The following is a 54,675-nucleotide window of genomic DNA, read 5'->3' as shown; positions in this document are numbered from 1 at the left end:
GCACGAGGCGCGCTCGGCCTCGGCCAGCCAGTTCGACGACCCCGCCAGCTGGCTGGAGACGCGTGACAAGGCCATCGAGGAGGCCACAGCCAGCTCGGCCGGCGGCTTCGTGCCCAACGCCACCGAGCTGGATTTCGGCCGCGCGACCGAGTATGAAATCAACATCGAGCACCCCAAGCCCATCGACACTGCCGTGCTGGGCCTGAAGGAGCTGCCCAAGCTCGACACCACCAAGGGCCGGCTGGGCGGCGCCGGCATCTACGAAAGCCACACCAAGGTCCAGGGCCTGACCCGGACCAAGACGATCTTCCGCTTCGTGCTGTTCGACCCCCAGAAACTGTACGTGGACAACATCAAGCAGCTGGACGCGCACTTCAAGCCCAGCGAATGGATGAGCACCTACAACGGCCGGATCTTCAACGGCACCACCATCAGCAAGTACGTTGGCGAGTGGATCATCGTGACCCAGTACCCCATCACCGAAGACTGGGACCCCGAGACCGGCAGCTACACCAAGCCGATGTGAACCCGTTTTCCACCCCCCTGGACCCCCGATGAAACTGAGCAACACCATGCTGCGCGGGTACCTGCGGCGCATCGCCCTGGGCTACCTGGGCCGCAGCGACGAACCGTCCGAAGACCCCGCCGACTTCGACGCCTCGATCGACGAAGTGCGCCTGGCCGCAGAGGCCGCCGGCGACCTGCCCTGGCTGAAACTGGGGCTGGACCACCTGCTGACCACGCCCGGCATCCGCCTGCGCGACTACTGCGGCGACCAGTTCCCCTACACCGAGCACGCGCTTTACGACCTGTTCCTGCACACCTGGCAGGTGCTGTGGCCCGATGAGCCCCTGAGCGCACCGGGCGAAGGCGCCCTGCTGGAGCTGGAGGAGATGCCAACGGCGCAGTGGGTGGCGTTCAAGGCAGGCGGGTGATGCCGGGTCATCAGCGGCCCGCTGGCGCTGAGGCGGCCAGGAACCGCGGATAGCGGACATCGTTGTTCGAGCCGACGACCACCGTGCCGGCCGCCTCCAGCTGGTGGAGGGCCCACTCGATCACCGCATCACCGGTCTGCGCTGACAGCAACGACTTGAGCAGGCCCCGCAGGCGGCCCAGCTTGGTGGGGCGCTTGTCGCCGGCCTTGCTCAGCTGTTCGGTGATGCGCTGAAGATCCTTGGCCGACACCGCGGTGGCCGGCGCCGCGGACGGGCCTGCCGCGGGCGCCTTGGCTGGCACCTTCTTGGCTGGCGCCTTTTTGGCGGACACCTTCTTCGCTGGCACCTTCTTGGGGGCCGCCTGTTTGGTGGGAGCCTGTTTGGTGGGGGCCCGTGTGGCCGGCGCCGCCTTCTTCGGCGCCGCTGCTGCAGGGCGGGACGCGGGTGTCTTCTTCGCCGTGGCTGGTTTCGCCGTGCTTGCCTTCGCCGTGGTCTTCTTCGCGGGGGCCGACGTTGCCGGGAATGGCTGGCGACGCACCACGAAGCCCATCGCCTGCGCATGCTCCAACATCGGCTCGTAGCCCTTGTCGTTGGCCACCACAACCATCGAGGCCTCGGGGTTGCGCGAGGCGATGTAGCCCATGTAGAACGACAGATGAAAGTCCAGCGCGTTCTTGCCCGTCTTGCTGATCGGCACCGCGGTGACGTGCTCGCCGAACGACGCAAAGCGCTTGGCCACCTGCCGCTGATGCGGCCCATGGAACACCCAAACCTGGCCAGCCTGCGGCACCAGGGCCCGCAGCTCGGCGTTGGTGGGCTGGACATTCTCAAAGTCGAGCAGCACATGCACCCCGGACACCGCAGCCTGAGGCGGCTGCGGCCGCGGGATCTGCTGCCGGGCGGGATACTTCTGCGCGTTCTTCGCCAGCTTGTCGCGCACCGCCAGCGGCAGGTCCACCTGGCAGTGGTCGGCCAGCTGCAGCAGGTACAGCAGCACATCGGCCAGCTCCTCGCCGACGTGCTGCCGCACGTCGGCCCGCTGAGGCACCAGACGCGACTCCTCGGGCGTCTGCCACTGGAAGATCTCGGCCAGCTCGGCCGCCTCCACCATCAACGCCGTGGACAGGTTCTTGGGCGTGTGAAACGGCTGCCAGTCGCGCTCAGCGGCGAAGTGGCGCAGTTCGGCTTGCAACTCACCCAGGTTCATGGCTGTCTCCGGTTGTCCGAGGCATCTTGCCACCCCGGGGCCGCAGCAGCGCCGATGAATGGGCTGCGGCTGCTTTCGCCGCGCTGCGGAACTGCCCGGGGCTCAGCGCCTCAACGCGCCGGAATGCCCGGCTGAAGTTGGCGGCGTCGCTGTAGCCCAGGCGGTGGGCGATCTCGGCCAGCGACAGCGCGGTGCCCCGCAGCAGTTGCCGGGCCTGGGCGTGGCGCAGATCCTGCGCCAGTTCACGGTACTCGCGGCCCTCGGCAAGCAGGGCGCGGGCCAGGGTGCGCGGGGAGATGCCCATCTGGGCGGCCAGTTCGGCCTGGGTTGGGAAACGGTCTTCCACGTCGCGCAGCATCGTGATCACCCACTCGGTCCAGGACTGGCCCTGGGACAGCTGGCGCAGGCGCCGTTCGCAGGCCTCCTCCAGGTCCCTGGCGGCCAGGTGGTTGGCCATGGGCAGCGGCCTCTCGGCCAGCTCCGTGGGGATGAGCAGGTGCAGGCGCGGCCGGTCGCCCCGACCGAAGCGCAGCTGCACGCCCTTGAGTTCGCGGTAGCGGTGCGCGTGGGGCGGCGCGGGCCAGCTGACCGACACCGTCACCGGAAAGCTGCTGGACTGGCTGATGAACACGGCGAAGCGGTAGGTGGCGGCCAGGACCACCTCCAGCCCCATCACGGCCACGTCATAAGGCAAGGGCCGGGTCGGTTCGGCGGTGGCATGCAGACCCTCGGCCGTGCGCTCGATGTGCAGCCGGTATGACGGCGTCATCAACGGCAGGTAGCGGCTGGCATAGGCCAGGCCGGCGGCATGCGTGGGCGCGCTCAGGAAGAGCTGGCCCAGCTCGTCGGCCAGACCCAGGTTGAGCTGCATGCCCAGCTCGAAGCCCAGGTCGGTGCGGCCAGTGGCTGCGGCCAGCTGCTGCAGCGCCTTAGAGAGCTGCTGGCGGTCGATCCGCGCGGCCGGGTGGCTGAGCTGGGCCACCGACAGGCCGGCCGCGACCAGGGGCTGCTCCACCGCATGGCCCAGCGACACCAGGTGGTCCGCCAGCAGCCAGAGGTAGCGGGCGGGCACGGCGCTGGCGGCAAACCCCGGCTGCACGCGGCTTCCAGTCATTGGCATGGACAGTCCTTGAACGACAACTGCGTGTCAATAAATGACTATGCCATACCCCTGTCCGTTCCGACAATCAGACGCGACAGGCCGTGCCCGCACCGAGGCCCGCCGGTGTTGCCATGGCCGCCTGTCCGAGCACTTCACCCCAACGTTTTGCCCAGCAGGGCTGCGACCCTGCGCCCGCCTCGTCGATGCCCCTCAAGTCGTCTTCACCAGCACCCACTGGCGCACCCGACACCGCCCGGCGACAGCGCCTTCAGCCACCACTGCGCCGCCACGCGGGTGGCGGCGATGCGGCCTCGGCCATGCCCAGCGCGTCGCTGCAGCCCGACTTGCTGCAGGCACTGAACGAGCACGCCATCGTCAGCGTGGCCGATCTGCAGGGCACCATCGTCTACGCCAATGACCGCTTCTGCCAGATCAGCGGCTACCGCCGCGAGGAGCTGATCGGCCAGTCGCACCGGTTGCTGAAATCCGGCCACCACGAGCCGGCGTTCTACGAGGCGATGTGGCGCACCATCGCCAGCGGCCAGGTCTGGCATGGCGAGCTCACCAACCGCCGCAAGGACGGCAGCCTGTACTGGGTGCAGTCGACCATCGTGCCGGTGCTGGACGAGCAGGGCCTGCCCCAGCGCTATGTGTCGCTGCGCACCGACATCAGCTGCCAGAAGCAGCTGGAGCGCGAAGCCCGCGGCCATGCCGAGTTCCTGCGCCGCATCACCGAGACCTTCGGCCTGGGCGTGCTGGTGGCCGATGCCAAGGGCCGCTGCCAGTTCGCCAGCGGCGAGGCGCTGCGGATGCTGGGCATGCCGCGCGAACAGGTGGAGGGCTGGTCGATCCACGGCCTGTTCACCGAGCTCTCCAAGGACGCCGCGGCACTGCGCCCCGGCAAGGCCGAGGCGCGCGGTCAACTGTGGCGACCGGGGCGCTACCACGGCAACATCCCGCGCAACGACAGCAAGGCCACGCCGGTGGTGATCCATGTGTCGGCGCTGCGCGAGAACGGACAGCGCAGCGGCACCGTGATCCACTTCCGCGACGACAGCGAAGAGCGCCGCGCCATCGCCAGCGCCCAGCGCGAGCGGCGCCTGGCGGAGAAGGCCGACCAGGCCAAGGCCACCTTCATGGCCCAGCTAAGCCACGAGATCCGCACGCCACTGGCCGGCATCCTGGGCCTGGTGCGGATGGCGCGCGCCGAGGCGCAGGCCTCGCCGCGGATGCTGGAGATGCTGGGGCGCATCGAGCACAGCGCCGACACACTGGCGCAACTGGTGGGCGAGGTGCTGGACATGAGCCGCATCGAAGCCGGCCAGTTCACCCTCACCGAGGCGCCGTTCGACCTGCCCGCGCTGGTGCGGTCGGTGTGGGAGGCGCACGTGATGCCCGCGGCCCACCAGCGCATCCGGCTGGAGATGGTGCTGGCCCCGGACCTACCCGCACACGTGCTGGGCGACGCCATGCGCGTGCGTCAGATCCTGGTCAACTACGTGGCCAACGCGGTCAAATTCACCTCTGACGGCCAGGTGACGCTGCGCGCGCTGCGCGGCGCCTCATCGGGCATCCGGCTGGAGGTGTCGGACACCGGCATCGGCATCGCGCCCCAGGTGCTCAAGCGCCTGTTCCGCCCCTTCAGCCAGGCCGACGCCACGACCGCCGCGCGCTACGGCGGCACCGGCCTGGGCCTGTCGATCTGCAAGCAGTTGGCGCGGCAGATGGGCGGCACCGTGGGCGCCAGCAGCACCGCCGAACAGGGCAGCACCTTCTGGGCCGAACTGCCCCTGCCGGCCGTGGACCTGCCGCAGCCGGCCCCCGCGCAGCCAGCCCCCCAGGCCCTGCCCCCGCTGCACCTGCGCGTGCTGCTGGCCGAGGATGACGAGGTCAACGTGCTCATCGCCACCGCGATGCTGGAAGCCTGGCAGTGCAGCGTGGTGGCGGTGAACAACGGCCGCGAGGTGCTGGAGACGCTGGACACCGACGACCAGGCGTTCGACGTGGTGCTGCTCGACCTGCACATGCCGGTGATGGGCGGCCGCGAGGCCGCCGAACGCATTCGCCGCCGCGACAGCACCCGCCACCTGCCGATCATCGGCCTGACCGCCGTCGGCCTGGCGCAGGAGCGCCAGCTGTGCCTGAAGGCCGGCATGGACGACTTCCTGACCAAGCCGGTGGCGCCGGCGGCGTTGCATGCAGCTTTGGTGAGGGCGACGGCGGGGGGATGAGGGGCTGGGTGAGTGGGGCCGAGACGATCGGCGGCCCTCATCCACTAGGCCGCCTGTCCCAAGCCCAGGCCGCGCTGCTTCAGGGGGCGCATCTTCTCAGTGCTTCGCCTCGACGCCAAGCACGGCGCGTGGCGATTGATTCAGACCGCACTTAAGGCGATGGAGGAGCCGTCGATAAGGCGTGTTGCGACAAGAACCGCCCTCTCCTGCACCGCTTCGACACGAGACTGACGATGGCCACACGTTTCCAATGGACCCCCTGCGCCTGGGTGTTTTCTATGCTTCTGCTAAACGCGGCCGACGCCGGTGCGGCAGGCGAGCAAGCGCCTCCCCGCCAAGTGCCGCCCCCACCGGTGTTCATGGTGGACGGGGCTCGGATGGACGAGCTTTCAGGGCGCTTGACGTTGAAGTTCGTGCCGGACGGGGGGTGGACGCGGCACGAGGACCGCAATGACACGGTGGCAGACCCCTTGGATCTGAAAAGCCCGCAGTGGTATGTCCACCTCCGGGAACCTGGATTGTTCAGCACGAAGAACTGGATTGTTCCGCTGTCGGAGGTGGAATCGGTGCAGGTGGGGCCCGGGCCCGAGTACTCGGCACGTTTGAGAAGCCGGACCGTGGACGGGAAACCCAAGGACCTGTATCTCGTCCTGTGCGAGAAGGACCAGGCGGCACCGGCCTCCCGCGAATGCCTGCGCCCGCGGGTAACGCTGGAGTTTCGCGGCTTGAGCGGTGACGGCCTTGCGGCACAGCGGCTCGCCCTGCCGAACAAACCGGGTGAGGTGTCGGGAGCGCGTGAGCGAACCTACCTGACCGGCGTGCAGCTCCGTGTCGCCACGGATTCGGACTTGTCCGAGTTCGAACAGCGCATGAAGGCGGTCGGCCAGGCCCCGGTCGATCGCTTGGCGGGCATGTGCCGGGTCAACGTCTATGTCGAGGCGCGGCGTCTGGTGGCCGAGCCAATGCAGGGGGTCTCCGGTCGATGTGGGAAGGGCAGCCAGCTCCGCTTCTCCAGGTACCAGGCCAACGGCTGGCTGACCGACCAGTTGTGCGACACAGACAAGAGCATCCGCGTGACCGGGCAGGACGAGACCGAGGAGGTGGCCTGCACCATGACCGGCCAGGTGCTTCAGCCGCAGCTGAGGTTCAGCGGCCTGAATGTCGTGATTCGGTGACGGGGCGAGGCGGGCGCACACCGCGCCTGGGTGGACTTGCTCTTCTTCATCGCTCACGCTCCTGGGCTGCTCAGCAGCCTGGTCACGGGCGACCGTACTCTAGTTTTCCGCTGTAGCGAGATTCCGGCCCGACCTCAAATCCACAGATCGCAGCCGAAATGATGGGCCGGGCTGGGCCCCCAGGGTCAGTCGGCCGTGAGGCGCAGGCGTTTCAGGCTTGCCCCGTATGTGCCATTCTTCGCAGTGTCACCTCCTGAGCCGGAAAAAAGTACCACGGCCGGGATGAGTGGCTCGGTGGAGCACGAAACCGGAGCCATGCCCAGGCGATCCACACCCGCTGGATCCAGCAGCCTGATCGTGCACATTGAACCGCTCCGGCTCAGGCTCATCGTCCATGCACCCGAGGACACATCGGTCTTGGGAATCGCGGTCTCCTGGAAGCCCGCCAGCGCGTTGCCGATGAAGGACATCCCGGTGGCGCCGTGGAACTCGGTTCCGTTCGACCGGAAGTCGCCCGTCAGCGACACCGAGACGCTGCCGGCAACATGGTCAGGGGAATTCACCTTCATCTCCAGGTAGATGCCGCTGCGCACCTGGCTTCCGTCGACGGCCGTTCGGCCATCCTGGACGAACTCCAGGTCCGTCACGAAGTTGCCGGTCAGGGGCGCAGTCGCCGGATAGAAGCTCACGGCATCGGCCTGACCACAGGAGCCACACGACCCACCGGCGACCTTGACCGAGAATTTGCGCGCGGTCGACTTGAGCGTTGCGCCGTTGCCCAGTGTCTCGATGGCGACTGGGGCGATGAAGCCATCGGTGAAGCTCTCATTGATGACCTGTCGCGCCATGGCCATGCTGGAAGCAGCGCACAGTGCGGCGACGGCGCATTGAGTTGGCAGTCACATGGGCATTCCTCTGCAGTCCAAGAATGAACAAGGCCCAGAGACTAAGCAGCCTTCCGGCGTGCGACATCCTCAGATGGGATGAAGGCAAAGCCACGCAGCCACACGTCGATGCGCTTGGACAGGCTCGCGATCACGGTCCCCATACGCTCGCATCCCGCGCCGATGGGGGTGGTAGGCCGCCGGGGGCTCGAACCCCGGACCAAAGGATTATGAGTCCTCTGCTCTAACCGACTGAGCTAGCGGCCCGAAGGGGGCGATTGTAGGCAGAGGAACCAACCGCCCTGGCGCCGCTCAGCGCGGCGCCGACAAGGCGTTGCTGACCAGCTTGGAGGTGATGTCCACGATCTGGATCATGCGGTCGTAGGCCATGCGGGTGGGGCCGATCACGCCCAGTGTGCCCACCACGCGGCCGTCTACCTCGTAGGGGGCGGACACCACCGAGAGCTCCTCGAAGGGCACGACGCGGCTTTCGCCGCCGATGAAGATGCGCACGCCCTCGGCGCGGCTGGAGGTGTCGAGCAGGCGCATCAGCTGGGTCTTTTGCTCGAAGAGGTCGAACATCTTGCGCAAGGACCCCATGTCGTTGCCAAAGTCCTGCACGCCCAGCAGGTTGCGCTCGCCGCTGACCACCAGCTGCTCTTGCGAATCGGCGATGGCCTCGGTGCCGGCCTGCACAGCGGCCTGCATCAGGGTGGCGATCTCGCCGCGCAGCTGGTCGATCTCGCCCTTCAGGCGGGCACGCACTTCATCGATGGCCAGGCCGGCGTAGTGGGCGTTGAGGTAGTTGGTGGCTTCCACCAGCTCGCTCTGGGTGTAGTCGTGGGCGGTGAAGATGACGCGGTTCTGCACGTCGCCGTCGGGTGCCACCATGATGACCAGCACGCGCTTGTCGCCCAGGCGCAGGAACTCGATGTGGTGGAAGACGCTGCTCTTGCGCGGCGCCGTCACCACGCCCACAAAGCTGGACAGGCTGGACAGCAGGTTGGCCGCCTGGGCGATCACGCGCTGGGGCTGGTCGGGGTGGAGCTGGTCACGCGCGGCGGCCATGTCGGCTGGCGGGTGGTCCAGCTGCAGCGGCTGCACCGTCAGCATGGTGTCGACAAACAGCCGGTAGCCGCGCGCGGTGGGCACGCGGCCGGCGGAGGTGTGGGGGCTGACGATCAGGCCCATGTCCTCAAGGTCAGCCATCACATTGCGAATGGTGGCCGGTGACAGCTCCAGGCCGCTGGCCTTGGACAGCGTGCGCGAACCCACCGGCTGGCCGTCGGCGATGTAGCGTTCAACCAGGGTTTTCAGCAGGGAACGGGCGCGCTCGTCGAGCATGCTTTTCATTGTACGGACATGCCCGCCGAGGCCCTGGAACGCCAGAGGCCCTGTGGTGTAATTCCCCACACCATGACCGTGCGCTTTCGCCATGCCGCGCTGATCGGCAAGTACCAGGCCCAGGGCATTCGGCCGATGCTGGAGCGCATCGCCGAGTTTCTGTCGCGCCGCGGTCTGGAAGTCTCGGTCGACCGCGACACCGCGTTCAACACCGGTTGGAACGACTACGGCGCGCTCACGCCCGAGCAGATCGGTGCCGCCTGTGACCTGGCGGTGGTGGTGGGCGGCGACGGCACGATGCTGGGCATCGCCCGCGAGCTGGCCGCCTACAACTTGCCGCTGGTAGGCATCAACCAGGGCCGGCTGGGCTTCATCACCGATGTGCGCGCCACCGACTGGGAAGAGGCGCTGGGCCCGATTGTGGAGGGCGACTACGAGGAAGAGCGCCGCTCGATGATCGAAGGCGGCATCTGGCGCGACGGTGAGCAGATCTTTCAGGGTCTGGCGCTGAATGATGTGGTGGTGGGCCGCGGCGCCTTTGCCAGCATGGTGGAGCTGCGGGTGGACATTGGCGGCGAATTTGTCGCCAATATGCGCGCCGATGGCCTGATCCTGGCCTCGCCCACCGGCTCCACCGCCTATGCGCTGTCGGCCGGCGGGCCCATCATCCACCCGGCGATCGGCGGCTGGCTGCTGGTGCCGATTGCCTCGCACACGCTGTCGAACCGGCCGATCGTGCTGCCCGATTCGCAAGAGGTGGAAATCACCATCGTCAACGGCCGCGACACCAGCGCCAGCTTTGACACCCAACGTCTGGCCAGCCTGCTGCATGGCGACCAGGTGCGGGTGCGGCGTTCGGCGCAGTCGGTGCGCTTTCTGCACCCGCGCGGCTGGAGCTACTACGCCACGCTGCGCCGCAAGCTGCGCTGGTACGAGGGGGTGGTGTAACCACTCCGCCCAGAGGGCCACATGCTCAAGCATCTGACGCTCAAGGACTTTGTCATCGTCGACGCGCTCGATCTGGACTTCGGCGCGGGCTTTGGTGTGCTCACCGGCGAGACCGGCGCCGGCAAGTCCATCCTGGTCGACGCACTGCAACTGGCGCTGGGCGCGCGCGCCGAAGCGCTGGTGGTGCGCGAGGGCGCGCCGCGCGCTGAGATCACCGCCACCTTTGACTGCCCCGCGTCGCTGACCGGCTGGCTGGACGAGGCCGGCTTCGAGGGCGGCGACGAGCTGCTGCTGCGCCGCATCGTCGATGCGCAGGGCAAGAGCCGCGCCTTTGTCAACGGCAGCCCGGCCACCGTGGCCCAGCTGCGCGAGGCGGCCGATCATCTGGTGGACATCCACGGCCAGCACGCCTGGCAGGGCCTGACGCGGCCGGCCGCGGTGCGCGCGCTGCTGGACGAACAGGCCGGCGTGGACACCCGCGCCCTGGCCCAGGCCTTTGCCGACTGGCGCGCCGCCGCGCAGACGCTGGCTGACGCCCGTACCCGCCAGAACGAGCTGGCCAATGAGCGCGAGCGCCTGCAGTGGCAGATTGGCGAGCTGGAGCGCCTGGCGCCCGGCGCCGACGAATGGCCCGCGCTGAACGCCGAGCACCAGCGGCTGGCCCATGGCCAGGCGCTGATCGATGCGGTGGGACGCGCCGCCGCCCAGCTGGACGACGACGACGCCAGCGCCAGCAGCCTGACCGCCCGCGCGATCGACGCGCTGGACGACGTGGCCGAGTTTGACGCCCGGCTGGCGCCCGCACTGACCGCACTGCGCGACGCGCAGGCCCAGATCGACGACGCCGCGCACACGCTGCGCGCCTACCTGTCGCGCGCCGAGCTCGACCCGGCGCGCCTGACTGAGCTGGACGCCCGCCTGTCGGCCTGGATGAGCCTGGCGCGCCGCTACCGCCGCCCGCCTGAAGAACTGCCGGCGCTGCTGGCCGAATGGCAAGCCGCGCTGCGCGCGCTGGACCAGGCCGCCGACCTGGACGGCCTGCAGGCCCGCACCAACGCCGCCGAGGCCGCCTGGCGCACCGAGGCACGCAAGATCAGCAAGGCGCGCCACAAGGCCGCCGGCCCGCTGGCCGAACGCGTGACCGAGGCGATGCAGCAGCTGGGCATGGCCGGTGGCCGCTTTGAAGTGGCCCTGCTGCCGCAAGACGAGCCGCAGGCCTTTGGCCTGGAAAGCGTGGAGCTGCGCGTGGCCGGCCACGCCGGCAGCGCACCGCGTGCGCTGGCCAAGGTGGCCTCGGGCGGCGAGCTCTCGCGCCTGGCGCTGGCGATTGCGGTGACCACGGTGCAGGCCCAGGCCAGCGGCCCGGCCACGCTGATCTTCGATGAGATTGATTCGGGCGTCGGTGGCACCGTGGCCGACACCGTGGGCCGTCTGATGAAGCGCCTGGGCCAGCGCGCCCAGGTGCTGGCCGTGACCCACCTGCCGCAAGTGGCCGCCTGCGCCGACCGCCACTATGTGGTGGCCAAGGCCGAGCAGGCCGGCCGCACGCTCAGCCGCGTCACCCCGGTGGCCGGCGAGGCCCGCGTGGCCGAAGTGGCCCGGATGCTGGGCGGCGAGCGCGCCGCGGGCACCAGCCTGGCCCATGCACAGGAGTTGATCCGCCAAGGTGCCGGAGAGGCACGATGAGCCAGGACGAGGACGAGCTCAACCCGCTGGCCGCCACCGCGCAGCGCGAGGTGGTGCTGGTCACCGGCACTGCGGGCTCGGGCAAGTCGGTGGCGCTGCATGCGCTGGAGGACGCCGGTTTCTTCTGCGTCGACAACCTGCCGCCCGAGCTGCTGCGCGACTTCATCCGCGTCGAAACCGAGCACGGCGTGCGCCGCATGGCGATCGCGGTGGATGTGCGCACCGCCGGCTCGCTGCCCCACCTGGGCCCGGTGCTGGATCAATTGCGCGCCGAAGGCGTGGTGGTGCGCAGCCTGTTCCTGGACGCCACCACCACCCAGCTGGTGACGCGCTTTTCTGAAACCCGCCGCCCGCACCCCTTGAGCAAGCCGGTGATCGACGGCGACGCCCACCGCGCGCTGTTCGAGGCGATCGAGCTGGAGCGCACACTGCTGGCCGAGCTGCGCGAGCGCTCCACCGTGCTGGACACCTCCAAGCTACGTCCGGCCCAGCTGCGCAGCTGGGTGCGTGACCTGGTGGGCGCCGAAGGCAGCCGGCTGACGCTGGTCTTCGAGTCCTTTGCCTTCAAGCGCGGCGTGCCGCTGGACGCCGACCTGGTGTACGACGTGCGCGTGCTGCCCAACCCCTTCTACATCCGCGAGCTGCGCGTGCAGACCGGCCTGGACGCGCCGGTGGCCGACTACCTGCAGGCGCAGCCTGAGGTGGGCCAGATGGTGGACATGATCGATGGCTTCGTGCGCCACTGGCTGCCGTCCTTCGAGCACGACCAGCGCAGCTACCTGACGGTGGCGATTGGCTGCACCGGCGGCCAGCACCGCTCGGTCTACATCGTCGAGCAGCTGGCGCGGCGCTTTGCCGGCCGCGTGGCCACGCTGCGCCGCCACCGCGAGCTGGCGCCCGCCGCGTGAGCGATCTGCCGCAGTCCCTGCCGCTGTTTCCGCTGCAGGCGGTGCTGTTCCCCGGCGGCGCGTTGTCGCTGAAGGTGTTCGAGGCGCGCTACCTGGACCTGATCGGCCGCTGCCTGCGCGAGAACAGCCCCTTCGGCGTGGTCTGCCTGACCCAGGGCACCGAGGTGCGCCTGCCCGGTCAGGACGAGGGCGTGCGCTTTGAAGACCTGGGCACGCTGGCGCTGCTGCGCGATGTGGACGCCGAGCGCCCCGGGCTGCTGCGCATCCGCTGCGAGGGCGGGCGGCGCTTCCGCTTTGGTCGCGCCAGCGCGCAGACGCTGGGTCTGTGGCAGGCCGAGGACATCCAGTGGCTGCCCGAGGATCCGCCGCTGCCGCCCGGCGCGGCACTGCAGGGCGCCGCCGATGCGCTGACCCGCGCGCTGCCCGCGATCACCGCGCGCGACCCGCACTGGCTGGCCGGCGCCGCGCGCCCCGATGACGCCGGCTGGGTGGCGCACCGCTGGTGCGAGCTGCTGCCCATCTCCTTGCAGGCGCGGCAGCGCCTGTTGGCGCTGGACGACCCGCTGGCGCGGCTGCAGGTGGTACACGCCTTCCTGCTGCAGCAGGGGCTGATCAGCGCCTGATCAGGGCCAGATCAGCGCCGCAGGAGGCGCGTCAACGGCGCGGGCAAGCCCACCGCATCCAGCTCGGCCGGGGCCAGCCAGCGCCCCCCGGGCCAGCGGTGCTGCAGTTGCTCGGCCGACGGCGCCTCGCCACTGAAGCGGAACTGCCAGGGCGTGATGACCAGGTCGCGGTGGGTGAGCACATGGGTAAAGGTCTCGCCCGGCGTGGCCGTGCCCTGCCAGCCCTGCACCGCCGCCTGCGCCTCGGCCACGTTGGCGCACTCGGGCAGGCTCCACAGCCCGGCCCACACGCCGCGCGCCGGGCGCGGCAGCAGCCAGTGGGCGCCGTCGGCGCGGCGCAGCCACAGCCAGGTCAGCGCCACCCGGCTGCGCTTGAGCTTGCGGGTCTTGCGCGGGAACTCGGCCGTGCGGTCCTCGGCGCGGGCGCGGCAATGGGCCTGCAGCGGACAGTCGGTGCAGCGCGGCTGGCGCTGGCTGCACAGCGTGGCGCCCAGGTCCATCAGGCCCTGGGTGTAGGCGGGCATGTCCTGCGCTGGCAGCGGCAGCAGGTCCTGGGCCTGGGCCCACAGCGCGCGCTCATGGCGGGTCTCGGCCAGGTCGCCGTCAAAGGCCAGCACGCGGGTGAGCACGCGCTTGACGTTGCCGTCCAGGATGGGCACACGCTCGTCCCAGCAGAAGGCAGCGATGGCCGCCGCGGTGCTGCGGCCAATGCCGGGCAATGCCTGCAGCGCCTGCGCGCTGCGCGGAAAGGCGCCGCCATGCTGCGCCACCACCTGCTGGGCGCAGCGGTGCAGATTGCGCGCGCGGCTGTAGTAGCCCAGGCCGGCCCACAGCGTCAGCACGTCATCTTGCGGCGCGGCGGCCAGCGCGGCGACGTCGGGAAAGCGCTTCAGGAAGCGCTCGAAGTAGCCCAGCACGGTGCTGACCTGGGTCTGCTGCAGCATGATCTCGGACAGCCACACGCGGTAGGGGTCGCGCGTGCCCTGCCAGGGCAACGCATGGCGGCCGTGGCGGCGTTGCCAGGCCACCAGCGGGCCGGCGATGTCGGGCAGCGGCGGGTTCACGCGCGGCGCGACGGGGCCATGGCGCCGTCGCTGCGCACCAGCGTCAGCGGGCTGCGGCCGGTGGCTGAGGGCAGCGCCGCCGGGCCGCGCTCGGCGCGCTGGCGCACCGCGGTGCCCAGGTCATAGGCCTGGTCCACCTGCGCCAGCAGGCGCTGGTCCTGGGCCTCGACCTCAGCCAGGCGGCGCTCAAGCTCGCCGGTGGCCTGCAGGATGCGCTCCAGCGCCTCGGCGCGGCGCTTGAAGCTGCGCCGCCGCTCGCGGTACTGGCCGTCGATCATGGCCGAGGCGGCCTGGTTCCAGGCCTCGACCTCGCCCTGCGCGGTCTCGAACACGGTGCGCAGCTTGGACACCAGCATGCGCTGCAGCTGCTCATTGAAGCCGTCCTGCGTCATGCGCACGATGCGGGTGACGCCGAAGTAGCGCGCATAGCCCCGCTCGATCAGCTGCAGCTCCTCACGGAAGACCGCCAGGTCGGGCGCAGGCTCCAGCACCAGCGAGAAGCCGAACTCGGCGTTGAGCTGCTGGAACGAGGCCTCGAGCATCTGGCCGATCTCGGTGCAGTCGTGGGCGGCCTTGTCGATGTGGGCCACCAGGCGCTGGCACAGCTCGCCGAAGGCGGCGCGCGCGCGCAGGTTGAACCAGCTGCTGCCCAGGGTCTGCTGCAGCGCGTTCACCGCCTCGCGCACGCGCTCAGAGGAGAGCGAGCGCAGCGTGCCGCGCAGCATGCGCGCGTGCACGGCACGCAGCGCCGACAGACGGGCGGTGCAGCGCTCGAACTCGGTGGTGTCGGCGCGCACCCGGGTGAGCATCTGGTTGACGCGGCCCTGGCTCTTGCCGCGCAGGCCGCGCAGCTCGAGCATTTGCTCGGCATTGTGGCGGCGCTGGTCGCGCAGGCGGCGCGTGGCGTGCTCCAGCAGCGACTGCACGCCGCCGATCACCGTCTTGCCCAGCAGCCGCTGGCGCTGCGGCAGCAGGTTCTGCGTCAGCGCGGCTTCCAGCGCCGGCAGCCGGCTGGCGCTCAGGCGCTCGGCATCGCCCTCCAGGCGGGCGGTCAGTGCCATGCGCGCCGACACCGGAAACACGCGGTCGCGGTCGATGTGCAGGGTCTCGGCGGTGTTGACGCACTGGCGCTCAATCGCGGCCTCGCGGTCTTCCTCGGTGGCCAGCGGGTCGGCCAGGGTGTCGACCTTGTTGAGCACGACAAAGCAGCTCAGGCCCTGGCCGCCCAGGTGCTGGGTCCAGACGTCGAGGTCGGAGCGGGTGACGCCGGTGTCGGCGCCCAGCACGAACAGCGCCGCATGGGCACTGGGCAGCAGGCCCAGGGTCAGCTCGGGCTCGGCACCGATCGCGTTCAGGCCCGGGGTGTCGACCACCACCAGGCCACGCTGCAGCAGCGGGTGCGGGAAGTTGATGATGGCGTGGCGCCAGGCGGGCACCTCGACCTGGCCATCCGAGGCCACCGGCGGGTTGTCGGCGCCGATTTCGTCGGACCACAGGCCCAGCGCGCGCGCCTGATCGATGCTGACATGGCGGGTGGCGGTGACCTCGACCACCGCGCGCGAGAGCGCCGCCATGTCGGACGGGTCCAGCTGCACGCGGTGCCAGCGCTCGCGCTGGCGGCGCCACTCGGCCAATGAGATGCCTTCGCGGCGGGTGTCGATGGGCAGAAGATCGAGCGTGGGCAGCTCCTGCTCGTCCCAGCTCAGCTCGACCGGGCACATGGTGGTGCGGCCGGGCGTGGCCGGCAGCACGCGCTGGCCGGCATCGGCAAAGAAGATGGCGTTGATCAGCTCGCTCTTGCCGCGCGAGAACTCGGCCACGAAGGCCACCACCAGCTTGTCGCTGGCCAGGCGCTGGCGCAGGGACTGGGCGGTTTGCAGGGCCGAGCTGGAGAGCAACTCGCCCTCGACCAGGAAGCGGGTCAGCGCGTCCAGGTCGCGCTCCAGCGCGAGGCGCCAGTCGGTCAGGGCATCCAGACCCGGCACCAGCATCGGCTGCAGGGCGGTCGGGTCGGTGTCCAGGGCGGGGTCGCGGGTCTTCACGGTCAGTGGGCGATCGTATCAGCGGCGCTGGCAACCGGGGCAGTAATAGGTGGCGCGCTGGCCTTGCAACAGCCGGCGTATCGCGTGGCCGCAACGCCGGCAGGCTTCGCCCTCGCGGCCATAGACCCGCACCGCCTGCTGGTACTGGCCGACGCTGCCATGCGCATCACGGAAATCCTTCAGCGTGGAGCCGCCGGCCTCGATCGCCTCGGCCAGCACCTGGCGCACCGCCGCCAGCAGCCGCGACGCCCGCCGCGGACCGATGCGGTGGCAGGGCGTGCGGGGGTCAATGCCGGCTTCGAACAGCGCGTCGCTGGCGTAGATGTTGCCCGCGCCCACGACCAGCTCGCCCGACAGCAGCGCCGGCTTGATCGGGCTGCGCCGGGTCCGCAGCGCAGCCAGGAAGCGGGCGTCGGTGAGCGTCTCGTCAAAGGGCTCGGGGCCCAGGCCGGCCAGCAGCTTGGCCGCCGGGTCCTGCTGCAAGGAGGCCGACCAGACCACCGCACCGAAGCGCCGCGGATCGGTCAGGCGCAGCAGGCCCTGGTCGGTCAGCAGGTCGACATGGTCGTGCAGGCCCGCCGAGTTGGCGGCATGCGGCCCGGTCAGCCAGGCCAGCGAGCCCGACATGCCCAGGTGCCACAGCAGCACGCCGGCGCTGCCGCCTTCCGGGCCCTGCAGCGGCATCAGCAGGTACTTGCCGCGCCGACCCAGCGGCCCGATGCGGCAGCCCGCCAGGTCCTCGGGCGCCCGGCCCAAGGGCCAGCGCAGCGGTTTGCCCAGGCGCAGGCGCTGGACCTGGGCGCCCTCGACCGCAGCAATGCTGCGCCGCGTGACCTCGACTTCCGGCAACTCTGGCATGGCGGGATTATCCCGGCCGAGCCGCATCACCAGGGTGGACCACTAGAATCGGCCGCAGCAGGAGCCCCGATGCCGCGACAGTCCGCCCCCCGTTTGACCGCCCTCGGCGCCCGCCCCGGCTGGACGCCCACGCTGCTGGCGGCCCTGCTGGGCCTGGCGCCGCTGGCCGCTGTGGCGCAGACCGCTCCGGCCGGGGCGGCCCCGGCCAGCACCGCGGCCGAGCCGCCGCCGCAGCCCTCGGCGCTGGATGCGCCCATGTTCTACCAGCTGATGGTGGCCGAGTTCGAGGCCAACTCGGGCCGTCTGGGCAATGCCTACGAGGTGATGCTCGACGCCGCCCGGCGCGTCAACGACCCCGTGGTCTTCGAGCGCGCCATCGAGCTGGCCGTGCAGGCCCGCTCGGGCGACCAGGCGCTGCTGGCCGCGCGCGCCTGGCGCCAGGCGCAGCCGCGCTCGGTGGCTGCGGTGCGCGCCCAGGTGCAGATGCTGGCCGCCACCGACCGCGTGGGCGAGCTGGGCGAGCCGCTGCGCACCCTGCTGCAGCTCACCGAGCCGTCGCAGCGCTCGGCCACGATCAGCAGCCTGCCGCGTTTCCTGGAAGGCACCAAGGACCGGGCGCAGATGCTGCAGACGGCCGAACAGGCGCTCTCACCCTTCATGGACGCCCCCGACACCCGCACCGCCGCTCGGGTGTCGCTGGGCCGCGTGGCAATGACCGCCGGGCAGGGCGAGCGCGCCTTCGCGCTGGCCCGCAAGGCCCAGGCCGACGACCCGGCCGCGATGGGCCCGCTGCTGCTGGCCGTCGAGCTGATGCCCACCGTGCCCGCCGCCGAGACCCTGGTGCAGGCCGGCCTGGCCCAGCCCGGCCAGCCGCCAGCGGTGCGCCTGGCCTATGCCCGCTCGCTGGAGCAGCGCCAGCGCCTGGTCGAGGCGGTGCAGCACACCCGCCAGGCCCTGGCTGAACAGGGCGAGCTGCCGCAGGGCTGGCTCAGCCTGGGCGCGATGCTGCTGGACCTGCACCGCCCGGCCGAAGCCGACGAAGCCCTGCAGCGCGCGCTGCGCGAGCTGGACACCTCGCCCCCCGCCGAGGCCGTGCCGCACGGCGAGGCCACCGAGCGTCTGCGCGACATGACCGTGCAACTGCTGGCCCAGGCCGCAGCGATGCGTGGCGAGTTCGGCGTGGCGCTGGATTGGCTGGCGCGCATCCCGCCCGATCGCCTCACGCTCAGCGCCCTGACCCGCCAGGCCGAGATCGTCGCCCAGCAGGGCCGCGTGGACGAGGCCCGCCGCCGCGTGCGCGAGGCACCGGTCAGCGACGACGCCGACACCCGCGCCCGCCTGCTGGCCGAGCTGCAGGTGCTGCGTGCCGCCCAGCGCTGGACCGAGGCCCATGCGCTGCTGCAGCTGGCGCGCCAGGCCGACCCCGATGACACCACGCTGATGTACGAGCAGGCCATGTCGGCCGAGCGGCTGAACCGTTTCGACGAGATGGAAGCCCTGCTGCGCCGCCTTGCCGCGCTCAAGCCCGACGACGCCCAGCCCTACAACGCGCTGGGCTACTCGCTGGCCGAGCGCAACATCCGCCTGGCCGAGGCCGGCGAGCTGCTGCGCAAGGCGCTGAAGTTGGCCCCCGGTGATCCCTACATCACCGACAGCATGGGCTGGTTTGAATACCGCTCGGGCCGGCTGGACGAGGCCGAACGCCTGCTGCGCCAGGCCTGGACCACCCGCCCCCACCCCGATGTGGCCGCCCACCTGGGCGAGGTGCTGTGGGTGCAGGGCCGGCGCGACGAGGCCCTGGCGGTGTTCCGCGAAGGCCTGGCCGGCGGCCGCAGTGCCGACGCCGTGCGCGCCACGATGGCGCGGCTGAAGGCGCCAGCCCAGTGAGGCGCCGCGCCGCGGGCCGCGCGCTGTGCCTGGCGCTGCTGCCCCCTGCCCTGCTCAGTGCCTGCGCCCACCGCGCGGCGGCACCTGCGGTGCCCGCCCGCAGCGGCCGGCTGCTGCTGCGCGTGGGCCCGGCCGACGCGCCGCCGCTGCGCAGCGTGGCCGCCGGCTTCGAGTACCAGGGCGATGCCCGCATTGGCCGGCTCGCGCTGGATGGCCCGCTGGGCGCTCGCCTGGCCGAGGCGCGCTGGGACGACACTGGCGTGGTGCTGACCGACGCTGGCGGCGACCGCCGCTTCGACAGCCTGAGCACCCTGGCCGCCGAACTGCTGGGCGAGCCGCTGCCGCTGCAGGCCCTGGGCGACTGGCTGCTGGGCCGGCCCTGGCCCGAGGTGCCCGCCGAGCCCACCGCCGCCGGCTTCTTGCAGGCCGGCTGGCAGGTCGACACCCACGCGCTGACCGAGCAGGGCCTGCTGCTGGCCACCCGCGACACCCCGGCCCCGGCGCTGCTGCTGCGCGTCGTCCTTGACCGCTGATTGCCCGTGAACATGCTCACCAACCTGACCGCCCCGGCCAAGCTCAACCTGTTCCTGCATGTGGTGGGTCGGCGGGCCGATGGCTACCACCTGCTGCAGTCGCTGTTCCTGCCGATCGACTGGGCCGACACCCTGCACCTGGAGCGCCGCGCCGACGGCCGCCTGCAGCGCCACGACCTGGGCCCCACGCTGCCGGCCGACGACCTGTGCCTGCGCGCCGCGCGCGCGTTGCAGCAGGCCAGCGGCTGCGCCTGGGGCGTGGACATCTCGATCGACAAGCAGGTGCCCTGGGGCGCCGGCCTGGGCGGCGGCAGCTCGGACGCCGCCACCGTGCTGCGCGGCCTGAATGTCCTGTGGGACCTGCACTGGCCGCGCGAGCGCCTGCTGCCGCTGGGCGCCACGCTGGGCGCCGATGTGCCGTTCTTCCTGGGCACCGGCCCGGCCTGGGTGGAGGGCGTCGGCGAGCAGCTCACCCCGGTGGCCTGGCCGTCGCAACGCTTTGCGGTGGTGAAACCGCCGGTCGCCCTGCCCACGGCGCAGATTTTTTCCAGTCCACTGCTGACAAGAGACACCAAACCTGCTACAGTAGCGGGCTTACTTGCTGATGCAGCAGATCTTTCACAACTGATGGCGGCGCAAGCCACCGGAGGGGTCTGGAAGAACGATTTGCAACCCGCCGCCGAAGCGATCCGTCCGGAGGTGTCGGAAGCGATCAGCTGGCTGACGCGGCATTTCGGTCACGGCCGGATGACGGGTTCAGGCAGCGCGGCATTTGCAGGTATCGACAACGGCACTGGCGCGCCATCTCTGGCGACCATGCCCGAGGGACCAGACCCGTTCGCGGATCTGCCTGAAGGCTGGGTGGGGCGCTTGTGCCGCAGCCTGGAGCGTCATCCGCTGGAAGACCTCTTCGGCTGAAAGCCACGGTTGTCGGGTCGTGGCCTGCGCAAGCGGGTCGCGGTCCTGTGTAGGGGAGTCGCCAAGTTGGTCAAGGCATCGGATTTTGATTCCGACATGCGAGGGTTCGAGTCCTTCCTCCCCTGCCAAATCACTTCATAGAACCGACCGCGCCTGCAAGTCATGTTGGGGCGCGGTCTTCGTTTGCAGATCTTGTCTCGCCCTGCCACCTCCGGAGAATCCGACGTGCTGTTCAACACCGTCCTGTTCACGGGCAATGCCAACCCGGTGCTGGCCCGCGAGATCGCCTCGCATCTGGGCGTCGAGCTGGGCAAGGCCAGCGTCGGCCGATTCTCCGACGGCGAAGTCACCGTCGAGATCCAGCAGAACGTGCGCGCCCGCGATGTCTTCGTCGTGCAGTCCACCTGCGCGCCGACGAACGAGAACCTGATGGAGCTGCTGATCATGGTTGATGCGCTCAAGCGTGCCAGCGCACGCCGCATCACCGCCGTGGTCCCCTACTTCGGCTATGCCCGCCAGGACCGCCGTCCGCGTTCCACCCGCGTGCCGATCAGCGCCAAGGTGGTGGCCAACCTGCTGGAAACCGTGGGCGTCGAGCGCGTGCTCACCATGGACCTGCACGCCGACCAGATCCAGGGCTTCTTCGACATCCCGGTCGACAACATCTACGCCAGCCCGGTGCTGCTGACCGACCTGAAGGCCAAGAACTACCCCGACCTGGTGGTGGTCAGCCCGGACGTCGGCGGCGTGGTGCGTGCCCGCGCGCTGGCCAAGCAGCTGGGCTGCGACCTGGCCATCATCGACAAGCGCCGCCCCAAGGCCAATGTCTCCGAGGTGATGCATGTCATCGGCGAGATCGAGGGCCGCAACTGCGTGATCATGGACGACATGATCGACACCGCCGGCACGCTGGTGAAGGCGGCCGAGGTGCTGAAGGACCGCGGCGCCAAGCACGTCTACGCCTACTGCACGCACGCGGTGTTCTCGGGCCCGGCGATCGAGCGCATCGAGAAGTCGCACCTCGACGAGGTGGTCATCACCAACACCATCCCGCTGTCCGACGCGGGCAAAGCCTGCAAGAAGATCCGCCAGCTGTCGGTGGCCTTCCTGTTCGCCGAGACCATCCGCCGCATTTCTGACGGCGAGTCGGTCACCTCCCTCTTCGCGGAGCAGAACAACAACTTCTGATCCGCATCCGCCGGCGCGGCCAGGGGGTCGCGCCTTTTCAACAGGGGCCGGCCTGGTCGCGGGAGGCCCCGACTCCAACAAGGAGCAGTCATGCAATTCGTCGCTTTCGAGCGCAAGCTGCAGGGGACCGGAGCGAGCCGCCGCCTGCGCAACACGGGCAAGGTGCCCGGCATCGTGTTTGGCGCGGGTGAACCGGCCATGATCGAGCTGGACCACAACGCCCTCTTCTTCGCGCTGAAGAAGGAAGCTTTCCACTCGTCCATCCTGGACATGGAGCTTAACGGCGCCACCCAGAAGGTGCTGCTGCGCGACTTCCAGATGCACCCCTGGAAGGCCCAGGTGCTGCACGTCGATTTCCAGCGCGTGGACAACACCACCAAGCTGCGCAAGAAGGTGCCGCTGCACTTCTCCGGCGAGGAGAACTCGGTGGCCGTCAAGACCGACAAGTGCATCGTCAACCACAACGCCACCGAAGTCGAGATCGAGTGCCTGGCGGTTGAGCTGCCTGAGTTCATCGCCGTCGACCTGTCGGGTCTGGTGAAGGGCAAGAGCCTGCACGCCTCGGAACTGGTGCTGCCGGCCGCCGCCAAGCTGGTCAAGCACGGCACCAAGGACCCGGTGATCGTCTCCGTGGCCGAAGCCAAGGAAGAAGAAGTCATCGTCGTGGCTGCCGCGCCGGCCGCCGACGACAAGAAGGGCAAGAAGGGCAAGAAGTAATCTGCCCTTCCTCCCGGAAGACCAAAGCCCCGCCTTGGCGGGGCTTTGTCGTTGCTGGGGCCGGTCAGAGCAGCGAGTCGGCGGCCACGTAGTCGTAGCCCAGGTCGCGCGCCACCGCCTGGTAGGTCACCTTGCCGGCGGCCACGTTGAGGCCGGCCTTCAGGTGCGGATCTTCCTTCATGGCCTGCTTCCAGCCCTTGGTGGCCAGCGCCAGGCCATGGCCGATGGTGGCGTTGTTCAGCGCGAAGGTGCTGGTGCGCGCCACCGCGCCGGGCATGTTGGCCACGCAGTAGTGCACCACGCCGTCGACCACATAGGTGGGCTCGGCATGGGTGGTGGCCTTCGAGGTCTCGAAGCAGCCGCCCTGGTCGATCGCCACGTCCACCAGCACCGCGCCCTTCTTCATGCAGCGCACCATCGGCCGGGTGACCAGCTTGGGCGCGGCGGCGCCCGGCACCAGCACGCCGCCGATCACCAGGTCGCTTTCCAACACCTTCTCCTCCAGCGCCTGGGCACTGGAGTACAGCGTCTTGATGCGGTTGCCGAAGACCAGGTCCAGCTGGCGCAGGCGGTCGACGTTCTTGTCCAGCACGGTGACGCGCGCGCCCAGGCCGATGGCCATCTGCAGCGCGTGCGTGCCCACCACGCCGGCGCCGATGATCAGCACATGCGCCGGCTCCACGCCGGGCACGCCGCCCAGCAGCACGCCCATGCCGCCCTTGGACAGCTCCAGATGCGCCGCGCCGGCCTGCACGCTCATGCGGCCGGCCACCTCGCTCATCGGCGCCAGCAAGGGCAGGCCGCCGCTCGGGCCGGTGATCGTCTCGTAGGCCACGCAGACCGCACCTGACCTGACCAGCGCCGCGGTCTGCTCGGGGTCCGGGGCCAGGTGCAGGTAGGTGTAGAGGATCTGGCCTTCGCGCAGCATCGCGCATTCCTGCGGCTGCGGCTCCTTGACCTTCACCACCATGTCGGCACGGGCGAAGATGTCGGCGGCATCGCGCACCAGGGTGGCGCCGGCCGCGGCGTAGTGCTCGTCATGCAGGCCGATCGCGGCACCGGCGCCGGACTGCACCAGCACCTCATGGCCGCGGGTGGTGAACTCGCGCACGCTGGCCGGCGTGAGGCCGACGCGGTACTCGTGGTTCTTGATCTCCTTGGGGCAACCGATGCGCATGGTCTGTCTCCTGTGGCCCGGGCCTCGTGGGCCCGTGGAGGCGGATTGTTGGGAGCGGCGGCCTGCAGGTGAACACCTATCGCCAAATCAGGGATTACATTAGCGAATCTGATACAGGAGCCCCGCTATGCACGCGCTCGACACCGCCGGCCTGGACTGCCTGGCCGCGCTGGCCGAGGCGGGCAGTTTCGAGCGCGCGGCGCAGCTGCTGTCGATCACCCAGTCCGCCGTGTCACAGCGCCTGCGCGCGCTGGAGACCCATGTGGGTCACCTGCTGGTGGTGCGCGCCCGCCCGCTGCGCTTGACCGAGCCCGGCAAGGTGCTGCTGCGCTACGCCCGCCAGATGCAGGCGCTGCGCGCCGACGCCGCGCGCGAGCTGGGCGCCACGCTGGCGCGCGACGAGCGGCTGCCGATTGCCGTCAATGCCGACAGCCTGGCGACCTGGGTGCTGCCGGCGCTGGACCCGCTGGTGCAGGCTGGCCAGCGCCAGGGCTACGGGCTGGAGCTGATCGTCGACGACCAGGACTTCACCCACGACTGGCTGCGCCAAGGCGAGGTGCTGGGCTGCGTCAGCACCGTGGCCACCGCGCTGCGTGGCTGCACGGTGCAGCCGCTGGGTCGGATGCGTTACATCGCGGTGGCCTCGCCGGCCTTCATCGCGCGCTGGCTGCCCCAGGGGCTGACGCCGGCCAATTTCTCGCAGCGGCCCTTCATTGTCTTCAACCGCAAGGACGACATGCAGGCGCAATGGGTGGCCCAGGCCTTTGGTCTGCGCGAGCCGCGCCTGAAGGAGCGCTATGTGCCCAGCTCCGAAGCCGGCGCGCACGCTGCGGCCATGGGCTGGGGCATCGCGGTGCTGCCCGAGTTGCTGGCGCGGCCGATGATCCTGGCGGGCACCCTGGTGCAGCTGCGGCCCGATGTGACGATCGACGTGGCGCTGCACTGGCACCAGTGGCGCCTGGGCGGCGACGAGGGCGAGGCCTCGCGCGGCGGCCCGCCAGGCCTGATGGAGCAGATCGGCCAGGCGGTGATCGCCGGGGCCCGCCAGGCACTGGCACCGGCGGCCGAGCCTCCCCCATCAGAGGGTCGGCCGGACGCTGGGCGGCGCCGATAATCGGGCCCATGATTCGATTGATCGTCGGCCTGGGCAACCCAGGCCCCGAGTACCAGGACACGCGCCACAACGCCGGCTTCTGGTGGGTGGAACAGGCCGCGCGCCGGCTGGGCGGCTCGCTGGTGCATGACCGCGCCTACCACGGCCTGGTGGCGCGGGTGAACCGACCGGCCGGTCCCGTCTGGCTGCTTGAGCCCATGACCTACATGAACCTCTCGGGCAAGGCGGTCGCACCGCTGGCGCGCTTTTTCAAGATCGCGCCGCCCGAGATTCTGGTGGTCCACGACGAGCTGGATCTGCCCCCGGGCCAGATGAAGCTCAAGCAGGGCGGCGGCAACGGCGGCCACAACGGCCTGAAGGACATCCAGGCCCAACTGGGCAGCGGCGATTTCTGGCGCCTGCGCCTGGGCATCGGCCACCCGGGCGTCAAGTCCGAAGTGGCTGCTTACGTGCTGCGCAAGCCGCCAGCGGCCGAGCGCGAAGCCATCGAGAAGAACATCAACGACTCCCTGCCCACGCTCGATGCGCTGCTGGCCGGCGAGATGGCCCAGGCCCAGCTGAAGATACACGCCCGCCCCCCGCGGCCCAAGCCGCCGCGCGACCCGGCGAAGGCGCCGTCGCCAGAACCCCCCACTCCCGCCACCGAGACCTGACCATGCCCACGCCGCCCCGCAGTACCCGGCCCCTCCGCGTACTGTGCGGGGGGCTCTTATGGCTGGGTCTGAGCGCCGCTCAGGCCGAGGTCTACCGCTGCGGCAGCAGCTACCAGGACAGCCCGTGCGCCGGCGGTCGCACGGTCGATGTGGACGACGCCCGCAGCCCCGAGCAGCGCGCCGAAGCCCGCGAACGACTGCAGCAGGAGCAGGCACGCGCCAAGGCCCTGGCCACCGAGCGCCATGCCCAGGAGCGAACGCGGCGGCCCGCCACCGCGCCGGCCGGCATCCCGGTGCGTCAGCCCGACGACCTGGACGCCCTGCCCTCCGACCATCCCTGCGCAAGGCCAACGGGCAAGCACCCTGGCAAGGCCAAGGCGCGTGTGCAGTGCCTGAACGGCTTGCCGGTCTACAAGGCCCAGGCCCGCCCGCCTGGCCGATGACGGTGAAGGCGGGCGCTCAGGCCGGCTTGTCGGCCGCCGCCGCTGCGGCCTGCAACTGCTCGTACTTGGCCTGCAGCTGCTCGCGGGTTTCGGTGTGCCAGGGGTTGATCGGAATGCATTCCACCGGGCAGACCTGCACGCACTGCGGCTCGTTGAAATGGCCCACGCACTCGGTGCAGCGGGCCGGGTCGATCACATAGAACTCGTCGCCCATGCTGATCGCCTGGTTCGGGCATTCGGGCTCGCAGACGTCGCAGTTGATGCACTCCGACGTGATCATCAGCGCCATCAGGACTCCTTGGGCTGCGCCACGCGCTCACGCAGGCGCGACAGCACCGACGGTGCCACGAACTTCGAGACATCACCGCCCAAGGTGGCAATCTCGCGGATGAAGGTGCTGCTGACGAACTGGTACTGGTCGCCCGGCGTCAGGAAGATGGTTTCGACGTCGGGCATCAGCTGGCGGTTCATGCCGGCCATCTGGAACTCGTACTCGAAGTCGCTGACCGCGCGCAGGCCGCGCACCACCACCTTGCCGCTGCGCGCCAGCACGAAGTCGCGCAGCAGGCCGCGGAACTCGACCACCTCGATGTTGCCGTACTCGGCCGAGACCTCGGTGGCCATGGCCAGCCGCTCGTCCAGCGTGAACATCGTGCGCTTGTGGTGGCCGGCGGCCACCGCCAGGATCAGCTTGTCGAACAGCGCGCTGGCGCGCCGGATCAGGTCCTGGTGGCCCAGGGTGATGGGGTCGAAGGTGCCGGGGTAGACGGCGATCACGGGGCGCTGGAGGCTCATGGCGCGCTTTCGTCGGTGGGGGTGGCATGCTGCCACAAGGCGGCGTGCACCGCGCCAACGCGGCCGCTGCGCCAGGGCTGCAGCGGTGTGGGCACGGCGCCGCTGTAGGCCTCGCCGGCCTCGAGATAGACCAGGCCGCTGGGAACCAGCAGGCGCGCGGCGGCGGCCAGCGCGCGCTCGCCCAGGCCGGCGGCAAAGGGCGGATCCAGCAGCACCAGCTCGAACGAGGCCGCCGGCGCCCCCTTCATCCAGGCCAGCGCATCGGCGCGCTGCACGCGCAGCGTGCTGGCCTTCAGGCGCTCGCGCGAGGCGTTCAGTGAACGCACCAGATCGGCGTCCTGCTCGAGCAGCGTGACCTCGGCCGCGCCGCGCGAGGCCGCCTCAAAGCCCAGCGCGCCCGAGCCGGCAAAGGCGTCCAGCACGCGCCAGCCATCCAGGTCCTGGCCCAGCCAGTTGAACAGGGTTTCGCGCAGGCGATCGGGCGTGGGCCGCAGGCCGGGCTTGTCGGCCACCGGCAGCAGGCTGCGCTTCCACTGCCCGCCGACGATGCGCACCGCGCGCGGTGGGCTCACCGCCGCACCGGCACGCCCGCGGCCGCCAGCCGGTCCTTGGCCTGGGCCACGGTGAACTCGCCGTAGTGGAAGATGCTGGCCGCCAGCACCGCGTCGGCGCCGCCGACCTGGATGCCCTCGACCAGGTGTTCCAGCGCGCCCACGCCGCCCGAGGCGATCACCGGCACCGGCACCGCGTCGCTGACCGCGCGGGTGAGTGCCAGGTCGAAGCCAATCTTGGTGCCGTCGCGGTCCATGCTGGTCAGCAGGATCTCGCCCGCGCCGTGCTCGGCCATCTGGCGCGCCCAGGCCACGGCGTCGATGTGCTCGTTCTTGCGCCCGCCGCGGGTGTAGACGTCCCAGCCCGGGCCCTTGGCGGCCAGGTCCTCGCCGACACGCTTCTTGGCGTCGATGGCCACCACGATGGCCTGCGAGCCGTACTTGTCCGAGGCATCGCGGATCAGCTGCGGGTTGGCCACCGCGGCCGAGTTGAAGCTGACCTTGTCGGCGCCCGCGTTCAGCAGCCGGCGCACGTCGTCCACCGTGCGCACGCCGCCGCCCACGGTCAGCGGAATGAAGACCTGCGAGGCCACCGCCTCGATGATGTGCAGGATCAGATCGCGCTCATCGCTGGTGGCGGTGATGTCCAGGAAGGTCAGCTCGTCGGCGCCCTGCTCGTTGTAGCGCGCGGCGATCTCGACCGGGTCCCCGGCATCGCGCAGTTCGACGAAGTTGACGCCCTTGACGACCCGTCCACCGGTGACGTCCAGGCAGGGAATGATGCGTTTGGCCAGCATGGCGGGTTCGGCCGGTGGCCGCAGCAGTGGGACGCGGGTAGCCGCCCGCGCCGGAAAGGAATCAGCCGTTGAGTTCGTCCGCGCGCGCCTGGCCCGCGGCAAAGTCCAGCGCGCCGGTGTAGATCGAGCGGCCGCAGATCACGCCCTCGACGCCGTCGCTTTCCACGGCGCACAGGGCCTCGATGTCGGCGAGGTTGGACAGGCCACCCGAGGCGATCACCGGGATGCTCAGCGCCTGCGCCAGCTTGACGGTGGCCTCGATGTTGATGCCGGTGAGCATGCCGTCGCGGCCGATGTCGGTGTAGATCACGCCCTCGATGCCGTAGTCCTCGAACTTGCGCGCCAGATCCACCACCTCGTGACCGGTGAGCTTGCTCCAGCCGTCGGTGGCGACCTTGCCGTCCTTGGCGTCGAGGCCGACGATGATGTGGCCGCCAAAGGCCGTGCAGGCATCGCGCAGGAAGCCGGGGTTCTTGACCGCGGCGGTGCCGATGATCACGTAGCTGATGCCGTCATCCAGGTAGCGCTCGATCGTGTCGAGGTCGCGGATGCCGCCGCCGAGCTGCACCGGGATCTCGTCGCCCACTTCCTTCAGGATGGCCTTGATCGCGCCCTCGTTGATCGGCTTGCCGGCAAAGGCGCCGTTCAGGTCGACCAGGTGCAGGCGGCGCGCGCCGGCATCGAGCCAGCGCCGGGCCATCGCGGCCGGGTCCTGCCCGAAGGTGGTGGAGACATTCATGTCGCCCTGTTCGAGGCGAACGCATTGACCGTCTTTGAGGTCGATCGCGGGGATCAGCAGCATGGCTCGTCGAGCGCGGGTGGGAAGTGGGGTGGACGGGCGCGCGTGGGCATCACGCGCAGCAACGCGAAGGCAGAGGGCGTGGCCGGCAGCGGGTCACGGGTTCCAGTGGAGGAAGTTGCGGTACAGCGCCAAGCCATGCTCGGCGCTCTTCTCGGGGTGGAACTGGGTGGCGAAAATATTATCCCGCGCCACCGCGCAGGTAAAGCGATCCCCGTACTCGGTGCTGCCGGCGCTGTGGCGCGGGTCCGACGGCGCGGTGTAGAAGCTGTGCACGAAATAGAACCACGATTCATCGGGCACGCCGGCCCACACCGGGTGGCTGCCGACTTGGCGCACCTGATTCCAGCCCATCTGCGGCACCTTGTAGCGGCTGCCGTCGGGCTGGGTGCGGCCCTCCAGCCGGAAGCGCTTCACGCGGCCCGGGATCAGACCCAGGCCGGGTGTGTCCTGCTCTTCGGAGTGGTCCAGCAGCATCTGCATGCCCACGCACACGCCCATCAGCGGCTTGCCGGCGGCCACCGAGGCCAGCACCGCCTCCTTCAGGCCGGAGTCGGCAAACTCACGCATGCAGTCGCGCATTGCGCCCTGGCCGGGCAGCACGATGCGTTCGGCGGCGTGCACCTGCTCGGGGCGCTGGGTGACGATGACGTCCACCCCCTCGCCCGCGGCCACATGCATCACCGCCTGCGACACCGAGCGCAGGTTGCCCATGCCGTAGTCGACGACGGCCACGGTTCGCGTCATGGCCGACCTCCCGCCGGGCCGTCCCAAGGGAGGTCAGCCCCCTCGGGGGGTAGCGATGGCGCGAAGCGACAAGCTTGGGGGCTCACGTTCATCAGAGGCTTCCCTTGGTCGACGGAATGACGCCGGCCGAGCGCGGATCGGGCGTCAGCGCCATGCGGATCGCGCGGCCGAAGGCCTTGAAGATCGTCTCGCACTGGTGGTGCGCGTTGTGGCCCTTGAGGTTGTCGATGTGCAGGCTGACCCCGGCGTGGTTGACGAAGCCCTGGAAGAACTCGTAGGTCAGCTGGGTGTCGAAGCCACCGATCATGCCGCTGGTGAACTTCACGTCCATCGCCAGCCCCGGGCGGCCGGAGAAGTCCACCACCACGCGCGAGAGCGCCTCGTCCAGCGGCACATAGCTGTGGCCGTAGCGGGTGATGCCCTTCTTGTCGCCCACGGCGGCGGCCACCGCCTGGCCCAGCGTGATGCCGACGTCTTCCACCGTGTGGTGGCCGTCGATGTGCAGGTCGCCCTGGGCTTCGATCTCCAGATCGATCAGGCCGTGGCGGGCGATCTGGTCGAGCATGTGGTCGAAGAAGCCGATGCCGGTGGCCAGGCTGGCGCGGCCGCTGCCGTCCAGGTTGACCTTGGCACGGATCTTCGTCTCGTTGGTGTCGCGCCGGATCTCGGCGATGCGCTCGGTGCTCATGCGGTGGTGTCCTTCAGCGCGGCCTCGAAGGCCGCCAGCATCTGCGTATTTTCCTCCGGCGTGCCCACGGTGATGCGCAGGCAGTTGGCCAGCAGCGGATGCAGACCGCTGACGTTCTTGACCAGCACCTGGCGCGCCTTCATGCCGGCGAAGATGGCGGCGGCATCGGGCACGCGCACCAGCACCATGTTGGCCTCGCTGGGAAAGGGCTGCACGCCCGGCAGCGCCCGCAACGCTTCGAAGATACGGGCCCGCTCGCAGCGGATCACCGCGGCCTGGCGTTCGTATTCGTCCGTGTGCTCCAGTGCGAACAGCGCGGCCTCGCAGTTCAGCACGCTGATGTTGAAGGGCGGGCGCAACTTGTCCAGCTCGTGGATCAGCGGCGCGCGGCCAATCAGGTAGCCAATGCGCACCCCCGCCAGGCCGAACTTGCTCATCGTGCGCATCAGCAGCACATGCTCGTGGCGCTGCAGCCGGGCCAGCGAGTCGCGCGACGCGAAGGGCTGGTAGGCCTCATCCATCACCACCAGGCCGGGGGCGGCCTCGATGATGGCGTCGATCGCGCCGTCGTCCCACAGGTTGGCGGTGGGGTTGTTCGGGTAGGCCAGCCAGACCACGGCGGGCTGGTGCTCGCGGATCGCGGCCAGCATGGCCGGGGCGTCGAGCTGGAAATCGGCCGTGGTGGGCACGCCCACGAAGCGCAGGCCCTGCAGCTTGGCGCTCAGCTCGTACATCACGAAGCCGGGCAGCGGCGCCAGGATCACGTTGCCGGGCACATCGGCGGCCAGCGTCAGCAGGCTGATCAGCTCGTCCGAGCCGTTGCCCAGCATGATGTCGCAGCCGGTGGGCATCTGCGCGTGCTTGGCCAGTTCGGCGCGCAGCACATCGCCACGCTCGGCCGGGTAGCGGTTCAGCGCCACCTCGGCCAGGCGCGCGCCCAGCTGCTGGCGCAGCGCGGGCGGCAGCGGGAACGGGTTCTCCATCGTGTCGACCTTGACCATGCCGGCGCTGGGCTGCACGGCATAGCCGTGCAGGCCCTGCACGTCGGCACGCAGGACACGTTTCATGCGGTCGGCCAGGGAGGCGCTCATGGCATCAGGCTTTCAGGGCGGGTTCGTCGAGCACGGCGGGCCCGACCAGGAAGGGGTTCAGGATCTGCACGCTGTCGATCTGCTGGCCGTGCTGCAGGTCCTCGGTCAGCAGGTAGCGGCAGCCCTGGTGGATGGCCGAAGCGACGATCAGCGCGTCCCACCAGCTCAGCTGAAAGCGCGCCTCCATCGCCCAGGCCGTCTCCACCGTCTGATGGTCGATCGCCCAGGGTTTCCAGTGCTGGTAGCGACGCACCTCGGCCCGCGCATCACCCTGCTTCATCGGTGGGCGCAGCTTGCGTGTGGCGTTGGCGTAATACTCGTTGAGGACCTGCGTGCTCAGTCGACCGCTGCGCCGCATCCACAGCGCGGCCAGCCATTCGCGTGCGCGCTCGGACTTGGCCGGGAAGGCCGCATCATCCGCATAGAGCAGGACGTTGGTGTCAACGAAGACGATCGAGTCGTTCGGCATAGATCTCATCGCGCTTCGGGTAGGCGCTGCCGTCGGAGGCGAACAGCGCCGGCCGCGCCAGCCACTCGTTCATCGCCCGCTCATAGGCATCGTCGTGCCGCATCTTCTCGGCCAGCAGTTCGCCCACCAGGCGCGAGACGCTGGTGTTGCGGCGCGCCGCCTCCAGCCTCGCCCATTCGGCGACGCTGTCTTCCATGGTGATGGTGACGTTTTTCATGGGCAGGGGCTCCCGGTGCGGGATGGCCGCAGGATAACACGAAGTTCGTGGAACACGAAGTTCGTGTTGCGAAGCATCCCTTTGACAGCATCAGTTCATTCAGACATCATTGAGACACGAAACGACATTTCGAGGCGTCAATCATGAACCTCACCGCACAACACCTCGGCGTGTACCTGCAGAAGCTGGCCGCAGAGCTGGGCACCACTGACGCAAAGCGCCTGGACACGATGGCCTCCTTGGTGGGTGCGACCGGCCATACCGACCAGCAGGCGGTGCTGAACAGCCTGTTCGCCAGCAGCCCCACCCAGGAAGCCCGCACCAAAGCGTTCAAACGCTTGCGAGAGCGCTTCAATGAATTGGCCGAAGCCCACAACCTGCCCGTGCGGATCGCAGTGAGCGACGCGCGCTCCGAGGGCGACGCCCGTACCGTGTGGTTTGAAGGGGAGGCCTTGCTCGACGTGCAGCACACCACGCCAGAGCTGGCCCGCGAGCAAGACCGCCTGGTCAACGACGCGCGCGGCATGCCGATGAACGAACCGCGCATCGCGCTGACGGAATGGCATGCCGGCAAGCCAGTGGTGAAGTGGTTTTTCAGCTACGCGCACGACGACGGCAAGGACGCCGACGACCTGTTCCGAAAGCTTTGCACGGTGCTGGGCAACTCCGACCGCTACCACTTCGTGCCCTGGCGCGACACGAACATCCTGACCTTCGATGACTGGGACCAGCACATCCAGACCGCGCTGGCCGAATGCCACCTGGGCCTGCTCGCGCTGAGCGAAAACTTCTTCTCGCGCGATTACATCCGCAAGCACGAGGTGCCTGCCTTCATCGACGGCAATCTGCGCACTGCTCCCGGCAAACGCGCCGTGCCGGTAGCGCTCAGGCGGTTGGACCTGAACAACATCGACACGCAGGGTCTGAAGACACGCCAGATCTTCTACCCTGATCACAAGGCCTTTGCCGAGCGTGGCCGAAAACGCGAGGAATGGGTGCAAGGCCTGCGCGACCAGATCCACCGCGTGCTCGACCGCTACGCCGATCGCCTCCCCGCCAGTTCAGGCGGCGGGGGTCACCCAAACCAGCCCTCAATGCCGCCGGCGGGGGCAGCCTTTGGCACGCCGACGGTGCTCGCCCAGGCACCGCAGTTCAGGCTACCCAAGGCCGGTCACATGGTGAATGACGTGGATGGTCTGCCCTACGAAGTTGAAGATCCTCGCGGCACGCGCACCTGCTTCAGTGAACGCAAGACTGTCGCCCTGCAGTCCGCCAACGCGGAGGCGGACAACGAGGCCGGTGTGCTGGTACTGGACGACCTGCTGGCCTGGCTGCGCGACGGCAGCGCCCCTCCCCTCTACGCGGTGCTAGGCGAATACGGTATGGGCAAGACCATCTCCTGCCAGCGCTTCGCCCGCACGGTTGAGAACCTGCGTGAGGCCGATGGCCAGGCCGGCCTGCCGTTGCCGCTGTACTTTGACCTGCGCTCGCTCAGTGGCCTGAAGGGCCGTGACCACGTCCCCACACTGGAAGAGACCATCACGGAATGCATCGCGCGGGGCTGGGCCAAGACCCACCCGCACCCGAGTGCGCAAGACCTCCTGGCGCGCAGCCGCGACCATGCCCAGCTGTGGATCTTCGACGGTCTGGACGAAGTGCTGGTGCATCTGAGTGAGGCCGATGGCCAGACCTTCACCAACGGCCTGCTGGCATTGCGACCGCAGCCGGGCCAGGACTGGAACCCCAACACTCGGGTGATGGTGTCTTGCCGCACGCAATACTTTCGCACCCTGCAAGCCCAGAACGCGCACTTCACCGCCCAGGGACGGGGTGCCACCGAAGCCGGTGACTACCGCGCCCTGGTGCTGCTGCCCTTCCGCGACGATCAAGTGCTGACCTATTTGCGCCACGCCCTGCCGGGCCTGGACGCTGAGAACACGCTGGCGCTGATCCAAAGCGTGCACAACCTGAGCGACCTGGCCAGCCGCCCGTTTTCGCTCAAGCTGGTGACGCAGTTCATACCTGAACTTGAGCGCCTGCGCACTGAAGGCCGCCCAATCTACGGCGTCACTCTATACCGCCAGATGGTCCACAGCTGGCTGAACCGAGACAAAGGCAAGCGGCAGCTGCGTGACCAGCATGCCGAACAACTCATGGCCCACTTGGCTGCCTGGACCTGGCAGCGCGGCCAGCGCTTGGTGCGCGCCGATGAACTGGAGGCCTGGTTCCACGAATGGATGGACTCCCGCCCGGCGATGCAGAAGCTCTACGGCAGCTACGACAAGGAGAAGCTGGAAGAGCAGTTGCGCACCGCCACCTTCCTGGCCCGCGAGGATGTGGCCGGCCCCAACGGCAGCATGCGCAGCGGCTTTCGGTTTGCCCACAGCTCGATGCAGGAGTACTTTCTCGCGCAGCACCTGGTGGAAGGTTTGCGCATCGGCCAGCGCGCCTTCTGGCAACTGCCCATCCCCAGCGACGAGACCCTGGAGTTTCTGGCGCAGAGCCTGCAAGAAGCACATGACGACGGCGAAGGGCCCGCCCTGCTCGCCACCCTGAGGGCCTGGCAACCACACTACCTGGCCCAGGCCAGCGAGTTGCACCTGCGCTATGCCCTGCTGGCGCACCGGCGCGGCTGGCCCTGCCCCAGCCTGGCTGGCTTCGACATGCGCGGTGCCCACCTGCATGGCTGGTCCTTCAAGGGCCGCTCGGCCACTGAACCGCTGAACCTGATGGGCGCCAATTTCAGTGGCTGTGAGCTGCGCGAAACCGTGTGGCACGACGTACGGCTGGACCGGGCCCGCCTGCAAGGTGCGCAGTTGGATCGTTGTGAGTGGTTGCGTGTGCAGGCGCCTCAGGTGCAGTTGCAAGACAGCTCGCTCCTGGGCAGCCGGATGCGGCAGGTGCATTGGGCCGGGGGGCGGTTCGATGAGGTTCGCACCCATGCCACTTGGGTGCTGCAAGGCGACACGCCGTGGGCAGCCACACAACCGGTCCTGGCACGGGCCGCCGCGCGAGGGTGCCCTACCGACCGGCGCTGGCCTCACCGCCAGGTGGCTGCCCCAACTAGGCCACTCCGGTCCGCTCCAGGCCTGCGCGTTTTCACCCGACGGTTCCCGCGTGGTCTCCGCCAGCTGGGACAACTCCCTGCGCCTGTGGGACGCCGCCTCCGGCCAGTGCCTGGCCACCTGGGCGGGCCATTCGGGCCCGGTCCAGGCCTGCGCCTTTTCTCCCGACGGCGCACGCGTGGTCTCCGCCAGCAGAGACAACTCCCTGCGCCTGTGGGACGCCGCCTCCGGCCAGTGCCTGGCCACCTGGGCGGGCCATTCGCGCCCGGTCCAGGCCTGCGCCTTTTCTCCAGACGGCGCACGCGTGGTCTCCGCCAGCTGGGACAACTCCCTGCGCCTGTGGGACGCCGCCTCCGGCCAGTGCCTGGCCACCTGGGCGGGCCATTCGCGCCCGGTCCAGGCCTGCGCCTTTTCTCCAGACGGCGCACGCGTGGTCTCCGCCAGCAGAGACAACTCCCTGCGCCTGTGGGACGCCGCCTCCGGCCAGTGCCTGGCTACCTGGGCGGGCCATTCGGGCCCGGTCCAGGCCTGCGCCTTTTCTCCAGACGGCGCCCGCGTGGTCTCCGCCAGCGATGACAACACCCTGCGCCTGTGGGACGCCGCCTCCGGCCAGTGCCTGGCCACCTGGGCGGGCCATTCGGACTGGGTCCAGGCCTGCGCCTTTTCTCCCGACGGCGCCCGCGTGGTCTCCGCCAGCAGAGACAACTCCCTGCGCCTGTGGGACGCCGCCTCCGGCCAGTGCCTGGCCACCTGGGCGGGCCATTCGGACTGGGTCCAGGCCTGCGCCTTTTCTCCAGACGGCGCACGCGTGGTCTCCGCCAGCTGGGACAACTCCCTGCGCCTGTGGGACGCCGCCTCCGGCCAGTGCCTGGCTACCTGGGCGGGCCATTCGGGCCCGGTCCAGGCCTGCGCGTTTTCTCCAGACGGCGCCCGCGTGGTCTCCGCCAGCGATGACAACAACCTGCGCCTGTGGGACGCCGCCTCCGGCCAGTGCCTGGCCACCTGGGCGGGCCATTCGGACTGGGTCCAGGCCTGCGCCTTTTCTCCAGACGGCGCCCGCATGGTCTCCGCCAGCGATGACAACACCCTGCGCCTGTGGGACGCCGCCTCCGGCCAGTGCCTGGCTACCTGGGTGGGCCATTCGGGCCCAGTCCAGGCCTGCGCCTTTTCTCCAGACGGCGCACGCGTGGTCTCCGCCAGCAGAGACAACTCCCTGCGCCTATGGGACGCCGCCTCCGGCCAGCTGCTGCGCGTCCACCAGCTCGGGCCCAAGGGCAGTCATGCCGTGTGGGACGAACCCAACCAGGGCCTGATTGAAGCCAGCGAAAGCGCCTGGCCGTGGCTCACGGCCCAGGTGCGTGACGCCGCAGGCCGCGTCGAGTGCGTGTTGCCGGTGGAGGCTTTTGGAGAGTTGCCGCTGCCGCAGCGGCTCAGCGCTTGAGGCGCATTTCCGCGGCTCGGGCGTGCCCTTGCAGCCCTTCGCCATAGGCCAGCTCGGCGGCGATCACGCCCAGCACCTGCGCGCCGTCCTCGCTGACCTCGATCAGACTGCTGCGCTTCTGAAAGTCGTAGGTGCCCAGCGGCGAGGAAAAGCGCGCGGTGCCCGAGGTGGGCAGCACGTGGTTGGGGCCGGCGCAGTAGTCGCCCAGGCTCTCGGAGGTGTAGGCGCCCAGGAAGATCGCGCCGGCGTGCTTGAGCAGCGGCTCCCAGCGGTGGGGCTCGGCGCTGGAGACCTCCAGGTGCTCGGGCGCGATGCGGTTGCTGATCGCGCAGGCCTCGTCCATGTCGCGCGTGACGATCAGCGCGCCGCGGCCCTCCAGGCTGGCGCGGATCACGGCCTCGCGCGGCATGGTGGGCAGCAGGCGGTCGATCGCGGCGCGCACCTGGGCGATGTAGCCGGCGTCGGGGCACAGCAGGATGGATTGGGCCAGCTCATCGTGCTCGGCCTGGCTGAACAGGTCCATCGCCACCCAGTCGGGCGGGGTGCTGCCGTCGGCCAGCACCAGGATCTCGCTGGGGCCGGCGATCATGTCGATGCCCACCTGGCCGAAGACGCGGCGCTTGGCGCTGGCCACATAGGCGTTGCCGGGGCCGGTGACCTTGTCCACCGGCGGCACCGTGGCGGTGCCATAGGCCAGCGCGGCCACCGCCTGGGCGCCGCCGATCGTGAAGGCGCGGGTCACGCCGGCCACATAGGCGGCGGCCAGCACCAGCGCGTTCTTCTCGCCCTTGGGCGTGGGCACGACCATGATGATCTCGCCCACGCCAGCCACATGGGCCGGGATGGCGTTCATCAGCACACTGGACGGGTAGGCCGCCTTGCCGCCGGGCACATAGATGCCCACGCGGTCCAGCGGCGTGACCTTCTGGCCCAGCAGGGTGCCGTCCTCGTCACGGTAGCTCCAGCTCTGGCCGCTGGCGGCCAGCTGGCGCTCGTGGTAGCTGCGCACGCGCTCGGCGGCGGCCTGCAGCGCATGGCGCTGGGCGGGGGTGATGGCGTCGAACGCGGCCTTCAGCTCCTCGCGGGTCAGCTCGAGTGCGGCCACGCTGCCGGCGGCGAGGCCGTCGAAGCGGGCGGTGTAGTCCAGCACCGCGGCGTCGCCGCGGGCCTGCACGTCGGCCAGGATGTCGGCCACACGCTGCTCGATGGCCGCGTCGGTATCGGCCGACCAGTGGCGCAGGCGGGCGAACTCGGCGTCGAAGTCGGGGGAGCGGGTGTCGAGCTGGCGCAGGTTCAGGGCAGACATGATCAGGCCGGGATGGCGGAGGCGAAGGCGTCGATCAGCGGCCGCAGGCGGTCGCGCTTGAGTTTCAGCGCGGCCTGGTTGACCACCAGGCGCGAGGAGATCTCCATGATGTGCTCGACCTCGACCAGCTTGTTGGCCACCAGCGTCTTGCCGGTGGAGACCAGGTCAACGATGGCATCGGCCAGGCCGGTCAGCGGCGCCAGCTCCATCGAGCCATACAGCTTGATCAGATCCACGTGCACGCCCTTGTCGGCGAAGTGCTGGCGCGCCACCTCGGTGTACTTGGTGGCCACGCGCAGCCGCGTGCCCTGGCGCACCTCGGCGGCGTAGTCGAAGCCCTCGCGCACCGCCACGCTCATGCGGCACTTGGCGATGTTCAGGTCCAGCGGCTGGTACAGGCCCTCGCCGCCGTGTTCCAGCAGCACGTCCTTGCCGGCCACGCCCAGGTCGGCGCCGCCGTGCTGCACATAGGTGGGCACGTCGGTGGCGCGCACCAGCACCACGCGCACGTCGGGCTGGTTGGTGGGCAGGATCAGCTTGCGGGTCTTCTCGGGGTCTTCCAGCACCTCGATGCCGGCCGCCGCCAGCAGCGGCAGCGTCTCTTCGAAGATGCGGCCTTTGGACAGGGCAAGGGTGATCATCACGAGATCCGTTCGATGTCGGCACCCAGCGCGCCGAGCTTGCGCTCGATGCGGTCGTAGCCGCGGTCGAGGTGGTAGATGCGGTCGACCACGGTCTCGCCCTCGGCCACCAGGCCGGCGATGACCAGGCAGGCCGAGGCGCGCAGGTCGGTGGCCATCACGGTGGCGCCCGACAGGCGCGGCACGCCCTCGATCATCGCGGTGCGGCCGTCGGTCTGGATGCGTGCGCCCAGGCGCAGCAACTCGTTGACGTGCATCATGCGGTTCTCGAAGATCGTCTCGGTCACCGTGGAGGCGCCCTCGGAGACGATGTTCAGTGCCATGAACTGCGCCTGCATGTCGGTGGGAAAGCCCGGGTACTCGGTGGTGCGAAAGCTCTGCGCCTTCAGCCGGCCCTCGCTGCGCACGCGCACGCCGCCGGCCTCTTCCAGCACGGTGGCGCCGGCATCGCGCAGCTTCTCGATCACCGCGTCCAGGTGATCGGCGCGGGCCTCGCGCAGCAGCACATCGCCGCCGGTGGCGGCCACCGCGCACAGGAAGGTGCCGGCCTCGATGCGGTCGGCCACCACGCTGTGCTCGCAGCCATGCAGGCGCTCGACACCCTGGATGCGGATGCGGCTGCTGCCGTGGCCCTCGATCTTGGCGCCCATGCGGATCAGCATTTCGGCCAGGTCGGGGATCTCGGGCTCCTGGGCGGCGTTCTCCAGCACGGTCTCGCCCTCGGCCAGCGCGGCGGCCATCATCAGGTTCTCGGTGCCGGTGACGGTGACCATGTCGGTGGTGATGCGCGCGCCGCGCAGCCGGGTGAGGCCGGGCTGCAGCCGGGCCATCATGTAGCCGTGCTCGACATCGATCTCGGCGCCCATCGCGCGCAGGCCCTTGATGTGCTGGTCCACCGGCCGCGAGCCAATGCCGCAGCCGCCCGGCAGCGAGACCTTGGCGTGGCCGAAACGCGCCACCAGCGGACCCAGCGCCAGCACCGACGCGCGCATGGTCTTGACCAGCTCATAGGGCGCCTCGGGGTTGGTCAGGTCAGCAGCGTTCAGCTGCACCGTGCCGTTGTCGTCGCGCTCGGCCGTCACGCCCATGTGGCGCACCAGCTTGAGCATGGTCGACACGTCCTGCAGGCGCGGCACGTTGTGCAGCACCACCGGCTCGGCAGTGAGCAGCGCGGCGCACAGCTCGGGCAGCGCGGCGTTCTTGGCGCCGGAGACGCGGACCTCGCCATGGAGGCGGCGTCCGCCGCGGATCAGGAGTTTGTCCATCTGGAAAGGCAGCAGGGCCGATCCCGCTGCGCGCGGCACCGACCGGGATCAGAGAAATCAGTGGGGCGCCAGCGGCTGCAGGCCGCCCTGGGCGCCATCGGCCGCCCATTCGGCCGGCGTCAGCGTCTTCATCGACAGCGCGTGGATCTCCTCGCGCATGCGCTCGCCCAGCGCGCCATAGACCAGCTGGTGGCGGCGCACCCGCGGCAGGCCCTGGAAGGCCGGCGAGACGATGGTGGCGTAGAAGTGGCGGCCGTCGCCGTCCACCTCCAGGTGCTCGCAGGCGAGGCCGGCGGCGATGAAGCTCTTGACTTGGGCGGGGGTGGGATCGGCCATGATCCGGCGATTATCGCCGATGCCTTCCGCCCCGATCAGGCCCGCAGCTTGTACCCGCTGTGCAGCAGCCGCAGCGTCCAGGCGGCCACCGCCACGGTGAAGCCGCCCACCACCGCTAGGCTCAGCCAGGGCGACACATCCGACACGCCGAAGAAGCCGTGGCGGAAGCCGTCGATCATGTAGAAGAAGGGGTTGAAGTGGCTGGCCGCTTGCCAGACCTCCGGCAGCGAGTGGATCGAGTAGAACACCCCGGCCAGCATGGTCATGGGCATGACGATGAAGTTCTGGAAGGCGGCCATCTGGTCGAACTTCTCGGCCCACAGGCCGGCCACCAGGCCCAGCGAGCCCATCAGCGTGGCGCCCAGCACCGCGAACACCAGCACCCAGGCCAGGTTGTCCAGCCCGGGCGGTGAGAACCACATCGTCACCAGCAGCACGCCCAGCCCCACCGCCATGCCCCGCGCCACCGATGCCCCCACATAGGCCAGGTACCAGGCCCAGGGCGACAGCGGCGTCACCAGCAGGAACACCAGGTTGCCGGTGACCTTGCTCTGGATCAGGCTGGACGAGGTGTTGGCAAAGGCGTTCTGCAGCAGGCTCATCATCACCAGCCCGGGGATCAGGAAGGCGGTGTAGGGCACGCGGCCGTAGACGGTGACGTGATCCTCCAGCACATGGCCGAAGATCATCAGGTAGAGCACCGCGGTCAGGATGGGCGCGCCCAGCGTCTGGAAGCTGACCTTCCAGAAGCGCAGCACCTCCTTGTAGAACAGCGTGCGCGCACCTTGAAATGGATGGCGGTTCATCGCGCGGCTCCCTGCATGATGGCGAGGAACACGTCCTCCAGGTCGGCGCGGCCGATCTCCAGGTCCTCGATGCGCACGCCGGCCTCGCGCAGGCGGGTCAGCACGGCTTCCACCCCGGCCGCGTCCTTGGTGGCCACCTGGGCGATGCGGCCGGTCACCCGGGCGCGTGCGGCCAGGTCGGGCGGCAGCGTGTCGTCGGTCTTGAAGCGCAGCACGCTGCCCTTGGCATCGGCCAGCAGGTTGGCGGTGCGGTCCAGCGCGACCATGCGGCCCTGCTTGAGCATTGCGATGCGGCCGCACAGCGCCTCGGCCTCTTCCAGGTAATGGGTGGTCAGCAGCACGGTGTGGCCCTGCTTGTTGAAGCGGGCGATGAACTGCCACAGCGTCTGGCGCAGCTCCACATCCACGCCGGCGGTGGGCTCATCCAGCACGATCACCGGCGGCTTGTGCACCAGCGCCTGCGCCACCAGCACGCGGCGCTTCATGCCGCCCGAGAGCTGGCGCATGTTGGCGTTCGCCTTGTCGGCCAGGCCCAGGCCGGCGAGCAGCTCGTCGATCCAGTCATCGTTGTGGCGCACGCCAAAGTAGCCGCTCTGGATGCGCAGCGCCTCGCGCACATTGAAAAAGGGGTCGAAGACCAGCTCCTGCGGCACGATGCCCAGCGCCCGGCGCGCAGCGGCGTAATCGGCCACCACGTCGTGGCCCATCACCGTGACGCGGCCGGCGCTGGCGCGCGCCAGCCCGGCGAGGATGCTGATCAGGGTGGTCTTGCCGGCGCCGTTGGGGCCGAGCAGGCCGAAAAACTCGCCTGGCTCGATGTCGAAGCTGACGCCGTCGAGCGCCCGCACCTGTCCCCGCGCGCCGCTGTAGGTCTTGGCGACCTCTTGGAAAGAAACGGCAGGCATGGGCCGTGATTCTAGGGGGCGGGTCCAACCCGCTCCGGCAACACCCTGAGCGGACACGGGAAGTCTTCCCACGGCCGAACCCAGGATCGCCGCCTAGCATGCTTGCGCGGCCCACAGGCCGTCGCCGCCCTCGTGCCGAGGTGCGCCCGAGCCCGTGCCCATGCCCTGTCCTTTCCGCCCTCGTCCCCCTGTGTCCTGCCTGAGCCTGGCCCTGCTGGCCGCACTGCCGGGCCTGGGCGCAGCCCAGGAGCGCCCGGCGGCCGAGGCCACGGTCGAGACAGCCCAGGTGCAGGAGCCGATCGGCCGCGTGCTGGTCACTGGCCGGCGCCGCATCCAGGTCGGCCCGGTGCCCGGTCTGGCGCTGTCGCGCGACCAGGTGCCGGCGCACCTGCAAAGCGCCAGTCAGGACGAGCTGCGCCAGTCGCGGTCGCTGAACATCGGCGACTTCATGAACAGCCAGATGCAGGGCGTCAGCATCAATGACTACGCCGGCAACCCGTTCCAGCTGGACGTCAACTTCCGCGGCTTCACCGCCAGCCCGCAGGTGGGCACGCCGCAGGGCCTGTCGGTGTTCTTCGATGGGGTGCGGGTCAACGAGCCCTTTGGCGATGTCGTCAACTGGGACCTGATCCCGATGAACGCGTTGGAGCGTTTCGACCTGTTCCCCGGTTCGAACCCGTTGTTCGGCCTGAACACCCTGGGCGGCGCACTGGCGCTGCGCAGCCGCAGCGGCTTCTCGGCGCCCGGAGTGGAGGCCGACCTCAGCCGCGGCAGCTTTGGCCGGCGCGAGCTGCGCGTCAGCGCGGGCCAGCACGACGAGGACCTGGGCGCCTTCGTGGCCCTGACCCACTTCGACGAGGACGGCTGGCGCGACCACTCGCCCAGCCGCGTGACCCAGGCCTTTGGCCGCCTCGACTGGCATGGCGAACGCGGCAGCCTGACCAGCAGCCTGCTGGCCGCCGACAGCACGCTGATCGGCAACGGCCTGCTGCCCATGGCGCTGGCCGAGGCCCAGCCGCGCAGCGTGTTCAGCGCGCCCGACCAGGCGCACAACACGGTGATCCAGCTGGGCCTGTCGGGCCAGTATGACCTGGACGACTGGCGCAACCTGACCGCGCAGGCCTACTGGCGCCGCAGCCGCCGCAGCGGCCTCAATGGCGACATCTACGAGGGCTTCGATGACTTCGACATCGAGCACGACGCCATCCCTGACCCGAGCGACCCGCGCATCCCGATCCCGCGCAACGGCGCCAACGATGCCTTCGGCGATGGACCGGGCGTCATCGCCGGCACGCCCAACGGCCTGCTGACCCGCACCGGCCTGAGCCAGACGGTCACCGGCCTGGCGCTGCAGTTCAACAGCAACACCCGGCCGCATGCCTTCATGGTGGGGGCGTCGATCGACCGCGCCCGCACCACCTACGCGATGAGCCAGCGCCTGGGCCTGCTGTCGCCCACGCGCCAGGTGCTGGGCGCCGCGCAGGCGATCGACGGTCAGTACTACGCCGCCAGCCACGACATCGTCGGCAACGACTTCGCCGGCCGCAGCACCACCGTCAGCCTGTTCGCCAGCGACAGCTGGACGCTGTGGCCCGGGCTCAGCCTGAGCGCCGCCGCGCGCTACAACCGCGCCACGGTGGACAACCGGCTGGCGGTGCGGGCCTCGTCGGCCAACGTGGCGCTGCATGAGCTGCGCACCGGCAGCGCGCCACTGCAGGGCTACCTGCAGGGCCGCACGATCACCGAAGAGTCGTTCAGGTACAGCTCGCTGAATCCCTCGCTGGGCGTCAACTGGCAGGCGCTGCCGCGGCTGCATGTGTTCGGCAACCTCAGCCGAGGCGCACGCGCGCCGTCGGTGGTGGAACTGGGTTGCGCCTTCGACCCCACACCGGTGCTGCGCAACCCCGACAACCCGGCGCTGGGCAAGACCGCGCGCAGCCTGGTGGGCCCGGGCTGCAACCTGCCCACCACGCTGTCGGGCGACCCCTACCTGCCGCAGATCCGCTCACTGTCGGGCGAGCTGGGGGCACGCGGCACGCTGGGCGCGGGCTGGGAATGGAACCTCAGCGCGTTTCGCACCGACCTGCAGGACGACCTGTACTTCGTCGGCGTGGGCGACGGCCGCAGCTACTTCGACACCATCGGCCGCACCCGCCGCCAGGGCGCCGAGATGGGCCTGAGCGGCCGGGTCGGCGCCTGGCAGCTGAGCGCCAACTACAGCTACACCCGCGCCAGCTTCGAGTCCGAGTTCTACACCCTGAGCCCGCGCAACAGCAGCGCCGATTTCGACCAGAACTCGCGCAGCGGCGACGACCGCTACCTCGAAGGCCAGACCGGCCTGCCCACCCCGGGCGCCACGCTCAACCGCGGCTACGGCACCTACCGCATGATCCATGTGATGCCCGGCGCCGAGATGCCCGGCATCCCACGCCATGGCCTGAACCTGCAGCTGCGCTGGCAGGCCACGGCGGCGCTGCAGCTGGGTCTGGCACTGCAGGCGCGCTCAGGCGTGTTCGTACGCGGCAACGAGAACAACCGCCACCAGGGCAGCGGCAGTGACCAGGAGACCGGCCAGTACTACTGCTCGCTCACCTCCTGCCCGGCCGAGGGCTACCAGCAGGCGCCGGTCAACCCGGGACGGCCGTTCACCGAGCCGGGCCGCCTGCCCGGCTACGCGCTGCTCAACCTGGATGCCCGCTGGCAGTGGCGCCAGGGCGTCAGCCTGTTCCTGCAGGTGCGCAACCTGCTTGATCGCCGCTATGCCAGTGCCGGCCGCCTGGGCATCAACCCCTTCACCGACGGCACCCACGGCGTGCAGGGGCCCAGCGGCTGGAACTACAACAGCGCCGACTGGCGGCCCAGCACGCTGGTGGCGCCGGGTGCACCGCGCCAGATCCAGCTCGGCATCACGATCGACTGGGGGGGCACCGGCTGATGCCCTTCACCGCTTCTTGTCCCAGGCCGCCACTGGCGCGCCGCCTTTGTCCACTCCACAGGAGACGCTCATGATGTACCGACTGATCCCCCTGGCTGCCACGCTGCTGGCCGCCTCCGCCGCCCAGGCCGACTGGGTCACCGTCTCGGATGCCGGCACGCCGGTGCTGTCGGTCTGCAACCCCAAGACCGGCAAGGGCGGCCAGCAGACCCAGGACCCGAACCTGAGCACCTGCAAGGTCGATGGCCTGCCGGGCTCGCCCAGCATGCCGGGCTACACCCGCATCAAGGCCACCTCCACGCCGATCACCGTCAACACGGTGCAGGTCGGCACGCTGCACGACTGGGTCTGGTGCGCCGGCACCAGCCAGGTCTGCGACGGCAGCAACAGCTACATCCTGGGCACCCGGGTGGAGCTCAATGACAGCACCGACTGGGGCAGCACCGGCGAATCCTTCGAGATCAATGACTTCACCCGCGCGATCAAGCCCGACCAGCCGGCGCAGATCGCCTACTTCATGGGCACGGTCGACAACGGCACCTCGGCCGCCACCGCCAAGGCCTACAAGTACATGGAGTACGCCGGCCGCACCCGAAAGGGCCTGGGCGAGTACGCAGGCTCGAAGAAGGGTGACCTGAACCCGACCCGCAACAACGCCTGGATCGACTTCCGTTCGGACACCAACGCCGACGACCCCGACGCCAACCCGCCCTTCTCGTTCAGCAGCCCCTGGTCGCCGTGGATGATGGTGCACCAGATCTGCGCCAATGGCATCAAGCCGGCACAGGTGGGCAACAAGCTGCGCCTGCACCAGGGTGGCGAGGAAGGCCAGCCTGATGTCGAGGTCTACGCCAGCGCCTACGTCTGCAAGTGATCCGCGCTGCGCTGGCCGCTCTGCTGACATCCCTGCTGGTGGCGGCCTGCGGGGGCGGCGGGCCAGCGGCCGAGACGCCGCTGCCCGAGGCCCCGCAGATGCAGGGCGTCGCCACCGACGCGTTGGCGCCCGAGCAGCGCTCGATCGACATCACCGTCAAGGGCCGCAGCGGTCTGGCGCGCACCGCCAGCAGCATCCTCTCAGGCACCGCCTACGAGGTGACGCTGGACCAGCTGGAAGGCCCCTATCTGCTGGCCTCGGCGCGCAGCGAGGGGCGCTTCGTCCACGCCCTGGTCACCCAGCCCGGCGTGGCCAATCTGACGCCGCTGAGCACGCTGGTCGTGGCGCAGCTGCTGCAGGCCGATCCCGACACCTTCTTCGAGAATCTGGGCGCCCAGGGCGGCGTGCCTGCCGTCACCGACGCCCAGATCCAGGCCGCGCAGGAGCAGGTGGCTTACCACCTGTGGCGCCGCCTGGGCCTGGACTGGCGCGGCAGCGCCAGCTTTACCACCACCGCCTTCACCCCACAGGCCGGCGACCCGATGTTTGACCGCCTGCGGTCGCTGCAGTCAGCGCTGGCGGCGCAGGGCCGCGACATGGCCGGCCTGGTCACTGAACTGCTGGCCCAGGCCGGCCGCTGCCAGGGCCTGCGCGTGGCCGTCCTGCGCGACGCTCAGCGCCGCGACCTGTGCCCGCAGGCGCGTTCGACCGGCAATGACCCGCTCGATCTGGACACCGTGATCCACCGCTTCGAGGATGTCTTTGGCGACACGCTGACGCTGCGCGTGCGCACCGGCGTGCTCAGCTCGGTGGTGCTGGAGCACGAGGGGCTGAGCTGGCGCTGCGACGGCACCGGCTGCGCCGGGATCCGCATCGGCGCCCCGGACGAACGCGGCGAGCGCCTGATCGACCTGACCGACCTGTCGCTGCAGGCCGCCGATGGCCGCAGCGCCCGCCTCAGCGGCCAGTTGCTGGCCGCTGCCGGTGGCCGCAGTTTTCCGCCGCTGGAGTGCAGCGACAACCGCGTCTGGCTGATCCCCGACAGCGGGGCCATCAGCGGCTACTGTGGCGACGCGCCTGCGGCCTTCACCAGCGGTCGTCTGCGCCAGATCTACCTGCTGACCGATCTGCAGGGCGCCGACCCGCGGCGTGTTGAGCTCACGGTGGCCGACCGCAGCGTGGTGTCGGTGAGTGTCTGGCAGCGCGAAGGCGAGACCGATCGGGTCAGCCACCGCTGCCTGGGGGCGGCCTGCAGCGGGGTCAGCGTGTCGGCCGCCGATGCCGACGACTGGCGCCAGGTGGTGCTCGACGACACGCCCTTGCCCGCCGTCGATGCCACCGGTGCGCCCAGCGGCGGCGAGGGCCTGCGCCTGCGCGCGACGATGACCGTGCAGGACGAGCGGCAGAACTTCGCCACCACCTGTGGCTTTGGCGAGGGCGGCGTGCTGGCCAAGCCCAGCGACGAGGGCCTGCTGATCGAGGTCTGCAAGGCCAGCCAGGCGGCGATGGACGAGTGGGGGGTCTACGACCTGGTGACTCACCGCCTGCTCGGCCCGGGCCACGAGGTCTACAGCATCGGCACGGCCCTGGTGCGGCGCGAGGGCGCCGACTGGTCGGCGGCGGACAACCTGCAGCTGGAGACCCGCAGCGGTGTGGTCTCCCGCGTGGTGTTCCGCCGCCGCGACGGCCAGCGATTCAGCTGCGAGGGCGCGGCGGCCTGCGCCGGGGTCAGCGTATCGGCGCCAGACGGCGATGGCGTGGTCACGCTGAGCTACGTCGAGCTCGTGTTGACCGAGCGCACCCGCGGCCAACTGCCCGGCGACCGCACACTGCGCCTGAACGGCAGCTACACGATGCCGCCCTTGTAGCGCCGTCCTGGAGCGTCGCCTTGGGAGCAGGCTCTAGAACAGGGCGCATCAAGCCGGTGCATACTCGGCGGGCCCATGAGCAAGAAACCGCCGCGCCGCACCGCCGAGCGCATCCTTGAGGTCACGCTGGACCTGTTCAACCGATTCGGCGAGCCCAATGTCTCGACCACGCTGATCTCGGCCGAGATGGGCATCAGCCCCGGCAACCTGTACTACCACTACCCGGCCAAGGACGAGCTGGTCAATGCGCTGTTCGACCGCTACGAGAAGGCCCTGAACCCGCTGCTGAGCGCCGCCGATGACGTGCGCCATGTGGAGGACGCCTGGCTGTTCTTCCACATGCTGTTTGAGCTGATCTGGGAGCACCGCTTCCTCTACCGCGACCTCAACGATCTGCTCAGCAAGAACCGGCGGCTGGAGACCCATTTCCAGTTCGTGCTCAAGCACACCACCCAGGCGGTGGAGTCCCTGCTGCGCGGCCTGCTGCGCGGCGGCGCCATGCCCGCCCAGCAGCCCGCCGGCCCGGCCACCGCGCAGGCGATGGTGGTGATACTGACCTACTGGCTGAGCTACGAGTTCGTGCGTGAGCCGCGCAAGGCGCTGGAGGCCGAGCATGCCGCCACCACGCTGGCGCGCGGCGCCTGGCATGTGCTGAGCTTGCTGGAGCCCTACCTGGAACCCGCCCAGCGCGATCACCTGCACCGCCTGGCGGCCGATTACCGCCAGCCCTGATTCCGAGCCACAACACCGACAGGAGACACCCATGGCCAAGTGGACCGCCTTTCCGTATGACGCCGCCGACTACACCTACGACGCCGCGGCGCTGAAGAAGCACTGGGCGCGTCTGCACGCCGGTGACGCCGAGCCCTGGCCCAAGGACGAGGCCGCCCAGGCCGCCTGGGCGCTCTACCACGCCGGCCAGTTCCAGAAGGCGGTGGAGGCCGGCCTGAAGGCGGGCGGCTCGGGCCTGAATGCCGCCAACAAGGCGCAGGCGATCTACGCCAACTACCTGGAAAAGAGCGAGAAGGTCAAGCTGGCCCTGTTCACCGAGGTGGCCGAGCGCGCCGGTGCGCTGGCCGAGGCCGAGCCCAAGAACGCCAACGCCCACTACCTGCAGGCCTATGCGCTGGGCCGCTACAGCCAGGGCATCAGCGTCACCAAGGCGCTGGCCCAGGGCCTGGGCGGCAAGGTCAAGACCGCGCTGGAAACCGCGATCCAGCTGAACCCCAAGCATGCCGACGCCCATATCGCGCTGGCCGCCTTTCATGCCGAGGTGATCGACAAGGTCGGCAAGCTGCTGGGCAAGACCCAGGGCGCCGACGCCGCCACCGGCCTGAAGCTCTACAAGGAAGCGCTCAAGCTGAACCCGGCCAGCGCGATCGCCCGCGTGGAGTACGCCAACGGTCTGGTGATGCTGGAAGGCGACAAGCGCATGGCCGAAGCCGAGGCGCTGTACCAGGAGGCTGCCGGCTGCACGCCGATGGACGCGATGGAGCGGCTGGACGTGGAGATGGCCAAGGCGGAACTAGAGGACTGAGGCTGGTTCAGTCCTCGCCCCACGGCAGCATCAGCGCCAGGTACAGCAGCTGCTCGAACTCGGGCTGGAAGCGCTCGATGATCGCTTCCGGGTCGGGGCACATCGCGTCGTCGGTGATCAGGCCGAACTGCACGCCACCGGCATAGCTGAGGATGCTCACGCCCAGGCCGATGTCGCCGCTTTGCGGCACCCAGAACATCACCTGGCGGATCGTGCGGCCGCACATGCGCAGCGCCTCGCGCGGGCCGGGCACATTGGTCATCACCGCGGTGGTCTTCTTGGCGAAGAGGTTGAGCATCGCGTCCTGTGCCGGCTTGACCAGCAGGCCGGCCAGCGCCAGCAGCGCGAAGACCAGCACCGGCTGGTAGCCGCCCTTGAGCGCGTTCATGCGCGCGCGCACCGCGGCCAGGCGCTCGATCGGGTGCTCGATGCCGATCGGCAGCACCAACGGCACCAGGCCGAAGCGGTTGCCCAGCTTCCAGGCCTGGTCGAGCGGGCGCAGGTTGAACGGGATCATCGCGCGGATCTCCTTGCCCGCGGTGTCCTCGCCCCGCTCGCGCAGGTAGCTGCCGATGGCACCCGCCACGCAGCTCAGCAGCACGTCGTTGATCGACGCGTCCAGCGCCTGGCCGACGGCCTTGACCTCGGTCAGCGGCAGCGGCTCGCCCCAGGCCACGCGCTTGCCGGGCGTGGCCTTGCCCTTCAGGCGCGTGGGCGAGTCATCGGGCATCAGCGCCAGCGAGGCCAGGTCGGACACCGCCTGCGCACCGATGCGGGCGATCTCCAGCCCGCCGGCCAGCGGCTGCGTGGGGTGGGCCATCAGCTCGATCGACTTGGCCATGCCATCGCCGGTCAGGCCGATCGCCTTGATCGTCACGTCGGCCACCGGCTTGATGAAGACATCGGCCAGCCATTCGGTGGCGTCGGGCGCGGGCTCGTCCTCGTGTTCGCGCACGGGTGGTGGCGTACCGCCGTCGGTGATCGACAGCAGCACCGAGATCAGCGCAATGCCGTCGCCCACGCAGTGGTGCACGCGGGCGATGAGTGCGCTGCGGCCCTGGCCGTCGCCCTCGTCCAGCCACTCGACCAGGTGAAACTGCCACAGCGGGCGGTCAGCATCGAGCGCCTCGCCGGTGAGCTCGGCCACGCGGGTCTTCAAGGCCTCCAAGGGCGTGGTGCCGGCCGGCACGTCCAGGGTCTCGGCGGTGACATGGTGGTCCAGGTCGAAGGCCTCGTCCTCGACCCAGCTGGCGCCCAGCGCGTCGTGCACCACCTTCTGGCGAAAGCGCCCGTATTTCAGCAGCGCGCCGCCGACGCGCTCGCGCAGTTCGGCCAGGCCCAGCGCCGGCTCAAGCAGCCAGACGCCGACGATCATCATCAGGTTGGCGTCGGAGTCCATGCGCAGCCAGGCGTAGTCGACGCGTGACATGCGCTCGGCGCGCGGTGCAGACATGGGGAGCTTCCTCTAGAGAATGGGCAAACCAGCCAGTGACGATGCTGGGTAACATCGCCAGCGTCAAGCCAGACTTTCCCACACCCGACACCGCAGGAGACCGACCATGGCCGATCTGAAAGCTGCCTTCGAGCAAGCCGTGACCGAGAGCAAGCAACTGCCCGAGAAGCCGGACAACATGACGCTGCTGAAGATCTACGCCCTGTACAAGCAGGCCACGGCCGGCGATGTCGAAGGCAAGCGCCCCGGCTTCACCGACATGGTGGGCCGCGCCAAGTTTGACGCCTGGGATGGCCTGAAGGGCACCTCGGCCGACGACGCGATGCAGCAGTACATCGATCTGATCGAGTCGCTCAAGTGAGCCGGGCGGGGCACCCGGCCCCGCGCCTCACTTCTTCTTGGCGGCCTTGGCCAGCGCGGTATCGAGGTTCTTGGTGATCTCGGCCTCGATCTGGCCGGCAAAGGCGCCCAGCAGCAGGCCCAGCTTGGCGTACAGGTCCACGTGCTCGCCGCTGACCTCGAGCTGGCCGCGCACGCCCGAGCGCGTGAACTCGACCAGGTCGCTAGTCTCGCCCTCGTAGATCGTGCACTCCATGTCGAACTTCTGTTCGACATCCTCGGCAAACTTCATTGCCATCTCGCGCGCTTTCTTCAGGCCCAGCGTGTGCTCGCGGCGGATGCGGATCTCGGACATCGGTGGGGTCTCCGTCAGGGTTGCAGGGCACGCAAGGCGGCCTCGCGTTGGTCTCGGGGCCGGCCAGCGAGCTGCTGCACGGCCACATGGAAGCGCCGGAAATCGCGGCCTTCGCGCTCGAACAGCGCCTCGAAGGCCGGCACCCAGGCATGGTAGGCCGCCTGCACGCCCAGCGAAGCGTTGTTGCTGCGGGCGATGTAGGCATCGAAGCCGGTGTAGCCGTCCCAGCGCTCGCGCTTGAGGCGCTCATGCTCGGCTCGCAGCCGGGCCATCTCGGCGGCCTTGCCGGCGCGCTTGTCGGCCTCGCTGCCGGGGCCACGGTACAGCGCGTCCAGCCGGTCGCGCGTGGCCTGGGTCAGCGCGCGCAGCTCGCGGCGGCGCTGGTCGAAGCGCTGGTACTGCTCGCGCGCGTCGGCGCTGGCGCGCTCGGCCAGCCAACGCGCGCCGCCCAGGCGTTCCACGGCGGTGGCGTAGCTCTCGTTGAAGACCGTGTCGCCCTCGGCGTAGGCCACCTGGTGGCTCAGCTCGTGGAAGATCAGACGCGCCAGCTCGCCCTCGGGCCACTGGATGAAGCTGGAGAGCAGCGGGTCGCCGCCCAGCCAGTCGGAGAAGCCCAGCGTGGAGTAGGCCGGCACCGCATAGACGCTGGTCTCCCAGCCTTCGGGCGCCAGCGTGGCGGCATAGGCCTCGGCCGCCGCGGGGTCGAAGTAACCGCGGTAGCTGACGCAGCCCACCACCGGAAAACACCAGGTCTTGAGCTGCAGCGACAGCTCGGGCGCGGCCACCACGTTCCACACCGCGGCGGCGCGGTGGATGTCGGCGTAGGCGCGGTAGCTGCGGTTGTCGGGCAGGCCCAGCTCGCTCACCGCATAGTCGCGAATGCGCTGGGTCAGCGCCAAGCGCTGCTTCAGGGCCTCGGGCGTGGCGGGGTCGGCGATCACCTGCTCCACCGGCCGGGCGGCCGACAGCAGACCCAGGTGGCCACCGGCCGATTGCGCCAGGTAGCCGATCGACGTGCAGCCGCTGCTCAGGCACAGCGTGCCGGCTGCGGCCAGCACCAGCAGCAGCGAGCCGGCGCCCGCCCACATCAGCGCGCGACCCCAGCGCATGCGGCTCGGCTCACAGCGCCGCCACCTCGACCAGGCAGTCGTAGAAGGACGGTGCCTGGCCCAGGTCGGTCAGCTGCTGGTGCGTCAGTTCGTTGACGTTGGTGCCATTGCGGCCGAACTTGCGCCACCACACGCCCAGGCCGTTGACCACGCCGGGCCGGGCGCGGCCGTTGACGCGCAGCACGCAGTGGTGCTCGCCGCGGTCGTTGAAGACGCGCACCGGCTGGCCGTCGGCCAGACCGCGGGCGGCGGCGTCGTCGGCATGCATCTCCAGGCAGGGCTCGCCCTCGATCGCGCGCAGGCTCTTGACGTTGACGAAGGTGGAGTTCAGGAAATGGCGCGCCGGCGGCGAGATCATCGCCAGCGGGTAGCGCGCGGCCAGCTCGGGCGTGGCCTCGGCGCACTCGTGGTTCAGCACCACCTGGGGCAGCGGCGTGGCCAGGGCCTTGCCGCTGGGCGTGGCGAAGCCGCCGTTGGCGAAGGGCGCGTCAGGCACCGGCAGGCGGGTCCAGCCGTCGCGCCACAGTGCGGCGTGGTCGATGCTGTCGTTGAAGGCGCCGCGCGCCAGGGCCTCGTCGCTGTCCTGAAAGCAGGGCTCACTGAAGCCCAGGCGGGCGGCCAGTTGGCGGAAGATCTCGGCGTTCGAGCGCGCCTGGCCGCGCGGCGGGATGGCCGGCTGGTTGATCAGCACCCAGGTGTGGCCGTAGCTGGTGTGGGCATCCCAGTGCTCCAGCTGGGTGGTGGCGGGCAGCACGTAGTCGGCGTGGTCGGCGGTGTCGGTCAGGAAGTGCTCCAGCACCACGGTGAACAGGTCCTCGCGGCGGAAGCCCGCCACCACCTTGCCCGATTCGGGCGCCACCGCCACCGGGTTGCTGTTGTAGACCACCAGGGCCTCGATCTTCGGGCCGAAGCCGGCGCCGCCGGGGTGCAGCAGCGCGTCGCCGATGGTGCTCATGTTGACGGTGCGCGGCTGGCGGCCGGCCAGCAGGTCGGGCCGCTGCAGCCAGGCGCTGGCCTTGGCCGGCGCGGCCCAGCCCGAGGCCGACAGCAGCAGGCCGCCGGCCCGGTGGCGCCAGGCGCCGGTCAGGCAGGGCAGCAGCGCGATCAGGCGCACCGCATTGCCACCGCCGCGCACGCGCTGCATGCCGTAGTTCAGGCGGATCGCCGCCGGGGCGGTGGTGCCGTAGTCACGCGCCAGGCCGCGCACCTCATCCGCGGTCAGCCCGCAGGCGGCGGCGCTGCGCTCGGGCGGCCACTGCAGCGCCAGCGCGCGCAGCGCCGGCCAGCCCTCGACATGGCGGTCAATGTAGTCCTGGTCCAGCCAATCGTTGACGATCAACTCGTGCATCAGGCCCAGCGCCAGCGCGCCGTCGGTGCCCGGGCGCAGTGCCAGGTGCTGGTGGCATTTCTCGGCGGTCTCGGTGCGGCGCGGGTCGATGGCCACGAGCTTGGCGCCAGCGCGCTTGGCGGCCTGGGCGTAAGTCCAGAAGTGCAGGTTCGAGGCGATCGAGTGGCTGCCCCAGACCAGGATCAGCCGGCTCTCGGCAAAGTGCTGCACATGCATGCCCAGCTTGCCGCCATAGGTGGCGGCCAGGCCCTCGCCGCCAGCCTCGGCGCAGATGCTGCGGTGCAGGCGCGAGGCACCCAGGCGGTGCCACAAGCGCGCCGCCATGCTCTCGCCCTGCACCAGCCCCATCGTGCCGGCGTAGCTGTAGGGCACGATGGCCTCGGGCTCCCGGGCCGCGATCGCGCCCAGGCGGCGGGCGATGTCGTCCAGCGCCTCGTCCCAACCCACCGGCTCGAAGCGGCCCTCGCCCTTGGCGCCAACGCGGCGCAGCGGCGTCAGCACGCGCTCGGGGTGGTCGGTACGCTCGGCGTAGCGCGAGACCTTGGTACACAGCGCGCCGTGGGTGGTCAGGTGGTCCGGATCGCCCTGGATGCGCACGATGCGCTCGCCGTCCACCGTCACCTTCATGGCACAGGTGTCGGGGCAGTCGTGCGGGCAGGCGGCGTGGACGGTGCGCAGGGACTCGCTCATGGGCGGGGATGATGGCACAGCCGCCTCCCACGATCGAGCGCAGGGTCTCGCTGAAACAGCTGATTCCGCTGCCAGAATCCCACCCACAACACCGAACTCGTTGGGAGTCCAGAATGAATCTCCATCGTCGCCAGACGCTGGGCGCGCTGGGTGCGGCCGCCTTGGGCTGGCCGCTGAGCGGCCGCGCCCAGCGCAGCAACCGCCTCGTGCTGGGCCAGTCGGCCGCGTTCAGCGGGCCGGCCGCGCAACTCGGCATTGAGCTCAACCGCGGCGCCAAGCTGTGCTTCGACGCCTTCAATGCCGGCGGCGGCCTGAACGGCATCACGATCGAGATCCAGTCGCTCGACGACGGCTACGACCCCGAGCGCTGCAAGGCCAACACCGCGCGCTTCCTGTCGGACGAGGTCTTCGCGCTGTTCGGCTATGTGGGCACACCCACCGCGCTGGCGGCGCTGCCGCTGGTCAAGGAGGGTCGCACACCCTTCATCGCCCCGTTCACCGGCGCCATGTCGCTGCGCGAGCCGGCGCTGCGCCAGGTCTTCCACGTGCGCGCCTCGTACGACGACGAGACCGCGCTGATCGTGCGCCAGCTGACCGGCCTGGGCCTCAAG

The 54,675-nt window shown here is 69.9% G+C and carries 52 protein-coding genes, 2 tRNA genes and 2 pseudogenes (2 of these 56 running past the window's edge); 27 read left to right on the top strand and 29 right to left on the bottom strand.

Annotated features, from left to right (window positions below; translation table 11 throughout):
• Together KAK06_RS04265 and KAK06_RS04260 are read left to right on the top strand one after the other, a co-directional pair.
• Positions 1 to 526, top strand: the 3' portion of a protein-coding gene (locus KAK06_RS04265; protein ID WP_210800658.1) for a coiled-coil domain-containing protein. Its footprint begins 2,702 nt before the window's first position; the window shows 526 of its 3,228 coding nt (coding positions 2,703-3,228); the start codon falls outside the window, past its left edge; its stop codon occupies positions 524 to 526.
• Between the two features lie 28 nt (positions 527 to 554).
• On the top strand, positions 555 to 935 hold the full coding sequence (locus KAK06_RS04260; protein ID WP_210800657.1) for a hypothetical protein: 381 nt from the start codon (positions 555 to 557) through the stop codon (positions 933 to 935).
• A 10-nt stretch (positions 936 to 945) separates the two neighbouring features.
• Here KAK06_RS04260 and KAK06_RS04255 read toward each other — a convergent pair whose 3' ends face one another.
• Both KAK06_RS04255 and KAK06_RS04250 read right to left on the bottom strand, forming a co-directional pair.
• Positions 946 to 2,142 (bottom strand): nucleotide pyrophosphohydrolase, encoded by a 1,197-nt coding sequence (locus KAK06_RS04255; protein WP_210800656.1) that lies wholly within the window; start codon positions 2,140 to 2,142, stop codon positions 946 to 948.
• The gene (locus tag KAK06_RS04250) at positions 2,129 to 3,262 is read right to left on the bottom strand and encodes a helix-turn-helix transcriptional regulator (RefSeq protein WP_210800655.1); all 1,134 of its coding nucleotides are present in this window, start codon (positions 3,260 to 3,262) and stop codon (positions 2,129 to 2,131) included. Before KAK06_RS04250 ends, KAK06_RS04255 begins: the two co-directional genes overlap by 14 nt.
• A gap of 299 nt (positions 3,263 to 3,561) precedes the next feature.
• On the opposite strand from KAK06_RS04250, the gene KAK06_RS04245 reads away from it, so the two are divergent.
• A complete protein-coding gene (locus KAK06_RS04245) occupies positions 3,562 to 5,475 on the top strand; it encodes a PAS domain S-box protein (RefSeq protein WP_210800654.1) in 1,914 nt (637 codons plus the stop codon).
• 233 nt (positions 5,476 to 5,708) lie between these two features.
• Positions 5,709 to 6,650: a hypothetical protein gene (locus KAK06_RS04240; protein ID WP_210800653.1), complete on the top strand. Its 942-nt coding sequence runs from the start codon at positions 5,709 to 5,711 to the stop codon at positions 6,648 to 6,650.
• Positions 6,651 to 6,835: 185 nt separating this feature from the next.
• Here KAK06_RS04240 and KAK06_RS04235 read toward each other — a convergent pair whose 3' ends face one another.
• The 3 genes from KAK06_RS04235 to hrcA form a co-directional block, all read right to left on the bottom strand.
• Positions 6,836 to 7,498: a hypothetical protein gene (locus KAK06_RS04235; RefSeq protein ID WP_210800652.1), complete on the bottom strand. Its 663-nt coding sequence runs from the start codon at positions 7,496 to 7,498 to the stop codon at positions 6,836 to 6,838.
• A 226-nt stretch (positions 7,499 to 7,724) separates the two neighbouring features.
• Positions 7,725 to 7,801: transfer RNA gene (locus KAK06_RS04230), tRNA-Ile, on the bottom strand.
• A gap of 45 nt (positions 7,802 to 7,846) precedes the next feature.
• Entirely contained in the window at positions 7,847 to 8,878 is a 1,032-nt protein-coding gene (gene hrcA / locus KAK06_RS04225; protein ID WP_210800651.1) for a heat-inducible transcriptional repressor HrcA, read from the bottom strand.
• 72 nt (positions 8,879 to 8,950) lie between these two features.
• Here hrcA and KAK06_RS04220 point away from each other — a divergent pair, with 72 nt between their 5' ends.
• The 4 genes from KAK06_RS04220 to KAK06_RS04205 are packed head-to-tail and all read left to right on the top strand — an operon-like array spanning position 8,951 to position 13,043.
• The gene (locus KAK06_RS04220; RefSeq protein WP_210800650.1) at positions 8,951 to 9,826 is read left to right on the top strand and encodes an NAD kinase; all 876 of its coding nucleotides are present in this window, start codon (positions 8,951 to 8,953) and stop codon (positions 9,824 to 9,826) included.
• A gap of 21 nt (positions 9,827 to 9,847) precedes the next feature.
• Entirely contained in the window at positions 9,848 to 11,512 is a 1,665-nt protein-coding gene (gene recN, locus KAK06_RS04215) for a DNA repair protein RecN (protein WP_210800649.1), read from the top strand.
• Positions 11,509 to 12,420 carry an RNase adapter RapZ gene (rapZ, locus tag KAK06_RS04210; RefSeq protein ID WP_210800648.1) on the top strand — a complete coding sequence of 304 codons (912 nt, stop codon included), beginning with the start codon at positions 11,509 to 11,511 and terminating at the stop codon, positions 12,418 to 12,420. The genes recN and rapZ overlap by 4 nt, the downstream gene beginning before the upstream one ends.
• Complete coding sequence (locus tag KAK06_RS04205; protein WP_310741033.1) at positions 12,417 to 13,043, top strand: LON peptidase substrate-binding domain-containing protein; 627 nt, start codon at positions 12,417 to 12,419, stop codon at positions 13,041 to 13,043. The genes rapZ and KAK06_RS04205 overlap by 4 nt, the downstream gene beginning before the upstream one ends.
• Before the next feature lie 11 nt (positions 13,044 to 13,054).
• Here KAK06_RS04205 and mutY read toward each other — a convergent pair whose 3' ends face one another.
• The 3 genes from mutY to mutM are packed head-to-tail and all read right to left on the bottom strand — an operon-like array spanning position 13,055 to position 17,007.
• Complete coding sequence (gene mutY / locus KAK06_RS04200; protein WP_310741032.1) at positions 13,055 to 14,107, bottom strand: A/G-specific adenine glycosylase; 1,053 nt, start codon at positions 14,105 to 14,107, stop codon at positions 13,055 to 13,057.
• Positions 14,104 to 16,149, bottom strand: a complete 2,046-nt coding sequence (locus tag KAK06_RS04195) for a dynamin family protein (protein WP_310741031.1) — start codon at positions 16,147 to 16,149, stop codon at positions 14,104 to 14,106. The genes mutY and KAK06_RS04195 overlap by 4 nt, the downstream gene beginning before the upstream one ends.
• Before the next feature lie 18 nt (positions 16,150 to 16,167).
• Positions 16,168 to 17,007 carry a bifunctional DNA-formamidopyrimidine glycosylase/DNA-(apurinic or apyrimidinic site) lyase gene (gene mutM, locus KAK06_RS04190; RefSeq protein WP_210800646.1) on the bottom strand — a complete coding sequence of 280 codons (840 nt, stop codon included), beginning with the start codon at positions 17,005 to 17,007 and terminating at the stop codon, positions 16,168 to 16,170.
• Positions 17,008 to 17,076: 69 nt separating this feature from the next.
• Here mutM and KAK06_RS04185 point away from each other — a divergent pair, with 69 nt between their 5' ends.
• The 6 genes from KAK06_RS04185 (at position 17,077) to KAK06_RS04160 (ending at position 22,250) form a co-directional block, all read left to right on the top strand.
• Positions 17,077 to 18,894, top strand: a complete 1,818-nt coding sequence (locus KAK06_RS04185) for a tetratricopeptide repeat protein (protein WP_210800644.1) — start codon at positions 17,077 to 17,079, stop codon at positions 18,892 to 18,894.
• The gene (locus tag KAK06_RS24025) at positions 18,891 to 19,427 is read left to right on the top strand and encodes a lipoprotein insertase outer membrane protein LolB (RefSeq protein WP_210800642.1); all 537 of its coding nucleotides are present in this window, start codon (positions 18,891 to 18,893) and stop codon (positions 19,425 to 19,427) included. The genes KAK06_RS04185 and KAK06_RS24025 overlap by 4 nt, the downstream gene beginning before the upstream one ends.
• Positions 19,428 to 19,433: 6 nt before the next feature.
• On the top strand, positions 19,434 to 20,345 hold the full coding sequence (gene ispE, locus KAK06_RS04175) for a 4-(cytidine 5'-diphospho)-2-C-methyl-D-erythritol kinase (RefSeq protein WP_210800640.1): 912 nt from the start codon (positions 19,434 to 19,436) through the stop codon (positions 20,343 to 20,345).
• A gap of 51 nt (positions 20,346 to 20,396) precedes the next feature.
• Positions 20,397 to 20,473: transfer RNA gene (locus KAK06_RS04170), tRNA-Gln, on the top strand.
• Positions 20,474 to 20,570: 97 nt separating this feature from the next.
• Positions 20,571 to 21,533, top strand: a complete 963-nt coding sequence (locus KAK06_RS04165; RefSeq protein WP_310741030.1) for a ribose-phosphate pyrophosphokinase — start codon at positions 20,571 to 20,573, stop codon at positions 21,531 to 21,533.
• A 90-nt stretch (positions 21,534 to 21,623) separates the two neighbouring features.
• Positions 21,624 to 22,250 carry a 50S ribosomal protein L25/general stress protein Ctc gene (locus KAK06_RS04160; RefSeq protein ID WP_210800638.1) on the top strand — a complete coding sequence of 209 codons (627 nt, stop codon included), beginning with the start codon at positions 21,624 to 21,626 and terminating at the stop codon, positions 22,248 to 22,250.
• A 64-nt stretch (positions 22,251 to 22,314) separates the two neighbouring features.
• Here KAK06_RS04160 and ald read toward each other — a convergent pair whose 3' ends face one another.
• On the bottom strand, positions 22,315 to 23,427 hold the full coding sequence (ald, locus tag KAK06_RS04155) for an alanine dehydrogenase (RefSeq protein WP_210800636.1): 1,113 nt from the start codon (positions 23,425 to 23,427) through the stop codon (positions 22,315 to 22,317).
• A 127-nt stretch (positions 23,428 to 23,554) separates the two neighbouring features.
• Between ald and KAK06_RS04150 the strand changes: the two genes are divergently transcribed.
• From KAK06_RS04150 to KAK06_RS04140, 3 genes are read left to right on the top strand one after another with little or no spacing between them, the layout of a single operon-like run.
• Positions 23,555 to 24,541, top strand: a complete 987-nt coding sequence (locus KAK06_RS04150; protein WP_210800634.1) for a LysR family transcriptional regulator ArgP — start codon at positions 23,555 to 23,557, stop codon at positions 24,539 to 24,541.
• 8 nt (positions 24,542 to 24,549) lie between these two features.
• Positions 24,550 to 25,194 carry an aminoacyl-tRNA hydrolase gene (gene pth, locus KAK06_RS04145; protein WP_210800632.1) on the top strand — a complete coding sequence of 215 codons (645 nt, stop codon included), beginning with the start codon at positions 24,550 to 24,552 and terminating at the stop codon, positions 25,192 to 25,194.
• Between the two features lie 2 nt (positions 25,195 to 25,196).
• A complete protein-coding gene (locus KAK06_RS04140) occupies positions 25,197 to 25,637 on the top strand; it encodes a hypothetical protein (protein ID WP_210800631.1) in 441 nt (146 codons plus the stop codon).
• 16 nt (positions 25,638 to 25,653) lie between these two features.
• Here KAK06_RS04140 and KAK06_RS04135 read toward each other — a convergent pair whose 3' ends face one another.
• The 10 genes from KAK06_RS04135 to KAK06_RS04090 form a co-directional block, all read right to left on the bottom strand.
• Positions 25,654 to 25,926 carry a YfhL family 4Fe-4S dicluster ferredoxin gene (locus KAK06_RS04135; protein WP_210800629.1) on the bottom strand — a complete coding sequence of 91 codons (273 nt, stop codon included), beginning with the start codon at positions 25,924 to 25,926 and terminating at the stop codon, positions 25,654 to 25,656.
• A complete protein-coding gene (gene coaD / locus KAK06_RS04130) occupies positions 25,926 to 26,432 on the bottom strand; it encodes a pantetheine-phosphate adenylyltransferase (protein ID WP_210800627.1) in 507 nt (168 codons plus the stop codon). Before coaD ends, KAK06_RS04135 begins: the two co-directional genes overlap by 1 nt.
• Positions 26,429 to 27,004 carry a 16S rRNA (guanine(966)-N(2))-methyltransferase RsmD gene (gene rsmD / locus KAK06_RS04125; protein WP_310741029.1) on the bottom strand — a complete coding sequence of 192 codons (576 nt, stop codon included), beginning with the start codon at positions 27,002 to 27,004 and terminating at the stop codon, positions 26,429 to 26,431. Before rsmD ends, coaD begins: the two co-directional genes overlap by 4 nt.
• Positions 27,001 to 27,780 (bottom strand): imidazole glycerol phosphate synthase subunit HisF, encoded by a 780-nt coding sequence (gene hisF, locus KAK06_RS04120; RefSeq protein WP_210800626.1) that lies wholly within the window; start codon positions 27,778 to 27,780, stop codon positions 27,001 to 27,003. Before hisF ends, rsmD begins: the two co-directional genes overlap by 4 nt.
• A gap of 61 nt (positions 27,781 to 27,841) precedes the next feature.
• Entirely contained in the window at positions 27,842 to 28,582 is a 741-nt protein-coding gene (hisA, locus tag KAK06_RS04115; protein ID WP_210800624.1) for a 1-(5-phosphoribosyl)-5-[(5-phosphoribosylamino)methylideneamino]imidazole-4-carboxamide isomerase, read from the bottom strand.
• A 93-nt stretch (positions 28,583 to 28,675) separates the two neighbouring features.
• The gene (gene hisH, locus KAK06_RS04110; protein ID WP_210800622.1) at positions 28,676 to 29,326 is read right to left on the bottom strand and encodes an imidazole glycerol phosphate synthase subunit HisH; all 651 of its coding nucleotides are present in this window, start codon (positions 29,324 to 29,326) and stop codon (positions 28,676 to 28,678) included.
• Positions 29,327 to 29,417: 91 nt separating this feature from the next.
• Positions 29,418 to 30,014: an imidazoleglycerol-phosphate dehydratase HisB gene (gene hisB, locus KAK06_RS04105; protein ID WP_210800620.1), complete on the bottom strand. Its 597-nt coding sequence runs from the start codon at positions 30,012 to 30,014 to the stop codon at positions 29,418 to 29,420.
• Positions 30,011 to 31,105, bottom strand: coding sequence for a histidinol-phosphate transaminase (gene hisC / locus KAK06_RS04100; RefSeq protein WP_210800618.1), 1,095 nt, complete (start codon positions 31,103 to 31,105; stop codon positions 30,011 to 30,013). The genes hisB and hisC overlap by 4 nt, the downstream gene beginning before the upstream one ends.
• Positions 31,106 to 31,109: 4 nt before the next feature.
• A complete protein-coding gene (locus KAK06_RS04095; RefSeq protein WP_210800616.1) occupies positions 31,110 to 31,574 on the bottom strand; it encodes a PIN domain-containing protein in 465 nt (154 codons plus the stop codon).
• Positions 31,546 to 31,791 carry a DUF6364 family protein gene (locus tag KAK06_RS04090; protein ID WP_210800614.1) on the bottom strand — a complete coding sequence of 82 codons (246 nt, stop codon included), beginning with the start codon at positions 31,789 to 31,791 and terminating at the stop codon, positions 31,546 to 31,548. Before KAK06_RS04090 ends, KAK06_RS04095 begins: the two co-directional genes overlap by 29 nt.
• A 143-nt stretch (positions 31,792 to 31,934) precedes the next feature.
• Between KAK06_RS04090 and KAK06_RS04085 the strand changes: the two are divergent.
• The 3 genes and pseudogenes from KAK06_RS04085 to KAK06_RS24020 form a co-directional block, all read left to right on the top strand.
• Positions 31,935 to 34,607: pseudogene (locus tag KAK06_RS04085) on the top strand (NACHT domain-containing protein); the annotation flags it as partial.
• Positions 34,608 to 34,716: 109 nt separating this feature from the next.
• Positions 34,717 to 35,400: pseudogene (locus KAK06_RS24640) on the top strand (WD40 repeat domain-containing protein); the annotation flags it as partial.
• Between the two features lie 12 nt (positions 35,401 to 35,412).
• On the top strand, positions 35,413 to 36,297 hold the full coding sequence (locus KAK06_RS24020; protein WP_310741028.1) for a WD40 repeat domain-containing protein: 885 nt from the start codon (positions 35,413 to 35,415) through the stop codon (positions 36,295 to 36,297).
• Here KAK06_RS24020 and hisD read toward each other — a convergent pair.
• The 6 genes from hisD to KAK06_RS04040 are packed head-to-tail and all read right to left on the bottom strand — an operon-like array spanning position 36,287 to position 41,556.
• A complete protein-coding gene (hisD, locus tag KAK06_RS04065; protein ID WP_210800610.1) occupies positions 36,287 to 37,603 on the bottom strand; it encodes a histidinol dehydrogenase in 1,317 nt (438 codons plus the stop codon). The two genes, KAK06_RS24020 and hisD, sit on opposite strands and share 11 nt — an antisense overlap.
• Before the next feature lie 2 nt (positions 37,604 to 37,605).
• On the bottom strand, positions 37,606 to 38,244 hold the full coding sequence (gene hisG, locus KAK06_RS04060; protein ID WP_210800608.1) for an ATP phosphoribosyltransferase: 639 nt from the start codon (positions 38,242 to 38,244) through the stop codon (positions 37,606 to 37,608).
• Positions 38,244 to 39,509 (bottom strand): UDP-N-acetylglucosamine 1-carboxyvinyltransferase, encoded by a 1,266-nt coding sequence (gene murA, locus KAK06_RS04055; protein WP_210800606.1) that lies wholly within the window; start codon positions 39,507 to 39,509, stop codon positions 38,244 to 38,246. The genes hisG and murA overlap by 1 nt, the downstream gene beginning before the upstream one ends.
• Positions 39,510 to 39,566: 57 nt before the next feature.
• Positions 39,567 to 39,845, bottom strand: a complete 279-nt coding sequence (locus tag KAK06_RS04050) for a BolA family protein (protein WP_210800604.1) — start codon at positions 39,843 to 39,845, stop codon at positions 39,567 to 39,569.
• A 35-nt stretch (positions 39,846 to 39,880) separates the two neighbouring features.
• Positions 39,881 to 40,651, bottom strand: a complete 771-nt coding sequence (locus KAK06_RS04045; protein WP_210800602.1) for an ABC transporter permease — start codon at positions 40,649 to 40,651, stop codon at positions 39,881 to 39,883.
• Positions 40,648 to 41,556, bottom strand: a complete 909-nt coding sequence (locus KAK06_RS04040) for an ABC transporter ATP-binding protein (protein ID WP_210800600.1) — start codon at positions 41,554 to 41,556, stop codon at positions 40,648 to 40,650. The genes KAK06_RS04045 and KAK06_RS04040 overlap by 4 nt, the downstream gene beginning before the upstream one ends.
• Before the next feature lie 190 nt (positions 41,557 to 41,746).
• On the opposite strand from KAK06_RS04040, the gene KAK06_RS04035 reads away from it, so the two are divergent.
• The 5 genes from KAK06_RS04035 (at position 41,747) to KAK06_RS04015 (ending at position 48,770) form a co-directional block, all read left to right on the top strand.
• The gene (locus KAK06_RS04035) at positions 41,747 to 44,491 is read left to right on the top strand and encodes a TonB-dependent receptor (protein ID WP_310741027.1); all 2,745 of its coding nucleotides are present in this window, start codon (positions 41,747 to 41,749) and stop codon (positions 44,489 to 44,491) included.
• A gap of 70 nt (positions 44,492 to 44,561) precedes the next feature.
• Positions 44,562 to 45,365, top strand: coding sequence for a hypothetical protein (locus KAK06_RS04030; RefSeq protein WP_210800596.1), 804 nt, complete (start codon positions 44,562 to 44,564; stop codon positions 45,363 to 45,365).
• Positions 45,362 to 47,233 carry a hypothetical protein gene (locus tag KAK06_RS04025; RefSeq protein ID WP_210800594.1) on the top strand — a complete coding sequence of 624 codons (1,872 nt, stop codon included), beginning with the start codon at positions 45,362 to 45,364 and terminating at the stop codon, positions 47,231 to 47,233. The genes KAK06_RS04030 and KAK06_RS04025 overlap by 4 nt, the downstream gene beginning before the upstream one ends.
• A 75-nt stretch (positions 47,234 to 47,308) precedes the next feature.
• Entirely contained in the window at positions 47,309 to 47,965 is a 657-nt protein-coding gene (locus KAK06_RS04020; RefSeq protein WP_210800592.1) for a TetR/AcrR family transcriptional regulator, read from the top strand.
• 31 nt (positions 47,966 to 47,996) lie between these two features.
• The gene (locus tag KAK06_RS04015) at positions 47,997 to 48,770 is read left to right on the top strand and encodes a tetratricopeptide repeat protein (protein ID WP_210800590.1); all 774 of its coding nucleotides are present in this window, start codon (positions 47,997 to 47,999) and stop codon (positions 48,768 to 48,770) included.
• 7 nt (positions 48,771 to 48,777) lie between these two features.
• On the opposite strand, the gene KAK06_RS04010 is transcribed toward KAK06_RS04015, so the two are convergent.
• Positions 48,778 to 50,223 carry a wax ester/triacylglycerol synthase family O-acyltransferase gene (locus KAK06_RS04010; protein WP_210800588.1) on the bottom strand — a complete coding sequence of 482 codons (1,446 nt, stop codon included), beginning with the start codon at positions 50,221 to 50,223 and terminating at the stop codon, positions 48,778 to 48,780.
• A 106-nt stretch (positions 50,224 to 50,329) separates the two neighbouring features.
• Between KAK06_RS04010 and KAK06_RS04005 the strand changes: the two genes are divergently transcribed.
• The gene (locus KAK06_RS04005) at positions 50,330 to 50,584 is read left to right on the top strand and encodes an acyl-CoA-binding protein (protein ID WP_210800586.1); all 255 of its coding nucleotides are present in this window, start codon (positions 50,330 to 50,332) and stop codon (positions 50,582 to 50,584) included.
• 27 nt (positions 50,585 to 50,611) lie between these two features.
• Here KAK06_RS04005 and KAK06_RS04000 read toward each other — a convergent pair whose 3' ends face one another.
• From KAK06_RS04000 to KAK06_RS03990, 3 genes are read right to left on the bottom strand one after another with little or no spacing between them, the layout of a single operon-like run.
• A complete protein-coding gene (locus KAK06_RS04000; RefSeq protein ID WP_210800584.1) occupies positions 50,612 to 50,917 on the bottom strand; it encodes a polyhydroxyalkanoic acid system family protein in 306 nt (101 codons plus the stop codon).
• A 14-nt stretch (positions 50,918 to 50,931) separates the two neighbouring features.
• On the bottom strand, positions 50,932 to 52,026 hold the full coding sequence (locus KAK06_RS03995; protein ID WP_247652621.1) for an aminopeptidase: 1,095 nt from the start codon (positions 52,024 to 52,026) through the stop codon (positions 50,932 to 50,934).
• Between the two features lie 10 nt (positions 52,027 to 52,036).
• Positions 52,037 to 54,064 (bottom strand): molybdopterin-containing oxidoreductase family protein, encoded by a 2,028-nt coding sequence (locus KAK06_RS03990; protein WP_210800582.1) that lies wholly within the window; start codon positions 54,062 to 54,064, stop codon positions 52,037 to 52,039.
• 113 nt (positions 54,065 to 54,177) lie between these two features.
• Here KAK06_RS03990 and KAK06_RS03985 point away from each other — a divergent pair, with 113 nt between their 5' ends.
• Positions 54,178 to 54,675: the 5' end (the start) of an ABC transporter substrate-binding protein gene (locus KAK06_RS03985; protein WP_210800580.1), read on the top strand. The gene runs 633 nt beyond the window's last position; 498 of the gene's 1,131 nt are visible here — the first part of the coding sequence; its start codon is at positions 54,178 to 54,180; its stop codon lies off the right edge, out of view.

Origin of the sequence: Ideonella aquatica (assembly GCF_018069755.1) — a bacterium.
Lineage (GTDB): Bacteria > Pseudomonadota > Gammaproteobacteria > Burkholderiales > Burkholderiaceae_C > Ideonella > Ideonella aquatica.
This window is presented reverse-complemented; position numbering and strand designations above follow the sequence as displayed.

What these genes read in the sequence shown, in the direction of transcription:
- KAK06_RS04260 (WP_210800657.1), top strand. Translation starts at nt 555, where the DNA reads ATGAAACTGAGCAACACCATGCTGCGCGGGTACCTGCGGCGCATCGCC.
- KAK06_RS04255 (WP_210800656.1), bottom strand. Translation starts at nt 2,142, where the DNA reads ATGAACCTGGGTGAGTTGCAAGCCGAACTGCGCCACTTCGCCGCTGAG.
- KAK06_RS04250 (WP_210800655.1), bottom strand. Translation starts at nt 3,262, where the DNA reads ATGCCAATGACTGGAAGCCGCGTGCAGCCGGGGTTTGCCGCCAGCGCC.
- KAK06_RS04245 (WP_210800654.1), top strand. Translation starts at nt 3,562, where the DNA reads ATGCCCAGCGCGTCGCTGCAGCCCGACTTGCTGCAGGCACTGAACGAG.
- KAK06_RS04240 (WP_210800653.1), top strand. Translation starts at nt 5,709, where the DNA reads ATGGCCACACGTTTCCAATGGACCCCCTGCGCCTGGGTGTTTTCTATG.
- KAK06_RS04235 (WP_210800652.1), bottom strand. Translation starts at nt 7,498, where the DNA reads ATGGCGCGACAGGTCATCAATGAGAGCTTCACCGATGGCTTCATCGCC.
- hrcA (WP_210800651.1), bottom strand. Translation starts at nt 8,878, where the DNA reads ATGCTCGACGAGCGCGCCCGTTCCCTGCTGAAAACCCTGGTTGAACGC.
- KAK06_RS04220 (WP_210800650.1), top strand. Translation starts at nt 8,951, where the DNA reads ATGACCGTGCGCTTTCGCCATGCCGCGCTGATCGGCAAGTACCAGGCC.
- recN (WP_210800649.1), top strand. Translation starts at nt 9,848, where the DNA reads ATGCTCAAGCATCTGACGCTCAAGGACTTTGTCATCGTCGACGCGCTC.
- rapZ (WP_210800648.1), top strand. Translation starts at nt 11,509, where the DNA reads ATGAGCCAGGACGAGGACGAGCTCAACCCGCTGGCCGCCACCGCGCAG.
- mutM (WP_210800646.1), bottom strand. Translation starts at nt 17,007, where the DNA reads ATGCCAGAGTTGCCGGAAGTCGAGGTCACGCGGCGCAGCATTGCTGCG.
- KAK06_RS04185 (WP_210800644.1), top strand. Translation starts at nt 17,077, where the DNA reads ATGCCGCGACAGTCCGCCCCCCGTTTGACCGCCCTCGGCGCCCGCCCC.
- KAK06_RS04160 (WP_210800638.1), top strand. Translation starts at nt 21,624, where the DNA reads ATGCAATTCGTCGCTTTCGAGCGCAAGCTGCAGGGGACCGGAGCGAGC.
- ald (WP_210800636.1), bottom strand. Translation starts at nt 23,427, where the DNA reads ATGCGCATCGGTTGCCCCAAGGAGATCAAGAACCACGAGTACCGCGTC.
- KAK06_RS04150 (WP_210800634.1), top strand. Translation starts at nt 23,555, where the DNA reads ATGCACGCGCTCGACACCGCCGGCCTGGACTGCCTGGCCGCGCTGGCC.
- pth (WP_210800632.1), top strand. Translation starts at nt 24,550, where the DNA reads ATGATTCGATTGATCGTCGGCCTGGGCAACCCAGGCCCCGAGTACCAG.
- KAK06_RS04140 (WP_210800631.1), top strand. Translation starts at nt 25,197, where the DNA reads ATGCCCACGCCGCCCCGCAGTACCCGGCCCCTCCGCGTACTGTGCGGG.
- KAK06_RS04135 (WP_210800629.1), bottom strand. Translation starts at nt 25,926, where the DNA reads ATGGCGCTGATGATCACGTCGGAGTGCATCAACTGCGACGTCTGCGAG.
- coaD (WP_210800627.1), bottom strand. Translation starts at nt 26,432, where the DNA reads ATGAGCCTCCAGCGCCCCGTGATCGCCGTCTACCCCGGCACCTTCGAC.
- hisF (WP_210800626.1), bottom strand. Translation starts at nt 27,780, where the DNA reads ATGCTGGCCAAACGCATCATTCCCTGCCTGGACGTCACCGGTGGACGG.
- hisA (WP_210800624.1), bottom strand. Translation starts at nt 28,582, where the DNA reads ATGCTGCTGATCCCCGCGATCGACCTCAAAGACGGTCAATGCGTTCGC.
- hisH (WP_210800622.1), bottom strand. Translation starts at nt 29,326, where the DNA reads ATGACGCGAACCGTGGCCGTCGTCGACTACGGCATGGGCAACCTGCGC.
- hisB (WP_210800620.1), bottom strand. Translation starts at nt 30,014, where the DNA reads ATGAGCACCGAGCGCATCGCCGAGATCCGGCGCGACACCAACGAGACG.
- hisC (WP_210800618.1), bottom strand. Translation starts at nt 31,105, where the DNA reads ATGAGCGCCTCCCTGGCCGACCGCATGAAACGTGTCCTGCGTGCCGAC.
- KAK06_RS04095 (WP_210800616.1), bottom strand. Translation starts at nt 31,574, where the DNA reads ATGCCGAACGACTCGATCGTCTTCGTTGACACCAACGTCCTGCTCTAT.
- KAK06_RS04090 (WP_210800614.1), bottom strand. Translation starts at nt 31,791, where the DNA reads ATGAAAAACGTCACCATCACCATGGAAGACAGCGTCGCCGAATGGGCG.
- hisD (WP_210800610.1), bottom strand. Translation starts at nt 37,603, where the DNA reads ATGTCTGCCCTGAACCTGCGCCAGCTCGACACCCGCTCCCCCGACTTC.
- hisG (WP_210800608.1), bottom strand. Translation starts at nt 38,244, where the DNA reads ATGATCACCCTTGCCCTGTCCAAAGGCCGCATCTTCGAAGAGACGCTG.
- murA (WP_210800606.1), bottom strand. Translation starts at nt 39,509, where the DNA reads ATGGACAAACTCCTGATCCGCGGCGGACGCCGCCTCCATGGCGAGGTC.
- KAK06_RS04050 (WP_210800604.1), bottom strand. Translation starts at nt 39,845, where the DNA reads ATGGCCGATCCCACCCCCGCCCAAGTCAAGAGCTTCATCGCCGCCGGC.
- KAK06_RS04045 (WP_210800602.1), bottom strand. Translation starts at nt 40,651, where the DNA reads ATGAACCGCCATCCATTTCAAGGTGCGCGCACGCTGTTCTACAAGGAG.
- KAK06_RS04040 (WP_210800600.1), bottom strand. Translation starts at nt 41,556, where the DNA reads ATGCCTGCCGTTTCTTTCCAAGAGGTCGCCAAGACCTACAGCGGCGCG.
- KAK06_RS04030 (WP_210800596.1), top strand. Translation starts at nt 44,562, where the DNA reads ATGATGTACCGACTGATCCCCCTGGCTGCCACGCTGCTGGCCGCCTCC.
- KAK06_RS04020 (WP_210800592.1), top strand. Translation starts at nt 47,309, where the DNA reads ATGAGCAAGAAACCGCCGCGCCGCACCGCCGAGCGCATCCTTGAGGTC.
- KAK06_RS04015 (WP_210800590.1), top strand. Translation starts at nt 47,997, where the DNA reads ATGGCCAAGTGGACCGCCTTTCCGTATGACGCCGCCGACTACACCTAC.
- KAK06_RS04010 (WP_210800588.1), bottom strand. Translation starts at nt 50,223, where the DNA reads ATGTCTGCACCGCGCGCCGAGCGCATGTCACGCGTCGACTACGCCTGG.
- KAK06_RS04005 (WP_210800586.1), top strand. Translation starts at nt 50,330, where the DNA reads ATGGCCGATCTGAAAGCTGCCTTCGAGCAAGCCGTGACCGAGAGCAAG.
- KAK06_RS04000 (WP_210800584.1), bottom strand. Translation starts at nt 50,917, where the DNA reads ATGTCCGAGATCCGCATCCGCCGCGAGCACACGCTGGGCCTGAAGAAA.
- KAK06_RS03995 (WP_247652621.1), bottom strand. Translation starts at nt 52,026, where the DNA reads ATGCGCTGGGGTCGCGCGCTGATGTGGGCGGGCGCCGGCTCGCTGCTG.
- KAK06_RS03990 (WP_210800582.1), bottom strand. Translation starts at nt 54,064, where the DNA reads ATGAGCGAGTCCCTGCGCACCGTCCACGCCGCCTGCCCGCACGACTGC.